Below are 56,987 nucleotides of genomic sequence, written 5' to 3'. Positions count from 1 at the left end.
GCGGGCGATGCCAGAGAAGCTTGCCGGTTTGGTGACCATCGCCGCCGCGCCGGATTTCACCGAAGATGGCTATTGGGCCAATTTCACCGATGCGCAGAAACAGCAATTGGCAGACGCCGGGCAGGTCGAATTGCCATCGGATTACATGGAGCCCTACATCATCACCCGCCGGATGATCGAGGATGGGCGCAAGCAACTGGTCCTGCGCGACCAACTGCATCTGCCGTTCCCGGTGCGGTTCCTGCAAGGCACTGCCGATACGGCCGTCAGCGTTGAAACGGCGGTGCGATTGCTGGAGCACGCCACAGGTCCGGATATGCAGCTGAAGCTGGTCAAGGATGCCGACCACCGGTTCTCGGACGGGCCATGTCTCGATCTGATCCTCGGCGCGATTGATGAGGTTTTGGCGGCAAGCAACTGAAAAGGATGTGGTAAATTGGATCAACGCATTTCGCTGATCACTCTGGGTGCCAAAGACCCCGATGCATTGGCGGCCTTTTATGACGCGCTTGGTTGGTCGCGAGAGGACAGCCCAGATGGCGTGATCGCCTATGATCTGATCGGTCAGACATTGGGCATTTACCCGCTGGAAAAGCTGGCCGAGGACATTGGCCTGCCGGCTGAAGAACTCGGGTGCGGGGCGTCCACTTTTTCCCACAACGTGCCCAACAAGGAAGACGTGGCGCCGTTGTTGTCCAAGGCCGAAGCCGCAGGCGGGCGGGTGCTGAAACCGGCGCATGATATTTTCTGGGGCGGGCATATCGGGTACTTCGCCGACCCCGAAGGGCATATCTGGGAGGTGGCCCATAACCCGTTCTCCGCGCTGGGGCCAAGGGGCGAATTTCGCTGGAACGGATACGGCTGATGCGCAAACCGGCCAGCATGTGGAGCCTAGAGACCTTTGGCCGGGTGCGTCTGTCTAGATATTTCTACATGCGGGATTTCATGTATTCGGAGATTTCAGGATTTCATGGTCTGCCGAACGTCCCGGAAAACCCTGATCTGGTGATCGAGAATGGCAAGGCGTTTTGCACGGCCCTGCTCGACCCTTTGGAACAGACATTTGGCCGGGTGGCTGTCCGGTCGGGCTATCGCGCGCCAGATCTGAACCGCTACGGCAATGAAAACCGGCTGAATTGCGCGCGCAACGACAACCCCTTGGAATGCCATATCTGGGATCGCGGTGTTGGCGATGCGGCCATTGCCGGTGCTTCGGTGGTGATCCCGTGGTTCGCGGACCGCTATGCCGAGGGGCGTGACTGGCGCGATCTGGCGTGGTGGATACATGACCATCTGCCCTATTCAGAGATGTGGTTTTTTCCCAAGCTGGCGGCGTTCAACCTTGTCTGGCGGCCCAAACCGCTGCGCACAATCTCCAGTTATATCGCGCCGCGCGGGACTCTGTTGAAGGCAGGGGAGGCGCCATTGATCACTTTGGCGGAGCGGCAAAAAGCCTATGCTGATTTTCCGCCGTTCAAAGGCATTGCCTTGCCGCTTTGACACGCGCCGCATTGCGGGATGGCCCGCGCGTGCTATAGCTAGGAAAACAGGCAGGCAGGGCAAAATGACCCAGTATTCAGATGATTGCATGGTGATCTATAGTTGAACCGCTGGTTCTTCTGCCCGGAATGATGTGCGATGCGCGCTTGTTTGGGCCACAGATCGCTGAATTGTCGTCGGAAATGCCGATCATGGTCGCTCCGGTAACGCAAGGCGAACGGGTGGAGGAAATTGCCTCAAGCTTGCTTGAGATGCTGCCAAGGCGGTTTGCCTTGCTGGGCAGTGATCTGGGGGCGATTGTTGCGATGGAAATTCTGCGCCGCGCAGAAGGCCGCGTTTCGCGCCTAGCCCTGATGGGGGCCAATCCGCTGGCGGAAACGCCGGTGATGGCGGCCAACCGCGAGCCCGAGATCGTCAAGGCGCGATCGGGGCGGATGTCCGAAGTGATGCGCACGGCCCTGTCCCCAGACCATCTTGCCCCCGGTCCACAGCGGATGGAAGTGATGGCGCTGGTGGCGGATATGGCCGAAGTGCTGGGCGCTGATGTGTTCATCCGGCAATCACGGGCGATGCAGCGCCGGCGGGATCAACAATCGGTTCTGCGGAAATGCAAAGTCCCTTCGCTGGTGCTGTGCGGGGTGCATGATGCGTTGTGCCCGGTCAAACGGCACAGCTTTATGGCGGAGCTGATCCCGTCTGCCAAGCTGACCGTGCTGGAAAACTCCGGCCATTATCCGATGTTGGAACAGCCGATGGAAACCACTGCGGCGCTGCGCGAATGGATGGGGCTGCCGGTGATCTTGCGGTAGGGTGGCGTTAGCCAATTAGATTTGTGCGGGTTTCTTTGGTCAGAACCGTTACGGGGGCCGTGGGCGTTCGCGTTTTGATATCAAAGAAGGGCGTGTTTCTCCAACGGCCGGTCAGCCGGGCGATCACGCCACGCCATAGGACACCCCCGAACAATGCCAGTTTTCCCTGATGTTGGCTGGTGCCGTCGGGTTGAGGGACAAATGCTTGCGCTTTCACCGGCCCGATGGCCGTGGCGTCTGCCAACCGCCGGGTGATAAGCGCCGCCAATGGTATCTTGGGGCTGCGTAATGTGGTGAATAGTGCCGCATTGCAGCATGCCGCGCGCCAGCGCAGGATGTTTTTGAGACCGAAGGAAAAGACCGCAAGCTGGTCTTGCCCTTGCTGAAAGCTAATTTTGTCCGGTGTTGTCTGAAACAGGGTCACGCCCTGATCACCGGGATCAGGATCACCTGTATAGATCATCGCGGCCCGGCACGAGCTGCAAAAACAGCGGACGTGGGTACCGGCATCGGGGGCCGCATCATGCAAGGTGCCTTTCACCTGACCGCACCGGCAGGAGAAAGGCAGATCGGTCAATGGATCAGGCCGCCTTGGTTTTCTTGGCTGGCTTTGCGGCAGGTTTGCCTTCGTTGGCGTCGATGAAGTTCAACACCAATGGGCGGATGTTGTTGCGCCAGCTTTTGCCTGCAAAGATGCCGTAGTGGCCCGCGCCTTCTTCGACGTGGTTGGCTTTTTTGCTGTCCGGCAGGCCGGTCAACAGGTCCAGCGCGGCAACACATTGGCCGGGTGCGGAAATGTCATCCTCGGAGCCTTCGACGGTTTTCACCGCAACCGTTGTAATCTTGCCGATGTCCACTTTCTTGCCCGCAACAGTGAAGTTGTTGCTGGCGATTTCGCCGGCTTTGAAGATTCGCTCAACCGTGGAAAGATAGAACTCGGCGGTCATGTCCATCACGGCAAGGTATTCATCATAAAACTTGTTGTGCTTGTCGTGCTCATGGGCCTCATCGCGCATCACGCGGGAGATCTGGTTCTTGAAAGCGTCCATATGGGTCTCGCTGTTCATCGAGATGAAGGAGGCCAATTGCAGGAGGCCAGGGTAAACCATGCGGCCTACACCCTTGTATTTAAAGCCGACCCGCTGGATCATCGATTCCTCAAGCTGGCCCATCGTGACCCGGCGGCCAAAGTCCGTCACATCTGTGGCGGCGGCGTTGGGGTCGATCGGACCACCGATCAATGTCAGGGAGCGCGGCTGCGCATCGGGGTCTTCTTCGGCCAGATAAGCCGTCGCGGCCAGCGCCAGCGGGGCAGGTTGGCACACAGCGATCACATGGGTTTCCGGGCCCAGCTCGCGCAGGTAGTCGACCAGATACAATGTGTAATCTTCGATGTCGAATTTGCCGGCGCTGACTGGAATGTCGCGCGCGTTGTGCCAATCTGTAATGTAGACGTCACAATCGGGCAGCAAGCTGATCACGGTTGAGCGCAGCAAAGTTGCGTAGTGGCCGGACATTGGTGCCACCAATAGGACGCGCCGCTTTTTGTCGGTGCGGCCCTGAACGCGGAAATGAATGAGATCGCCAAAATCGCCCTCTACCACGGTTTCGGTTGTCACCAACCGGTCCTGACCGTTGGCCCCGACGAAGGGAGGAATGTTCCAATCGGGTTTCACCACCATCCGCGAGAACGTACGTTCCGTCACTTCGCCCCAAGCGGCCATCCATTCAAGCGTAGGGTTTGGAAACATCGAAAAAGCAGGGTAGGATGCCATGGCAAGTGCAGAGGCGCCGAGCCACTGATTGGTGTTCCGAAAGGTTTCCATCAGGTCGTAAGTAGCCATGTAGCGCATGAAGGGTGTCCTCGTTGTGAGCCCGTTGCCAGTTATTTTGTCACAGTCCTCAAGGAGAGGCGTGATGTTATGCTGCAGGTGCGAAGATAGGAGCAAAAGGTTAAGATGACAACTGAAACCACGGAAGAGGGCACGCCAACTGAGGCTTCGTTGTCGCGGATGGCCGAAAATTTAAAGAAAGTGGAGGAGCTGACGGCGCGTTTGACCGAGGTCATGACCCATCGCAAGACCCATCAGCAATCCCTTGACGGCCCGAATCAAGAGCTGTTTTCCAAGGCTGCACAGTCCTATATGGCCGAAGCGGTGCAAAACCCGGCCAAGCTGATGGAACATCAGATGGGGTACTGGGCCAAGACCGTGACCCACTTCATGGAGGCGCAGCAGGCGCTGGCGAAGGGCTCATTTGTCGCACCCGAAGACAAGACGGGAGGGGATCGCCGCTTTACCAATCCGCTTTGGGAAACGCATCCCTATTTCAATTTTGTCAAACAACAGTACCTGATCAATTCCGAAGCCTTGTCGCAGGCCGTTGAAGATATCACCGATATGGAGCCCCGCGAGAAACAGCGGCTGTCCTATTTCAGCCGCCAGATCATCGACATGATGAGCCCGACCAATTTTCTGGCCACCAACCCGGATGCCCTTGAACGCGCGGTCGAGACCGAGGGTGAGAGCCTGATCAAGGGCTTGGAAAACCTGATCTCGGATTTGGAGGCCAATGATGGTGAACTGATCGTGCGGCTTGCGGATGAAAAGGCGTTTGAGTTGGGCCGCAACATCGCCACTACGCCGGGCAAGGTTGTGTTCCGCAACAAGATGTTTGAGTTGATTCAATACACCCCCAGCACGGAAGAGGTACATGCCACGCCGCTGGTTGTGTTCCCGCCCTGGATCAACAAGTTCTATATTCTGGATCTCAAGGCCCAGAACTCATTGGTCAAATGGGTCGTCGATCAGGGCTACACCTTGTTCATGGTGTCTTGGGTCAACCCGGATGCGGCCTACCGCGATATCGGTATGGAAGATTACGTCGAAGACGGTTATCTGGCCGCGATCGCAGAGGCCAAGAAAATCACCGGACAGAAACAGGTCAACGCCGTTGGCTATTGCATTGCGGGCACAACGCTGTCGCTGACCCTGTCTTTGCTGAAACAACGCGGCGATACCTCGATCAAATCGGCGACATTCTTTACCGCGCTCACGGATTTTTCCGATCAGGGAGAATTCCAGCCTTTCCTGACGGATGACTTTATTGACGGGATAGAGGCCGAGACCGCAGACAAAGGCGTGTTGCCCTCTGTGATCATGGCACGGACGTTCTCGTTCTTGCGGTCCAATGATCTGGTCTACGGGCCCGCGGTGAAAAGCTATATGATGGGGGAGACCCCGCCCGCCTTTGATCTGCTGTATTGGAACGGGGACGGGGCGAACCTGCCGGCCAAGATGGCGATGCAATATCTGCGCGGCCTGTGCCAACGCAATGAGCTGGCCGATGGCGGCTTTGATCTGATGGGGCACCATCTGGAACTGGGCGATATTGACGTGCCGCTTTGCGCCATTGCCTGCGAGACCGATCACATCGCGCCCTGGAAGGACAGCTATCGCGGCGTGCAAAAGATGGGGTCGGAGAACAAGACCTTTATCATGACGCAGTCGGGACACATCGCGGGGATCGTCAACCCGCCGTCCAAGAAAAAATATGGCCATTACACCAATGATGATCTGGGCCTCGATCATGCCGACTGGCTTGAAGGGGCAAAGTTCCACGAAGGGTCTTGGTGGCCGCGGTGGGAGAAATGGCTGAAAAAGCGGTCTGGCAAGATGATTCCCGCCCGTTTCCCCGGCGATGATGGCCACATCATTCTATCAGATGCCCCTGGAGAATATGTGGCGAAAAAGGCAAAGCTTTGATTTTGATGACTTTTGGAGCTTGGTCCAGATTTATGCTGCGGTGCAGAAAAAATACTTGAAATGCCGCGCTGCAGCATCTATATCCTTTAGCAGACGCAGAAAGGCGGAGCATCCGCCAAGCACAAACCAGAGCTTAAGGATACTTGAAATGACTAAGACACCAGACATGACCGCAATGTTCAAAGACGTAATGGGTTCTTTCCCAGTGGATACAGCCGCAATGGAAGACGCATTCAAAACATCTGCGACACTGAATGAAAAACTGTCCGGCGTTGCCCTGACAGCTGTTGAGAAATCTACCGAGATTTCCAGCAAGTGGACAAAAGACACACTGGCGAAAATGGCAGATATGTCCAAAGCCAAAGCAGAGCCAGCCGACTACGCAAAAGCCATGACCGATTTCGCGTCTGCTTCTGCTGAAACAGCGGCCGAGCACATGGCGGCATTCGCCGAGATCGCCAAGAAAGTCCAGATGGACACTGTCGAGCTGATGATGGCTGCCGGCAAAGACATGCAGGAAGACGCAACAGCAGCCGTTAAAAAAGCGTCCAACGACGTTCAGGCCGCGGCGAAAAAAGCCACTGCGAAGTAAGACGGAATAGACCTCACATCACTTCCTCCCCTTAGGGTGTGAGGGCAGGGCGGGCTCATTGAGCCCGCCCTTTCTTTTTGTGCAACACTCCCATAAGCTGCAATGCAGCACGTAATCTGGGAGGACCAACCGTGGCGGATAAACCCAAGCCATTGCTTATCAAACGCTATGCGTCTCGGCGGCTTTATAATACGGAAACCAGCGACTATGTGACGCTCGAAGATATTGCGGGATTTATCCGCGACGGGCGCGAGGTGCAGATCGTTGATCTGAAGTCGGGCGATGACCTGACGCGGCAGTATCTGCTTCAAATCATTGCAGAACACGAAAGCCGCGGCGAATCTGTTTTGCCGGTCGAGGTGCTGAATGATCTGGTGCGCAGCTATATGTCCGGTGATGTATCTGTGGTGCCGCAGTTCTTGCAGGCCTCATTTGACATGCTCCGGGACGGGCAGGCGCGGGTGATGGAAAATATGTCTTCCATGAACCCGATGGCAAAGATGCCGGGGCTGGACGTTATGCAAGCGCAGCAGCAGGCCTTTATGAAGGCGATGACGGGCAATTGGAGTGGCGGCACCACACCCGAAGCGCCCTCGGCGGCCAAGGCTGATGGCCCGGATCAAGGCGAAGATCTGGACGCAATCAAACGGCAGTTGGCGGAGCTTCAGGACAAACTGTCAAAGTTGAAGTGATCCAAAGGACGCGCGGCGGGGTCGCGCGGCATGTTTTTCGGGATATGCATTGATCTGGGCCCACCTGTGCACCGGCGGCGCGGGTTGTACCGGTGGGATTGAGTTTTTCTTGCCAAATGAAGCAGGGGTCAGGCGGCCGCCTCTTTGGTTGCGTGGTCCAGCGCCTTGAGCAGCACCGCACAGACCGCATCCAATTGATCAAGGCTCAGTTGAACCGGTAAGCGCACGTCGCAGGCCCGCATCAGCATAGCGCGGGTTTGGGGCAGGTCGGGCAGATCGGGGATGAACTGCCAGTTCCAGAACGCGCGGGCGTTGTCGTCTGACATCCCGAAGACCTGAACCTTGACGCCCATGTCGGCGGCGGTTTGGGCAAATTGCGCAACTGCATTGTCTGACATTCCAATGAGATTGAATTGGATGGAATCGGGTGCCCGTGTTTCGGGCGCCAGCGGCGCGGGCACGTCGATCCGGGCGGTGCGCGACAGCCGGGCGGCGACGTAATCATGGTTGCGCAACCCATCTGCAGTACGGCGGGGCAATTCGGCCAGCTGCGGGCGGATCACGGCAGCGGCGAGGTTTGACATGCGCAGATTGTAGAGCGGCAATTGGTTTTGCCAGCGGGCAAAGGCAGAGTGCAGGGCAGCATGTTTCTTCCAATTGTGTTCATAGGCGCCGGACATGATGATCGCCCGTGCAACCAGATCTGCATCGTCTGTGATCAGAATACCGCCTTCGCCTGCGTTGATCATTTTGTAAGACTGGAACGAAAAGCAGCCGATTTTGCCCAGGGTGCCGATTTTCCGGCCATGCCAAAGGGTGCCGAGGGAATGTGCGGCATCTTCAATCACGGGAATATCTGCATCTGCACAGAGGGTCAGGATGGCATCCATGTCCGAGGTGTGGCCGCGCATGTGGCTGATAATCACCGCCTGAACTGAGGGGAGTTTTTCCGCAAAATCGTCGACATTGATGCGGTAATTGTCGGCAACCTCACACAGCACGGGGCGGCATCCGGCATGGATCACTGCGGAGGGCACTGCGGCAAAGGTGAAGCCGGGGATCAGCACACGGGCCTCTGCCGGCAGGTCCAGCGCCTTGAGAGACAGAAACAGCGCCGCAGAGCAGGACGAGACCGCAAGCGCATAGGTGCTGCCCATCATTTGCGCAAAATCCCGTTCCAGCAGGGACACCGGAGCGTCCGATGTGGCGGTATAGCGGAACAGATCGCCGTCTTGCAGAATACGGTTCAGATCGTTTTGGGCAGCTGTTGGGATGGCTTCGGCCTGGTGCAGGTCGGGCAGTGACATATTTCAAGAATCCGAATTGTTGTTTTCGAATTTGTAAAACAATTGCGGGAACAGACCAAGGGCCAAGCGAAGCCGCCCTGTTGAACGCTAGTTGGGGTTTGATCAGATGCCCAACCGGTCGCGCAGGGAATACCAGGTCATGGCGAGCACCAGCAGCGGGTTGCGCAGCGCCGCGCCGCCGGGGAAGGGGCGGGTCGGGATCGCAGCCATTGTGTCAAAGCCGTCGCTGTCGCCTTGAATCGCGCGGGCCATCAACGCGCCTGCGTGGGTTGCCGTGCCGACGCCGTGGCCGGAATAGCCGGAGGCAGACAGGATGTTGGGGGCCACCCGTGCCACATAGGGCAGGCGTTTCATGGTGATGCCCAGCGTACCGCCCCAGGCGTAATCGATGGGGATGTCCTTGAGATGCGGAAAAATCTCGGTCATGGGTTTGCGGACTTTGGCCGCGATGTCTGTGGGGAAGCGATAGCCATAGCTTTCGCCACCACCAAACAGCAGCCTGCCATCGTGGGACAGACGGAAATAGTTGACGACAAAGCGGCTGTCGGCCACGGCCACGTCGCGGGGCAGCACGTCCTTGATGCCACTCCCCAAGGGGGCGGTGGCGGCGATGAAATTGTTGATCGGCATCACCCGCGCCGCCACTTTGCGGTTCAGCCCGCCAAGATAGCCGTTGCAGGCAAGGATCACGTGGTCGGCCTCGATCCGGCCTGCGTCGGTTTGAACAGTGGTTTTGCAACCTTCGGTGATGTGGTGGGCCGGGCTGGTTTCGAAGATACGCACCCCCGCGGCGGCGGCGGCCTTTGCCAGACCCAGCGCGTAGTTCAGCGGGTGCAGATGCGCCGCGCCCATGTCCAGAACCCCGCCCAGATAATCCGGTGAGGGGCAGACCGACTGCAATGCCGTGTGATCCAGCGTTTCGATCTGGTCATAACCATAGCGGCTTTGCAGATGGTCCGCATAGGCGTGCAGATGCTTCAGATCGCCCTTGTCCGAGGCTGTCCAGGCCACGCCGGGCTTTAGGTGGCAGTCGATATCGTGTTTTCTGATCAAGCTCTTGACCAGATCCTTGGCCTCTTCCCCCATTTGCCACAGGGTCGCGGCATGGGGATCGCCCAGCATCTTTTCCAGCGCGTCTTGCTCGACCCGCTGGCCGCTGCCCAATTGCCCGCCATTGCGCCCTGATGCGCCAAAGCCGACCCGCTGGGCATCGATCAGAATCACGTCACGGCCCGCCTGGGCCAAGTGCAGGGCGGCAGACAATCCGGTATAGCCGCCGCCAATCACACAGACGTCCGCCTTTTGCGCCCCCTTCAAGGTGGGAAAGCGATCCATCGGCGTGGCGGTCGCGGCGTACCAGCTGTCTGGATACGCGCCGCGCCGGTCATTGGCATAAAGCAGGTTCACTTCCGTCACCTTTTGTTGGTCTGGGGGCGTCAGACGTTCATCAGCAGGTGTTCACGTTCCCAAGGGGAGATGACCTGCAAGAACTCGTCATATTCGGCGCGTTTCACGATCGAATAGACGCGGGCGAATTCGGTGCCAAGAACGCTGTGCAGCGCGGTGGCTTCGTCAAACAGATCAAGGGCAGAGCCGAGAACCTGTGGGATATCGCCATCGCCATCATAGGCATCGCCTTTGAATTCGTCCGCCGGGGCTTTGCCCTCGGTCAGGCCCAGATATCCGCAGGCGAGTGACGCCGCGATGCCCAGATAGGGGTTGCAATCCATGCCGGCGAGGCGGTTTTCCACACGCCGCGCCGCCGGGCCGGAAAGCGGCACACGAATGCCCGTGGTGCGATTGTCGCGCCCCCATTCGAGGTTGATTGGTGCTGCGTGGTCTTTGACATAACGCCGATAGCTGTTCACATAGGGCGCAATCACTGCCAGCGCATCTGGCATGTGGTTTTGCAGCCCCGCGATGAAGTGCATAAAGGCAGGCGTTTCAGATCCGTCTTCGGCGGAAAAAATGTTCTTGCCGGTCTTTGTATCCAACACCGAATGGTGAATATGCATGGCTGATCCCGGTTCATCCTCGATGGGTTTGGCCATAAAGGTGGCATAACAATCGTGGCGCAGGGCCGCTTCGCGGATCAGACGTTTGAAATAGAACACCTCATCGGCCAGTTTCACCGGATCGCCGTGCAGCAGGTTGATCTCGAGCTGGCCTGCGCCGCCTTCTTGTGTGATGCCGTCGATTTCAAATCCCTGCGCCTCGGCAAAATCGTAAATGTCGTCGATGACGGGGCCAAATTCGTCCACGGCGGTCATCGAATAGGCCTGCCGCGCAGCGGCGGGGCGGCCAGAGCGGCCAATCATCGGTTTGATTTCCTGGGCCGGATCAAGGTTGCGGGCCACGAGGAAGAATTCCATCTCGGGGGCCACAACCGGCTCCCAGCCCTTGTCTCGATAAAGTTGTACCACCCGTTTGAGGACGTTCCGGGGCGAGAAGGGCACCGGATTGTCATCGCGATCATAGGCGTCGTGGATCACTTGCAAGGTCCAATCCCCGGTCCAGGGCGCCGCGGTTGCGGTCTCCATGTCGGGCTTGAGGATCATGTCCTTTTCGATGAAACCTTCATCTCCTGCGGCTTCGCCCCAATTGCCAGTGATGGTTTGGTAGAAAATGCTGTCGGGAAGGTGAAAGTATTCCTGCCGCGCAAATTTGCTGGCCGGGACAGCCTTGCCTCGGGCGATGCCGGGCAGGTCGGGGATCACACATTCCACTTCATCAAGACGCCGGTCGGTCAGATATTCCGCTGCGGCTTTTGGAAGGTTTTGGGTCCAGTCGGCCATCAGGCCCTCTCTTTCTGCTTGGTCTTGAAGAATGTCGCGATTTGGTCAGCGATGTCCTGATTGTGCAGGGGCGCCCCAAGTTCTTTTGCGGCGGCGGCAAGTTGGTCGTCCGGCACAACCCCTTTGCCCCGTGTCTTGATCAGCCCGTCTATGAAGGCATGGCCAAATTCGGGGTGCGGTTGAATGGTCCAGATCCGGTCATCGTAGACCAGCGCCGCGTTTTTGCAAAAGTCGGTGGAGCCGATCACTTCTGCACCTTCAGGCAGGGCTGTGACCTGATCCTGATGCCATGCGTTCAGTGCCAGCCTGCGCCCGTCGATGTCATATTCGGTGCGGCCAACAGACCAGCCGCCATCGAATTTCTCAACCTTGCCACCCAATGCCTGTGCGATCACCTGATGGCCAAAGCAGATGCCAACCATCGGGCGGTGGGCGGCATAGCTTTCGCGGATGAATTCTTCGAGCGGCGCAATCCAATCGTGATCTTCATAGGCGCCGTGCTTGGATCCGGTGATCAGCCAGCCATCGGCTTGATCCAGACTGTCGGGGAAAACACCGTCCACGACAGACCAGACCTCGAAATCAAAGCCGTGCCCAGCCAGCAACTTGGGAAACATTTCGCCATAGTTGCCCAGTTCGTCTTTCAGCTCATCCGGTGAATGACCGGCCTGTAGAATACCAATCTTCATGTTCCTGCCTTACACGGTATCGAGGTAAATTTCGACCTGCTCTTGCGGGGTCAGCTCGGCCATATAGTGGACCTCCTGCCGCTTGGTCAGGACAAAGTTGCGGATCAACTCAGGCGCAAAAATCCGCGCTACGGCGGGGTCTTTTTCAAACAGATCAATGGCCGAAGACCAGTCGCCGGGGATTTGCGGCAGATCGGCGGCATAGGCGTTCCCGGTGATCGGTGCGGGCGGCTCAAGGCCGTCATCGATGCCATTGATCGCCGCACCAAGGACGGCCGCCAGCATCAGATAGGGATTCACGTCGCCGCCCGACACGCGGTGCTCGATCCGGCGCGCCTTGTGATTGCCCGACGGGATGCGGATGGAGGAGGTGCGGTTCTCATAGGCCCAGCTGACGCCCGTGGGCGCGTGGCTGCCCGGCACCATCCGGTCAAAACTGTTGGCATGGGGTGCAAAGACAAGTGCGGAGCCGGGCATCGCCTGCATACAGCCCGCAACGGCGTGGCGCATCATATCCGTGCCTTCATCGCCGCCGTTGTCAAAGACATTGTTGCCGTCCTGATCAAGCACCGAAAAATGTGTGTGCAGGCCAGAGCCGGGATAATCTTCGTAAGGTTTGGCCATGAAAGACGCGGCAAAGCCATGGCGCCGGGCCAGACCTTTGACCAGCATCTTGAACAGCCAGGCGTCATCCGCCGCCCGCAACGCATCATCGCAATGCATCAGGTTGATCTCGAACTGGCCCAGACCCGCCTCACTGATCGCGGTGTCGGCAGGAATGTCCATTTCCTCACAGGCGTCGTAGAGATCGGTAAAGAAGGCATCAAACTGATCCAGTGCACGAATCGACAGGGTCTCTGCCGCCTTGCGCCGCTTGCCAGAGCGCGGAGAGATCGGGATTTGCAGGTTGCGACCCGAATCGTCGATCAGGAAAAACTCAAGCTCGACCGCGCACACCGGGGTGAGACCGCGTGCCTTGAACCGGTCCAGAACCGCCCGCAAAGCATGGCGCGGATCACCGCCATAGGGGCGGCCATCCTCATGAAACATCCAGATCGGCAGCAGGGCGGAGGGCGCATCGAGCCATGGCATCGGCATAAAGCCACGCTCAGTCGGTTTGAGAACGCCATCACGGTCGCCGGTTTCAAACACCAGTGGGCTGTCGTCGATGTCTTCGCCCCAGATATCAAGGCTGAGGACCGAGAAAGGAAAACGGGTGCCTTCGGTTGTGACCTTATCGGCAAAGCGGGTGGGAATACGTTTGCCGCGCGGCTGGCCATTGAGATCAGCGGCAGCCACACGGATTGTGCGGACTTGAGGATGTTTGCGGAGCCAATTGTTCATAACACACCTGAAAAGGCGGTGGGCATACGCCGCTCTGTTCGGGCGTGATGGGCTACATCACGGTCCAAAAGGCACCCGCCGCCCACGCGCCGGATAATTTGATCAAATTCTGGATACTACCGGATCAGATTGGGACGCAAGCGAATTTTGCGTTTTGCTGCTTGCGGCAAATGCCGGTTCAGCCGCGCATTGATCACACCAAAGATCGAAATCACGATGATCGTCAGCAAGATGAAATAGCCCGCAAGGATCGGATAGGGGACAAATGGGTTAAAGGTTTTGTCGGCAAAATAGCTGGCGTAATAAAGCGCGTCACCGCGCTGCTGCCATGCCGGGAAGCCACTGAAAAACACCAGCGTTGTGGCATGGAACAGAAAGATAGCCTCATTGGTGTAGGCCGGCCAAGCAAGGCGCAGCATCGTGGGCCAGATCACCCTGCGGAAGCGGTTCCAACCAGACAGACCATAGGCATCGGCGGCCTCGACATCGCCCTTGGGGATGGATTGCAACGCGCCATAAAAAATCTCGCCGGAATAAGCGGCGGTGTTGAGGAACAATACAATCAACGCGCCCAGCCACGCGGCAGTGAAGGGGTTGAAGAAGGCAAAGTGGCTTTTCAGCGTGAGAAAGAAAAAATACCCGAAAAAGAACTGGATAAACAGCGGCGAGCCGCGAAACAGGAAGATAAACCACTCGGACGGTTTGCGCAGCCAGGGGTTCGGGCTGGCCTTTCCGAGGGCCACCAGGGTGGCAAAGAAAAAGCCGCTGACAAGGGCAAAAATACCAAAATAGATGTTCCAGATCATGCCCGATCCGATCAGCGTGAACTGATCGCACAGAGTGAAATTGTCACGCGGCAAAAGCCGTTCACCAATCCCAAGGGAGCGCAGGCCGTAATCCTGAATTGTCTGCCAACAGCTCATGCCGCTTTCCTTTGTGCTTCGCCGCCGGTGGTTGCCTGTCCATGGGTGAGGCGTGCCATGATCCGGTCAAGCACGATTTCGGAGAACCGAGTGAACAGCAAGTAAAAGACCAATAGCGCAAGGAAGTACCACATGCGCCAGTCGCCATGGGGATAGTCGGTAAAGCGGGGGGTCTTGGAACCGCCCAATTCCCGCGCCCAATAGACGATGTCCTCAACACCCAAAAGGAACAGCAGCGGTGTGGCTTTGATCAAAACCATCCAGAGGTTGCTGAGGCCGGGCAGGGCAAAAACCCACATTTGCGGCACCAACACGCGCCAGAACGTCTGGCGCTGTGACATCCCGTAAGCCTCGGCGGTTTCAAGCTGGGCGCGAGGCACGGCCCGCATGGCGCCGAACAGAACGTTGGCAGCAAAAGCGCCAAACACGATGGCAAAGGTCACAACCGCAATGCCGAAACCATAGCTTTCGTGCACCCATTGCGGCGCACTGCTCAGCGGCATTTTTGCGGCCTGACAGACCACAAAATCATTGCCCTGCCGAATGGGTTCCTCCCAATCGGGGCAGAGCACCTTGTGGCGCAGATATTCAATGGCCTGATCAAGTGCGATTACAAAGAACAGGAAAAATGCGATGTCGGGCACTCCGCGCACCAGCGCGATATAGGTCTTGCCAAACCAGCGCAGCGGAAAGAACGATGACCGCGCCGCAGAGGCCCCGGCAAATCCAAAGGCAAGCGCAACAGGTGCGGTGATCGCCAAAAGTGTCAGCACGGTCACGACGGACCAATACAATGACATATGCTTGCCCGTGGTCAGGTAGCAACTGAGCCAGCGAAAGCCTTCTAGCTGGCTGGGGTCTGCGCAATATTCGAAAATGGTGGCACCTGTGGATGCTGTAGAAGTTGTGTTATATCAAAAGGTAAGGGGAGGGCGCGATGCCCTCCCCCTGATTGGTTTAGTAAGTCGCGGTTTCGTCGCCGAACCATTTTTTCAACATGGCGTTCAGCGAACCATCCGCTTTCATTGCGGTGATCGCTGCGTCGAACTTTGTTTTCAGCTCGGTGTCGCTTTCGCGCAGGCCCATGCCGATGCCGCCGCCCAATGGAACGTCTGGCCCAACAAACATCAGCTCACCGCCGGAGGCTTCGACCAGCGGCGCGAGGTAGTCTTTGTCCGCGAACACGGCGTCTGCTTCGCCCTTGCGCACGGCGGCCACGGTTTCTTCCGGCGTTGCAAATTCAACCAGCTGAGCGCCGCTTGCCGCAATGTGACCGGCCTGAATTGTGGATGTCTGTGCGGCAACCACACCGGATTCCAGATCCGCACCCTCGGAAGCTGCAACATAGGCAGAGGCGGTGGGCGGGAAATAGTCCTGAGTGAAATCAATGACTTCGTCGCGCTCATCGGTGATGCTCATGCCGGCCATGATGGTGTCATAGTTGCTTGAGACGAGGTTGGGGATGATGCTGTCCCACTCGTTTGTGACCCATTCGCACGTCAGCTCAGCGCGTTTGCACAGCTCATTGCCCAGCTCGATTTCAAAGCCGTCAATTTTGCCGTCATCATTGAGATAGTTGTACGGAGGGTAGGCGCCTTCGGTGCCCATGCGGATGGTTTTGCCTTCTGCGAAAGCCATCGTGCCGGTGAGCGCCAGCGCTGCCGTAGCGAGGATAATCTTTTTCATGAGTAGTCTCCCGTTTGGTTTTTTTAGTTTACGAAGGTTGGGTCGCCGAAAGGAACCCGCGCAGTCGTTCGGATTTGGGTGCGCCAAAAACAGCCTCCGGCGCCCCTTGTTCTTCGATCAGGCCCTGATGCAGGAACACCACCGTGTCCGACACATCCGCGGCCAGTTTCATATCATGGGTCACAATCATCATGGTACGGCCTTCGGCGGCCAGATCCTTGATCACTTTGACAACTTCCTGTTCCAGCTCGGGGTCAAGGGCCGAGGTCGGTTCATCAAAAAGCAGCGCCTCAGGCTCCATGCAGAGCGCCCGTGCAATCGCCGCGCGTTGTTGCTGGCCGCCCGACAATTGCGCCGGATAGACATCACATTTGTCGCCAATGCCAACCTTGTCGAGATAGGCGCGGGCGGATTTTTCCACCTCGGCGCGGTCACGGCCCAGCACCGTCAACGGCGCTTCCATCACGTTCTGCAAGATCGACATATGCGCCCAGAGGTTAAACTGCTGAAACACCATCGACAGGTTGGTGCGGATGCGCAGCACCTGTTTGGCATCGGCGGGGCGGCGGCCATGGCCGGTGCCTTTCCACGCGACGGGCTCGCCCTTGAAGATCACTTCGCCCTGTTGGCTGTCCTCAAGCAAGTTACAGCACCGCAGCAGGGTCGATTTGCCCGAACCGGACGAGCCGATCAGCGAAATCACATGGCCGCGCTCGGCGGTGATACTCACCCCTTTGAGAACCTCCAATGCGCCATAAGCCTTGTGGAGGTTGTTGATTTGGATGACCGGCGTTTGTGTGTTCACGTGGGGCGTGTCTCTTTTTTAGGCGTTTCGGTAGGTCATAAAGAGCCAAAACCAAAACAAATGCAACGCAGAGCTTTGCCTGCGGGCCGTTTCGATCACATTCCGCCCTGAAACCGGTTAGTTTGGCGTGTTTTCGATGCGTTTTCGGGCCATTGCGCTGTCCTTGTCGGTGATTCCCAGCAGGCTGGCCACCAGACGCAGCAGCGCGTTTTCCTCGTCAGAGCGGTTGCCATCGGCCAAAACCACCTGCCAAAGTGCCTCAATCACGGCCAGCCTGTTCTCATAGGCGACCGCGTCTTTGATGGCGCGGGTAAAGCGGACGGTGTCCGGCGCTTCGGTCTCAAGGGTTTCGGCGTCGTTGCGCAGGGCACGGGCCGCATCAGCATCCAGCCCATAGCGCTGCATCACGATCTGGTCGATCCGGCGGGATTCGCTGGCGGCATAATCGTTGTCGGACCGTGCGATTCGCACCAAGAGCGCAGTCAGCGCGAGGCGTGCGTCATCATCTGGCAGCGGGGCGGGATCAGGCTGGGTCAGCCGTTTTATAAAATCTGCAAACATGGGTGCGATATAGGACGCCTGACCGCGCAGGCCAAGTCAGATCGAACGCAGGGCGTTTTCCCGGGCGGCTTGAATGTCGATATCGGTCAATCCCAGGGCAGCTTCGATCTGCGAGAGCTGCTCTTCCTCGGCATCGTCACGGTCGCCATCGGCCAGAGCCACAGACCACATCGCATCACCCAGCGCCTTGCGGTCGGCGTAATCCACCTCTTCGCGCAGGATCGCCGCAAATTCGGGCGTGCCGGGGGCGTCGCGTTCCAGCGCTTCGCAGGTGGCACGCAGCTTGGCCGCTTCAATCGGGTTCAGCCCGAAGGATTGCGCAAGGATACGGTCGATCTGGCCGATTTCGGCGGCTTTGTATTCCTTGTCGGCAAAGGCCACGCGCACCAGCAACGCGCCGAGGGCAAGCTGGGCGTTGGGTTGAGGCAGGGGTTTCGGTTCGGGCGCACGGCGCGGGAAGAGACGTTCAAACATAAGCCGTTATTAGCTGAGGTTGGGTGGTTTTCCAAAGCGTAAAGTGTCAATGGCAAGCCCCTGCGGGTCAGTATTTGTCACAATAAAGCCTGCAATGTCATCGGGGCCGCGATTGCGGATGAACCCGACGGAAAATTCGCCGGTCGGGTCAATGGGAACTGTGCCGATCAACGTGCCATCTCGGCGGTGGAACGAGACCATTGCAACGCCAGCCTCGCCGCCACGCAGATCGAAGGCAAAGGCGGATTGGTCCTCGTCGAACAAAACCGCAATTGCGCCTTCGCCCTGCGCCTCGCGCTTGGGGTAGCCCGCCGCGCCATAACCGTTGAGCACGGTCGTGCCGCCAAACCGCACCACTGAAAGGTTTTGCCCCGCATCGCCGGGCATCATCGTGAGGGGGGCAAAAGCGGTGCCGGCGATCTGGTCATGGGTGCCGACATTCTCGACAATCTGGCCGGCAAAGCGTTCGCCAAAGGTTGCGCCGGGCAGGGGCAGGATATCATCGACCCGAAAACCCGGCCCACCACCGGCCTGAATATCGTCAAAAGTGATGATTTGCGGCAGGACCAAACCGTCTGGATCCACCAGACATACCGGCGCGCCGCAGGCCAATGCGGCATGGGGCATCAAGGCCAGAAGAATTGCGCCGAGACGTGTCATCCCGAAAGCCTAGCATATTTTTCGAGATGCGTATCGTTTTAGTTGTGCGCCGTCATCACAGTTTGGCGAAGAGGGCCGCAAGGCGCTTGGCCTCATCGGCCAGACCATAGGGCGGGTTGATCACAAACAGGCCCGAACCCACCATCCCGTGGCCGGGGCGTGCGGGGGGAAACCGGACCTCTGATCGCAGGGCGTCAGGGTGCGCTTGGCCCAGCATTTGCAGCATCGGCAGATGCGCCTTATTGGTCAGGATCGGATACCACAGCGCGATAATCCCGACGTTCCACGCGCGGGCAAGTTTGCCGATCTGTTTGGGAATATCCTGATAGTCGGTTTTGATCTCATAGCTGGGATCAATCAACAGCAGCCCACGGCGCGGGGTCGGTGGGGTCAGGGCAAAGGCCATCTGGAACCCGTCCTGCAAATAGCATTTCGCCGGATAGGGTGACATGGCCAGATCAAGCCCGCTGTGTTCTTGGGGGTGCAATTCGGCCAGATGGATCCTGTCCTGTGTCCGCAACAGCTGCGCGGCGATCATTGGCGATCCGGGGTAGGCAGCGGGTCCATGGGTGGCGCGGGTTTGCGCCAGAACTTCTGCATAGGGATGATCTGTCGCAAACCATCCTTGAACCTTTTCAACCCCTTGCGCCGCCTCACCGGTCTTGAGCGCGGCGTCATCCGTCAAATCATAGAGCGCCCGGCCAGAATGGGTTTCCATATAGGTGAGGGGTTTGTCCTTGCGGGTCAGATAGACCAGCATCCAGGCCAGCAGTGCGTGTTTTTGCACGTCCGCCAGATTGCCTGCGTGATAGATGTGTTGATAGCTCAGCATCTGATCCGTGTAGCGGTTTGAAGCAGCGGCGCAATAGGGTGCGGATCAGAAAACATCGCCAATAACCCTGTCCTGAAACCACAAGAGCGACGGGTAGGCGGCGATCCAGATCCAGACAAAGCGGTTCAACCCAAAGAAAATCGCATTCGACAAATGGAAGCTTGCCCCGATGCACAGCGCGGCAATCAACAGGGTCTGATCCAGCAGGGCCAGTGGAAAGACCACTTCAAACAGGATAACCGCCCAAGACGCAGTCCAAAGCAGGCGCGGACGCGCCGCGAGTTTGCGCAGGTTTTCACTGACCGGATAGGCGGAAAAGGCAAACACATCCCGCAGCGCCCGGCCGGAGCGCCATTCAGGGTTCACGATCTTGACCCGCCCGGAGATGAAATAGGACAACGTCAGCTGAAAGGCGAGATAGCCAAAGATCACCTCTTGCCAGAACAGGCTCGGCATCCATTGCGCAAGGGTCAGGCACCACAGGATCAGCAGGCTCATCCGGTCGCTGCCACCGTTATAGGGGCCCTGAAACCGATGCAGCATCCACAGGCTGATCACCACAAGAACCAGCAATGCCAGTTCGGCTTGGGCGCCAAAGAGCAGGGCAAGGCAGGCCACGATACGGATGGCAAAGATCGCCCGTTCCACCCCGCTGCGCAGCATGAATTCGGCGCTTTGTTGAAGGAAAGCCAGCGCGATCAGCACTTCGGTGGCGCGAAAGGCGGTGTCGAGCGTCATGTGCGGCCCCGATAGATGCGCGGCTCTGACATATAGGTGATGTTTTCGGTGATCTGTTCCCCCTCGCGGCGCACAAAGATCAGGCGGAATTGCAGCATCAAAGGGCTATCGCCCGCTGTATCCGGCGCAGAAATATAGAAGTTCAACCTGTCAAAGATCTCATCCACACTATGCTGGTTCGGGTTCAACATCAGCCGTTCCGACAAGCTTACTAGGTAAAGAGAATCGTTCCAGCGCGGGTTCCAGATCAAGCGCCGCAGAATGGTCAGCAGGGACAGATTTTGTGGCCGAGGCCGAAATTCGTTCCAGCCTTCGCCATCTTCTAGAGGGGCAGCAAACAAGCGCCACTGCACCCGTGGCGAGGGTTCAATTGCTTTGAAAAATTCCCAAGACGGGATCAAACCCGGCAAAAGCAGGAAGAAAAGACGCACCATCCTGGTAACTTAACACCTGCAATTTTCAGCAGCGTTAAACCAGCCGTGACATTTCTTTGGCCGCGCGGACAAAGTCCTTGAACAGGGGATGCGGGTCAAAGGGTTTGGATTTCAGTTCGGGATGGAACTGTACTCCGATGAACCAAGGGTGATCCTGCCATTCGACAATCTCGGGCAGTTTGCCATCGGGGGACATGCCGGAGAATTTGAGGCCGGCCTCTTCGAGCTTGTCTTTGTAAGCGATATCAACCTCATAGCGGTGGCGGTGACGCTCATCAATGGCGGTGGTGCCATAGGCCTGCGCCACTTTAGATCCCTCTGTGAGGGTCGCATCATAGGCGCCCAGACGCATGGTGCCACCTTTGTCATCGCCGACCTTGCGCTCGACTTTGTGGTTGCCCTGAACCCATTCCTTGAGGTGGTAGACCACAGGTTCAAACCGTTTCTTGCCTGCCTCATGGTCAAACTCTTCGGAGCCCGCCGCGCTGACACCTGCCACGTTCCGTGCCGCTTCGATCACGGCCATTTGCATGCCCAGACAGATGCCCAGATAGGGCACTTTGTGTTCGCGGGCATATTGCGCCGCTTTGATTTTGCCTTCGGTGCCGCGCTCGCCAAATCCACCGGGCACAAGGATCGCATGGAACCCTTCGAGGTGGGAGCTCACATCTTCGGCCTTGTCGAACACTTCGGCATCGACCCATTCCACCTTGACCTTGACGCGGTTGGCCATGCCGCCGTGGGTCAAAGCCTCGGCGATAGACTTATAGGCGTCTTCAAGCTGGGTGTATTTGCCGACAATCGCCACGCGCACGTCGCCTTCGGGATTTTGAATGCGGTCATAAACATCATGCCAAACGGCCAGATCGGGACGCGGGGCGGGGGAGATGTCAAAGGCATCCAGAACCGCCTGATCGAGACCCTGCGCATGGTAGGCCAGCGGCGCTTCGTAGATGGATTTAAGGTCATAGGCCGCCACGACGGCTTCGCGGCGCACGTTACAGAACAGCGCGATTTTCTCGCGTTCCTTCTGCGGGATCGGCTGTTCGGAGCGGCAGACCAGAATGTCGGGCGCAATGCCGATGGATTGCAATTCCTTCACGCTGTGCTGGGTCGGCTTGGTCTTCAGCTCGCCACTGGCGGCCAGGTAGGGCAGCAGGGTCAGATGCATAAAGATGCACTGCCCGCGCGGCTTGTCGTGGGAAAACTGGCGGATCGCTTCAAAGAAGGGCAGGCCTTCGATATCGCCGACGGTGCCGCCGATCTCACAGAGCATAAAATCAACTTCGTCTTCGCCAATGGCGAGGAACTCTTTGATTTCATTGGTGACATGCGGAACCACCTGGATGGTTTTGCCCAAATAATCGCCGCGGCGTTCCTTTTCCAACACGTTGGAATAGATGCGGCCCGAGGAAACGGAATCGGTTTTGCGGGCGGGCACGCCGGTGAAGCGTTCGTAATGGCCCAGATCGAGGTCTGTTTCGGCCCCGTCATCGGTCACGAACACTTCGCCATGTTCAAAGGGCGACATCGTGCCGGGATCGACGTTCAGGTAGGGATCAAGTTTGCGCAGCCGGACCGAAAATCCCCGCGCTTGCAACAGCGCCCCCAAAGCCGCCGATGCCAAACCTTTGCCAAGGCTGGAAACCACACCGCCGGTGATGAAGATATATCGCGCCATATGTCCTGAGACCCCCGTGAATTCGTATTTGTGTTTGACCAAAAACACCAAACTGCGCTGCGAAATAACGCAGCACCACGGGATTTAAGCCTAACAGGATTCGGATGCTCAAGGCAAGGCCAAGCCGCAACATGATGTTGCGAAAAACGGCATTGCCTCAATGTTTAGTGTTTTTCGTTCAGTCCGCCGCTGGCACCAAAGGTGCATTGTCATCGGCGGTTGGTGGCAGCAGGCTTTCACCGGCAGGCAGGCCCGTTTCGGTGTCGGTCACGGCTGGCGGCGTTGCGCTCAGACGATCCAGAACCGATGCACCGGAGGATTTTTGCGCCACGATCACGGTCAAAGAGATCGACGTGACGATAAAACCGGCGCCCAAAAGCCAGGTCAATTTGCCAAGCGCAGTGGCCGCTGCCCGGCCTGAAACGGCACCGCCGCCGCCACCCATGCCAAGACCGCCCCCTTCAGAGCGTTGCAGCAACACAACGGCAATCAGGCCAAAGGCCAAAAGCAGGTGAACGATCAGAACGACATTTTCCATGGAGACGGGCGCTTTCGAATTTCGTTTGCGGGTATCTAGGCGTCTTTGCGGCGCGGGGCAAGTCGGGATCGGCTTTGTGCGCCATTCTTTGCGGTCTAAAGGGCGGGGTGTCGCGGCTGCGCCGCATAACAAAGACCGCCGCATGGGGGCGGCGGTCTGTTGAAGCGGTGCTCTACCACGCCTTGTTAGAAGGGTTATCCTGGAATTGAGGTGGATCAGACTCGCTTCGTAGGACAACCATACCACAAAAAACGGCCGATTTCGCGGGTTGAATTGTAAACGGATTAAATTGTTCCGCCGGTCATGGACAAGGTCAGTGCGCTGTTGCAGTCTCGCGCCATGCCTCATGATCATTCTCACGACGACCCGCATGCGCTTTTGCCTTCTGATCCTGCCCTTCGGGTCAAGGCGTTGGAGACCCTTTTGACCCGCAAGGGATTGATTGATCTCGCCGCGCTGGATGAAATCATCGACACTTATGAAAACCGCATTGGCCCGCGCAATGGTGCCCGCGTGGTGGCCCGTGCCTGGCTTGATCCGGCGTTCCGTGCGGCCCTGCTGGAAGATGCGACAAAGGTGGTTTCGGATCTCGGGTTTTACGGGCGGCAGGGCGAACACATGGTCGCGGTGGAAAACACCGAGACCCAGCATAACATTGTCGTTTGCACCCTGTGCAGTTGCTATCCCTGGCCGCTTTTGGGTATTCCGCCGGGGTGGTACAAATCAGATGCCTACCGCGCCCGCGTTGTGCGCGAGCCGCGCAAGGTTTTGGCTGATTTTGGCGTGACCTTGCCCAGCGAGACCGCGGTGCGCGTCTGGGATTCCACCGCCGAGGTCCGTTATCTGGTGATCCCGCAAAGGCCCGCAGGCACAGAGGGCATGGACGAAGAGGCGCTGATGACCCTGATCAGCCGAGACAGCATGATCGGCACAGCATTGGCGAGTGCCCCATGAGCCGGGTGCATGACATGGGCGGGCGGTATGGCGATGGCACGATTACGCCCGAGCCGGAAGACGAAGTGTTCCACACCGATTGGCATGCGCGGGCGTTGGCCGTGACGCTGGCTGCTGGATCGCTTGGCAAATGGAACATCGACGTTTCCCGCCACGCGCGGGAATGTCTGGCCCCGACGGACTATGCGCGGTTCTCTTACTATGAGAAATGGATTTCTGGCCTGGCCAACCTTCTGGTCGAAACCGGCGTTGTGACCCGCGAAGAGTTGTCCGGACAAGCCGATCCCGCGCCCAGCCCACTGGCCGACAAGAAACTGACCGCCGATCAGGTGGCGGGGGTTCTGGCCAAGGGCGGCCCTGCCGATCGGCCCAGCAACACCGCGCCGCAGTTCGAAGTGGGCGACGTGGTTGTCACACGCAAGATCGCCGCCAATACGCTGGTTGATGGCGGGCATACGCGCCTGCCGACCTATGCCGCTGGTGCGCGGGGCCGGATCCTTCGCCTGCATGGAACTCATGTGTTGCCGGACAGTTCGGCGCACCGGTTGGGAGATGCGGCAGAGCCGCTTTATGCTGTGGTGTTCCCCGCGTCCGAGCTGTGGTCGCACCCCGAGCATCCACACGATGAGGTGGTTCTGGACCTGTGGCAAAGCTATCTGGAGCCGGAGGCATGAGCGCGCCTGAACCGGCCTTTGAAGCGCCTTGGCATGCGCAGGTCTTTGCTCTGACCGTACATTTGAATGAGGCGGGGCATTTCGCCTGGGCCGATTGGGCGGAACGCTTTGGCGCAACGCTGGCGCGGCATGGCTTGGACAAAGAGCTGAACGGCGGTGAGGATTACTTTACCGCTTGGCTGGAAACACTTGAGGGCTATCTGGCCGAGATCGGTATGGCCGCCCCCGCGGATGTGGCCGACCTGCGCAATGCATGGGAGGCGGCCTATCTGTCAACGCCGCACGGGGCGCCGGTGCATCTGGCCGATTGACCGCCGGATCCAATGCTTCAATCTCGGCTGTATAGGCCCGCTTTACGCAGAAACCGCCGCCATGCGCCTTTTTGGGGGAGCAAGCTGCCGATCCGCTTGGACGAACCGGCCAGACGGTTGAATTCATGCACGTCGATGATCCGCTCGGCGCAGCCGCAGCCCTCACCGGTAGCAACCTGTTTGTAATAGAACTTTTCAAAGCTCTCACTTGTCCGGGCCGTCTTGCGCATTGCCGTTCCTTTCAGTTGTCCACATCGTCCATATCGGCCTGTCCGGACAGGTTGCGCCGCACATGGCTCCAACTCAGGCCGATGCCCAAAACAAGGCTGAGTGCGGCCAGTGCCAGCCAGACATTTGCGCTGGCATTGTCGAGGCGTAGCACCTTGAAATCATAAAGCACCCAAAGCGAGGCCGAGACAACGGCCAGCACAAGCATCATACCAAAACCGCCGATAGATCGCAAAGTGGCCCGCAGATAGATGATATAGCCAATCATCAAAAGCAGCCCCAAAAGCACCGCAACAGACAGATTTTCCCGCCCGAAATCACGCACCCAAGTGGCGTAGTTATACTCGGTCGGGTTGAAGGTCGCGGCGAGCAGACCAAATGCACAGATCCAGCGCAGGACAAAGCCCATTTTACGGCCCTCTTTCTTTTCGCCAAAACTACCGCCGAGGCGGTGGCAAAGTCCAGTGCGGGAAAGCCGGGCACTGGGCATTCATTTGAGGCAAAACGCAGCATGGCGGATTTTCCAGTTTCGCCGCCCGCCTGCTGCCGCTATACGGGCGCGGGTTGTCTAGAAGGAAGATCATCATGGCCAACGTAGTTGTTGTCGGTGCCCAATGGGGTGACGAAGGAAAAGGCAAGATTGTCGATTGGCTGTCTGAACGCGCCGACGTGATCGCGCGGTTCCAGGGTGGTCACAACGCCGGCCATACCCTGGTGATTGATGGTGAGGTTTTTAAGCTGCACGCGTTGCCCTCGGGCGTGGTGCGCGGTGGCAAATTGTCGGTGATCGGCAATGGTGTGGTGTTGGATCCCTGGCACCTGCTGAACGAAATCAAGACCATCGAAGCGCAGGGCGTGACGATCAATCCCGAAAGCCTTATGATTGCCGAAAACACGCCGCTGATCCTGCCGTTTCACGGTGAACTGGATCGCGCGCGCGAAGAGGCGGCCAGCAAAGGGACCAAGATCGGGACCACCGGCCGCGGGATCGGACCGTGCTACGAGGACAAGGTTGGCCGCCGTGCCATTCGTGTTGCCGATCTGGCGGATGCCGCGACACTAGAGGCCCGCGTCGACCGTGCCTTGCAGCATCATGACCCGCTGCGCAAAGGGTTGGGGATCGCGGCCATCGACCGCGACGCCCTGATTGCGCAACTGCAAGACATTGCACCAAAAATTCTGCCTTTCGCAGCGCCGGTCTGGAAGGTATTGGCCGAGAAACGCAAGGCGGGTAAACGGATCCTGTTCGAAGGGGCGCAGGGCGCCTTGCTGGATATCGATTTTGGCACCTATCCTTTTGTGACCTCCTCCAACGTGATTGCGGGGCAGGCTGCGACCGGCGTGGGCCTTGGCCCGACCGCTATTGATTATGTGCTGGGCATCGTGAAGGCCTATACAACCCGCGTGGGCGAAGGCCCGTTCCCGACAGAGCTGAAGGACGCGGATGGCCAGCGCTTGGGCGAGCGCGGCCATGAGTTCGGCACCACCACCGGGCGGCAACGCCGCTGTGGCTGGTTCGATGCAGCGTTGCTGCGCCAAACCTGTGCGACCTCTGGCATCACCGGCATCTGCCTGACCAAACTGGACGTGCTGGACGGGTTCGAAACCCTGAAGATCTGTGTTGGCTATGATCTGGACGGTCGGCGGCTGGACTATCTGCCCACCGCTGCCGAAGAACAGGCCCGCTGCGTGCCGGTTTACGAAGAGATGCCCGGCTGGTCTCAATCCACCGAAGGCGCGCGATCCTGGGCGGATCTGCCTGCCGAGGCTATCAAATATGTGCGCCGCGTGGAAGAGTTGATTGATTGCCCGGTCGCGCTAGTTTCCACCTCACCGGAGCGGGAAGATACGATCCTGGTCACTGATCCATTTGCAGACTGATCACAGCGGTACGAAAGGGCATCACATGGCACTCAGCTACAAGGCACGCAGACGTTGGTCATTGGTGATCCTGCTGGTGGGATTGCCGGTCTATATCGCTTGCGCGGTCTGGGCGGTGAACCAGTTTGAGCGTCCGTCGATCCTTTTGGAACTGGGCATCTATGTCGGGCTTGGCATTGTCTGGATCTTGCCCTTCAAGTTTGTATTTATTGGGATCGGTCAGGCCGATCCGGATCAGGACAAATAGACCGGACATATTCCGAAAATGAAAAAGGCGGCCACTGGGGCCGCCTTTTCTTGTTTTTAGTGTCAACAGGTTAGCCTGCTGCGCGTTCGCCGGGGCGGTAACCGATATCATCAGATACCGTGAACCGGCCCCCTTTGATCTTTTCGATTTTGCCAGAGCGCAGCAACTGTCCAAAGGAGCGCAGACCATCTTCGCGGCTGAACCCGTCTTCGGCGCTGACCTGACGCACCTTGGTCATCAGCTGTGGACGCGAGAATTGTTTGCGACCCTCAACAAAGGACATATAGGCTGCCGCCGCTTCGAGCAGTTCGGGCAGCTTCGTTGCGCCCATTTCGGCGGCGTAATCGGCAAAGCTGTCGCCATCGGGGGTTTCAACCGGATCTGCCACCGCCGCAACACGGCGCGGGCGCACGGGGCCCTCGGATGTGGGGCGGGCGACGTCGATACGCTGTTCCGCGACCAGTTTAAGTGGCGCAGGGCGGCTGCCGCCTGGGCGCTTGGTGCGGCCTTCAGGGCTGGGTCGGCGCGGACGCACCACTTCGGCCAGATCACTGCGGTAAGCGTTGTCGTTCTCGTCCTCGGTCTCTGGCTGGCCCATCGCGACATCGGCCTTTTTCGCGGCCACTGCGGCACGCAAATGGGCAAAGGCATCGCGGCGCGTTGCGCTTTCCGGTTCGTCCATCTGCTGATCGGTTTCGGCCAGCAAACGGTTGACGTCAGAGCTTTGATCATCCTCATCAATGGATGGCAGAATACGCCGGGCCGCTGTCGGGGCGGCAGGTGCCTTTTCTGCGATCTCTGGCGCGGCGGTGTCTTCTTCCAACTCCGCCTCAAGCGAGGAGAGCTCTGCAACCAGATCTTCTTCGTCTTCCGGCGTCAACGCCGTTGCATCGGTCTTTGACGGTGCGATCTGGTCCAGCGCGGATACATCCTCGGCGGCCTCTTCTGCCGTTTCACCGGCGTCCAGTTCGCTGTCTTTCAGGGCGGCTTCCAGCTCGGCCCGGTTGACCTTGATCACCCGTGCGGCTGGCGCTTTTTCAGCTTTTGCATCGTCTTCATCGGCCAGTGCGGCCAGATCTGCCAAAGCATCCTCATCAGCGGGCTTTACGTCTTCTTCGTCAAAGAGATTGCTCAGGCTTGCGGCCAAATCATCCTCTTCGGCGTCATCTTCCGCAGTATCCTGCGCAGTTTCAACCTCGGCTGCCTCGTCTTCGAAACTGGCGTCGTCGATGTCTTTGCTGCTCAGGGCGCTGAGGATGGAATCCACCTCATCATCATCTTGGGCGGCCGGCGCGGCCGTATCGGCTTGCGCGGCATCGGCGTGTTCGTCCTCAAGGAAATCGGTGTCCTCGTCGGCAACTTCGTTCTGCGCAACAACGGCGCGGATGCGCTGAAGCTTTGCGGCAATGCTGTCTTCCTTTGGTGTCACAGAGGCAGAGGAAATCTCTTCTGTGGGCAGTACGTCAGACGCTTCTGCGCCCTCCGATACCGCCGCCGCGACCGTGGCAACCCGAGCAGAAGCCGCCACAGGGGCAGATGGGGAAAGTGTCTCTTGATCTTCGAATGTGTCGTTGGCACCCGCGTGGTCCGCATCGGCAAAGAAGGCCTCAACCTCGGCATCCGGCTGACCGGGCACAATGTCCGGCGTGTCCTCGGGCGTGTCTTCGGCTGCGGGGGCTGGCTGTTCTAGGGCGGGCTGCGCCTCAGCGATGACTGCGGGTGCGGAGGTCGAGATGACCACCGGAGCTTGCGCAGCGGCCTGGTCATCCTGCGGCAATTGCACGTCAGGGGCGGCGGCAACAACGGCGGCGGCCGGTGCGGCAATCGCAGCAGCGTGGGCCGGTGCGGTTTCGCTTTGCTCATGGGCGCTCAGTACGATCTTGCCGTCCTGTTCGCGGGCCTCAACGCGGCGCGTCATTTCCCTTTGGGCGATCCGCGCCAACATCTCTGCATCGGGCTGCGGCGGTTCGGCGCCAAAGTATCGGTCATCAGAAGCAAGATCGCGGAAATACTCCGCAATCGCCTTCATGGTGCCAAATGAATCTTCGAAACCTTCCAACGTGCACGAGAAAGTGCCGTAGGAAACCGTTAGAATTTTGTTATTACTCATCATCGGATGCTCGTCCTCTGCGGTTTTGCAGGTTACCGTTTACCACGATATCCAAGACCAAAGCGGCCCGAATCTGTGCCAACCACCGTATCATTTCAAGGCGAGATTGTGTCCAGTTTCCCAAAACCAAGGTAATCTGCCATGATTGACCCTATTATACACAGTTCTGCCGCAATCACCCTCATAGGTGGTGGAGAGGCAAACACAGTTGATCTTAAAGAAGCATTAAGTATTGCGCCGATTTGTGTGGCGGCTGATGGCGGTGTGGTCCTGGCATTAGAGGCGGGGATCATGCCGGAAGCGGTGTTGGGGGATTTTGACAGTGCGCCGAGCGCGGTTCTGGGCCAGATCCCACCCGCGCGATTGCACCGGATCGATGAGCAAGACACCACCGATTTTGAAAAGGCGCTGGCGCGGATTGATGCGCCGGTGATTTTGGGCGCTGGGTTTCTGGGCGGACGGGTCGATCATCAACTTGCTGCGCTTCACGGGCTGCTGGCTTTTGCGGACCGCCCCTGTGTGTTGCTGGGCCGTGATGAGGTGATCTTGCTCGCACCGCCCAAGATCGCATTGCCAACACGGGCAGGAGATGTTGTCTCGCTTTTCCCTTTGGCCGATGCGGCAGGGCAAAGCGCGGGTTTGAAATGGCCGATAGATGGGTTGAACTTTGCCTTGGGGGAAAAAATCGGCACCTCCAACGCGGCGACCGGACCTATGTCGTTGCAGATGGAACAGCCCGGTCTGGCGCTGATCCTGTCGCGTCGGCTTATGCCTGATGTGGTTGCGGCGCTTTGCCAGCCAGACGCCGCGCGGTGGCCTGCTCGCGGTAGATGATGTAGAGGCCCGAGATAATGGTAATGACGATGCCAAGGCTGGCCAGGAGATTTGGCAGGTCTTTGAAAAACACAAAGCCCAGCAAGGTCGCGACCGGAATTTCAAGGTACTGCATCGGGGCCAGCGTGGTCGAGGGCGCATAGCGCAAGGACCAACACATCAACAGATGCGCGCCCGTTCCCAAAACGCCGATGGCAATCAGCAGGCCCCATTCCTGAGCGTTGGGTTGAATCAGATTGAGCGGGTTGAGCCCATGCCCGGATCCGGCCCAGATCACCGGCACCATGATGGCGACCGCGATCAACCCGCTGACAGCCTGCGATCCGATCGGGTCAGTCTCTTTGGCGATTTGCCTTGTGACCAGCATAAAAACAGAAAAATTGGCAGCGACAAAAACCGGCAAAAGCGCAGGCCAGCCAACATTAACAAAGCTGGGCTGCACCACAAAAAGCGTGCCGGTAAAGCCGAGGATACAGGCCATCAATCGGCGGCTGCCGACCTCTTCGTTCAGGACAAATTTTCCGAGCAGCAGCATGAAGAATGGCATGACAAAGACAATCGCCACAGCATCGGCCAAGGGCAGGTATTGCAAGGCTGTAAACATCGCGGCGATGCCGACGATATGTAGAACGGTGCGCAAAACCGTCAGCCCAAGGATACGGCCCCGCATGCGCCATACGCGGCCCGTGGACCAGACCAGCGGGAACAGGATCAGCGTCTGCACTGCAAACCGGACGAGAACGACCTCGGCCAGAGGTACAGAGGTGCCCAGAATCTTGGCCACGGCGTCGCCAAATGGGGCGACCGCGCAAAACCCGAGCATAAGCGCGATTCCGATGAGGGGTTTGTCCTGTGTCATCTTGGTAGGTTAGGATGCCGTTTCTCAGATTGCAATCGCTTAGGTTGTATTTCTTGCGATCACTCTCCTCAATGTGTTGCGATCATCCTATGCCGCAGGACGTCCGAGTTTCACCTGATTGCGTCCGCGTCCCTTGGCAGCATAAAGCGCCTTATCTGCCTGCGCGAGCAGGGCCTCGCCGATATCGTCGCAGTCCTTGGCCGGATGCCGTTCCGGATCGCACAGCGCCATCCCGATGCTGGCCGTAACGCTGACCGGTGCATGTGGCGGGGGCAGGTTGACCGGGCTGGAAGATATCGCATCGCAAACCCGCAGCGCGGCGGTTTGTGCCTGGGCCAGCGACGGGGCTGGCGTGACGATCAAAAATTCCTCACCGCCGATCCGCGCGACCATATCCGTTTTGCGCAGGCAGCCCCTGAGCCGATCCGAAACTTCCACCAGAACCGCATCCCCCGAGGCATGGCCAAATTTATCGTTGATCCGTTTGAAGTGGTCCAGATCCGCGATCATCACCGCAAAAGACGCGCCATTGTCCCGCGCCCGCGTGGCCATCTGGGCCAGATAAGGCATGGCATATCGCCGGTTATAAAGGCCCGTCAGTGGATCATTCACCGCTGCCTTGAGCCCCGTGCGCACGGTGGCGCGCATCTGCTCTCCAATGCGCTTGCGGCGCAGCATCGCCTTGAGCCGCAAGGACAGTTCTGCTGGGTCAAATCCGGCGGTCATCAGATCATCGGCCCCCAGATCCAGCGCAGAGGCACCGATCTCGGCGTCGGGCTTGGTTTGCAAGACCAAAACGCCGGCATGACGGGTCTGGGCATTGGCCCGCAGCGCAGCGATACATCGCAACATCGATTGTGCCGGCTCCCGGTCAGCGGGCAGGATCAGTACAAAGGTATCGGGCGGGGCGCCTTTTTGCAGGGTCTGCATCAAGGTGTCTGGCGCGGCTTGGGTGATCTGCTGGTTCAAGTGGGGCCGCATCTGTATGGCCCAACTGTGCGCGGTGCCAGGGCTTGCACAGACAAACATCGTGCGCCCCTGTTCGGCATAAGGATTGTCCGGCTCCGCCAGGCCCAAAGCGCGGCTGGTGTCTTCGCGCAATTGCCATTCTGCATCGGCGTTCTGCGCCCGCAGCAGACTGCGCACCCGCCCCAGGAGCAATGTGTCGTCCAATGGTTTGGGCAGAACATCCTGCGCACCGGCCTTGAGCAGGGCCACCCGCGATGCGGCATCACCCGAGCCTTGCAGGGCCAGAACACAGATCTGCCGGGTAACAGGGTTGCGGCCCATCGCCCGGCAGAGGTCAGCGGCCTCTCCGTCAGAGAGGGTCATTGCACAAATCACCAGATCCGGCATGTGAATTTCGGCCATCGTCAGCGCGTTTTTCACACAGGACGCCTGCACAACCGTATAGCAGGCCGCCGTCAGCTTGACCTTCAGCACGATCCGGTTGGTGGCAATTGAATCCACGATGAGGATCTTACCCTGCACGCGGCATCCTTTCTGACATGATTTGCATTTCCATGTCCCTGTATTTGGCCCTAATGGTTAACAAACCGTTGCGATGCCCTGAAAACCGGATCACGTTATGACACTCTCTGTTGATGCTGCTGAAATTCTGGCGCTGCGGGCGCTGGCGTGGTTGGCGGCCAATGATGACCTGTTGACGACCTTTCTTGGAAGCACGGGTGCGTCAGAGGCGGATCTGCGCGAACGGGCCGGCGATCCGGTCTTTTTGGGCGCGGTTTTGGATTTTCTGATGATGGATGACGCTTGGGTTATTGGCTTTTGTGACAGCGCCGCGATCCCATACGATCAATTGATGCAGGCCCGTATGGCCCTGCCGGGCGGAGCACAGGTGAATTGGACATGACTGAAATCAAAGGGCTTTTGTTCGACAAGGACGGAACCTTGTTCGATTTTGCCGCCACCTGGGAAACCTGGGCGCATGCGTTCTTGCTGCGAGCCTGCGAGGGCGATCACGCCAAGGCCGGGCGCGTGGGCGCGGCGATCGGATTTGACATGCAGCAGCGCAACTTTGCCCCTGACAGCGTGGTGATTGCCAGCACCGCAGGAGAAGTGACCGAGGCTTTGCACCCGCATTTTCCGCAGATGTCCTTTGCTGCGCTTGAGGACATGTTGAACGAAGAGGCGGCGAACACACAGCAGCAACAGGCGGTGCCGCTGGTCCCGCTTCTGACCGAGTTCCGGCGTAGGGGGCTGGCGCTTGGGGTGGCAACCAATGATGCGGAAATGCCGGCCCGTGCGCATCTGTTGCAGGCCGGCATTCTAGAGATGTTCGATTTTGTCGCGGGCTTCGACAGTGGTCATGGCGGCAAACCCGCGCCGGGCCAGATGCATGCCTTCGCCGCGCAATGCGGTTTGCCCGCGGGGCAGATTGCGATGATCGGCGACAGCACCCATGATCTGGATGCCGGACGGGCGGCGGGCATGATTTGTGTCGGGGTTCTGACCGGCCCGGCAAGCCGCGCCGATCTTGCGCCGCACGCCGATGTTGTCCTCCCTGATATCGGGTATTTGCCGGAATGGCTGGACGCCCAATGATCTGGCATTTTGGGGTTGGAGATTAAAAACGACATATGTCGTCGTGAATGGAAAGGATGGCGTCATGCCGATGGTGCCTTCTGAGATCAACTCAGGAGTAACGACATGACACAGCCACCCAAACGCAGAACCCGCGGCGGCGGCCGCGCAGGTGCACAAGACCGGCGCGGCAGCGCGGTGATCGAACAAATGCCATGGAACCCGCCGGTCAATATCGACCGGCCCACGGAGCCGTTGAGCCCCGAGGGGGTTGAAGCAATCCATGACGGTGCGATGCGCATTCTCGAAGAGATCGGCATTGAATTCCTGAACCCCGAAGCGCTTGAAATCCTGCGCAAGGCGGGCTGCACGATCAATGGCGAAAACGTCCGCATGGGCCGTGATTTTGTTATGGAGTGGGTCGGCAAAGCCCCCTCCGAGTTCACGCTGACACCGCGAAACGAAAAACGGAAAATCACCGTCGGCGGCAACAACCTGTTGTTTGGTAACGTGTCTTCGCCGCCCAACTATTGGGACATGTCGATTGGCAAAAAGGTGCCCGGCACCCGTGAAATGTGCAAGAATCTGCTCAAGCTGACGCAGTATTTCAACTGTATCCACTTTGCCGGCGGCTATCCGGTAGAGCCTTGCGATATCCATGCCTCTGTGCGCCACCTGGACGTACTTTATGACAAGCTGACGCTGACGGACAAAGTGATGCACGCCTATTCGCTGGGCGCTGAGCGTGTCGAAGACGTGATGGAGATGGTGCGCATCGCGGGCGGGCTGACCCACGATGAGTTTGACGCGGCCCCGCGTATGTACACCAACATCAACTCAACCTCGCCGCTCAAGCATGACTTTCCGATGATGGACGGTTGGATGCGCCTGGCGCGGCGCGGGCAGGGTCTTGTCGTGACACCCTTCACCCTTGCAGGTGCGATGGCACCCGTGACAATGTCCGGCGCTGTGGCGCAATCGCTGGCCGAGGGGCTTTGTGCGATTGTCTTGGCCCAGATCATCAACCCCGGCTGCCCGGTGGCGATTGGTACCTTTACCTCCAACGTGGATATGAAATCCGGCGCACCTGCCTTTGGCACGCCTGAGTACATGCGTGCGACCCAGATGACAGGGCAGCTCGCGCGGTACTATGGGCTGCCGATGCGGTCCTCCGGGGTTTGCGCGGCGAATGTGCCGGACGGGCAGGCGATGTGGGAAACCTCCAACAGCCTTTGGGCGTCGGTGCAATCGGGCACCAACATGGTCTACCACGCGGCGGGCTGGCTCGAAGGGGGGCTGATCGCCTCGCCGGAGAAGTTCATCATGGATTGCGAAGTTTTGCAGCAGATCCAGCGGTACATGCAGCCTGAGATTTGTGCGACCGGACCAGACGAGATCGCGCTGGACGCGGTCAAATCCGTGGGCAATGCAGGCCATTTCTTTGGTATCCAGCACACGCAGGATCGTTATACCACGGCATTCTATCAGCCCTTCCTCAGTGACTGGAAAAACTACGAAGGCTGGGAAGCGGCGGGTGGCATCTGGACGGCGGAACGCGCACACCACATGTTCAAGGAAATTATCACCAGCTTTGAAGCGCCGGAGATGGACATTGCGATCCGCGACGAACTGGCCGACTTTGTTGCCCGCCGGAAGTCCGAAGGCGGGGCGCCGACGGATTTCTGATCCTGCCGGATTGGTGTAATTCAGCCGCCCCACGGGTTTTGGTCTGTGGGGCGGTTAGCTACATTTGAAGTATTGCGTCAGGCTGTTTTGCCACGCACGGTTAGCGTCAAATGGATCGACCAACGCCGGACCGGGCTTGTCCTTGAACGCAGCCAAACCGTGTTGGATCATGTAATGTGGGATATAGCTTGGCGGGCCGTTGCTGCGCGCATGGTCACAGATCGCTGTATGAGTTTCGGCGCCGCGCGCCAATGACCGTTCAAAGGTCAGGGAAAGAAATTTCTTCTTACGTTCGCTGAGTTGGCTGAGCGCGTTGAGGGTCAGAACCTGCCCGGCACCATGCGCTGTTTTGTCGGTGACACGTTTGGTGTCAAAATGGGCGCGCAGCCGCATGACAGCCAAGAGTGTGACCGCCGGAACGTAGTCTTGTTTCTGCATACAGGTTTCGAACCCCAACGCGAGGTCCGCAGGGGTGATTTCATTGCCTATTTCGGCCAGAGTTGCACAGCCGATTCTATGTGTCGGTTTCAGGTTGCCTTCTGTTTCATAATTGGTGATGTCGGCCATTGCGCTTGCGGCAAACGCAGTACCGCAGATCGTTGCGATCTGAAGCAGTGAAAGGGCGCGCAGCCACAGAAGCCGCTTTTGAAGAATGGTCATATCCTTGATCGTCATCATTTCCGCAAAGCCAGCTTCAGGTCTTCGATCGCGCCGATTTGACCGTAAGACAGGGTGCCGCCCACCAGATCCATCAAAATCTCTTGCAAGACCCCCCATGAGGCATTGCCGTCGATCTTGTGCAATCTGCGGCCAAGACGCGAAATCGCGGGTTTCGCGCCGTCGCATTGGGTGATCAGCCATCGGCCAAGCACTTCCATTTCTTGCGCTTCTTCTTCGGAGGTCTGCATCCGGCTGCGCAGCAGGAGGTGCAATTGGTCACGCTGTTCGCGGGTGGGCAGGTCGTCAAGTTCGATAAAGGCCTGTGCGATGGCGCAGATTGCGATGCGGTGATCGTCAATACCTTCGACGGGATGCGCTTCGGTTTGCCGCCGGAAAGCCAGTTTGCGCGGGGCGTTCTTAACCGTCGTTGCAACATCGCTGGCCACGTGCAACGCGTCACGCGGGTTGTTGCGCACCCACCACCAAAGCGCGCCGCCAAGGGCGCTGAGGATCAACAGGAACAATGGCATATCGAGGTCTTTCGTTGAGGTCAGTTTTGATGCGCGCAGATTAACTTTTCCACAATGGGTTGCAATGATATAATGATATGCCCGCATGTGGTGCTGCGAAATGTGTAAAACTGTGTCTGTTGGGTAGATATTAAGGGGTTTGGGTAAGGCTGGCGTTGGGACGTATGGGAATGAGGCCGCCAATGCATGGGTTATTCAACCGCAGCATCCAGAATTTTGTCTGTGACACTTACGGCCCCGCCGTATGGGAGGCCAGTGCCCGCCATGCCAATCTCGACTTTATCGAGTTTGAAGCCATGCTTGAGTATGACGACGCCATCACGCCCGCCATTCTTGATGCGGTGTCCAAAACGGTGGAACGGCCCCGCGTCGACGTGATGGAGGATATCGGCACCTATCTGGTGTCGCATCCGCGGTTCGAAGGCACTCGGCGGCTGCTGCGTTTTGGCGGCGTGAATTTTGAGGATTTTCTGCATTCTCTGGATGATCTTGCAGATCGGGCGCGTTTGGCGCTGTCCGATCTGCACCTGCCCCGGATAGAATTGCGCGATCACGTCGATGGGCATTTCTCGCTGATTTGTGCGGCTCCTGTGGCGGGCTATGGCCATGTGATGATGGGGGTTCTTCGGGTTATGGCGGATGACTACGGGGCGCTGGCACTGCTGGAACATACCGGCGGCGGGCAAGGCGTTGAAACGGTGTCGATCACATTGGTCAAAACCGACTTTTCCGAAGGGCGGCGTTTCGACCTCGGCGCACGGGCGACGTGATGATCGTCTCTGCCCCGGTTTTGGATGTTTTATGCCCGATGCATCTGGTTCTCAGTGCGACAGGCCATATCATTCACGCAGGGCCCACCGCGCACAAGCTGTGCAAGACTGACGATCTATTGGGACAACGGTTTCTGGAAGTGTTTGATATCAAACGCCCCCGCGCGATTGTCTCGATGGCCGATCTGCACAAGGCCCGTGATCTCAAGCTGCATCTGGAACTGCGTGATCCGCCGCGTACCGCGTTCAAGGGGATCATGGTGCCGGTGGGGGATGCGGGCAATCATACGGTTGTGAACCTCAGCTTTGGCATCTCCATTGTGGATGGGGTGCGAGACTATTCCCTGTCCAACGCTGATTTTGCGGCGACCGACCTTGCCATCGAGATGCTTTATCTGGTGGAAGCAAAAACCGCCGCGATGGAGGCATCTCGCAAGTTGAACCTGCGCCTGCAAGGGGCCAAGATCGCGGCGGAGGAACAGGCCTTTACCGACACATTGACGGGCCTCAAGAACCGGCGGGCGCTGGATACGGTGCTCAAACGGATGGTCAAAGGCACTGCCTGTTTCGGGGTGATGAACATTGATCTGGACTATTTCAAAGAGGTCAATGACACGCTGGGCCATGCCGCAGGCGATCATGTGCTGCAGATCGTCGCGCAGATCATGGTCAGCGAAACCCGCAAAACCGATACCGTTGCCCGTGTTGGCGGGGATGAATTTACAATTGTCCTGCCTGAAGTGCGCAATGGCAACCTGATGCGCCGGGTGGGCCGGCGGATCATAGACCGCTTGGAAGAGCCGATATCGTTCAACGGGCAAGATTGCCGGATCTCCGCCAGTATCGGCACCGTCTGGATCGGGGAGGAGGATCAATCGAGCATGGAAGACGTGCTCTCCAACGCGGATGTGGCACTTTATGCCTCCAAACATGCGGGGCGGTCGCGGCAAACGGTCTACACACCGGCCTTGCGAAAAAGGGCTCCCAATATGGCCCCGTCAGAGCGGCGGCAGAACCCTGATCCGCGTTAGAAAGAAATTATTGTACACAAATTGTATGCAATGCTAGAAATACCCCGACTCACCTCATTCAGAGGAAACAGGGGGCGCTGTGGCACAGGACAGGAAATATTCTAAAGAAGATGTGTTGCATCATCTGCGGCACGCGATCCTGACCCAGGACTTGCAGCCAGGCGCGGATCTGGATGAGGCGCGATTGTCGGAGGAATGGCACTTGTCGCGCACGCCGCTGCGCGAAGTGCTGCGCCAGTTGGCAGGCGAAGGATTTGTTGAAATCCGCACCAACCGCGGCGCACGTGTTGCCGAGATGAGCCACAAGACCCTGCGCGACTTTTTTCTCGCAGCTCCAATGATTTATGGCGCGATCCTCAGGTTGGCAGCGCAGAATGCGAAACCGTCCCAGATTGCGGCTCTCAAAGATGCGCAAAGCGCCTTCAAAGCGGCATTGCGCGGCGGTGATATCGCGGCACGGGCCTTGGCCAACAACCATTTTCATGACGTGACCGGACAGATGGCGGGAAATGTGTATCTTCTGCCCAGCTTCCAGCGTCTGCTGATTGATCACGCGCGGATCTCGATGACGTTCTTCCGTCCGCAAGACGCCGAGATGGAAGAGAACCTGACCTCCGCCAGCGACCAGCACGACGCGATCATCGCGGCGATTGAGGCCGCGGATGATGATGCCGCGGCCGATCTGGCCATCGCACATTGGAACCTGTCGCGCGGGCGTATCGAACAATTTGTCATGCCCGCCGGGCTTGACCTGCAACTGGGAACCGGCACCGCGCCGGAGTGAGGGACAATGACACCAATCTTTCAATTCGAGGGCATCTACACGCCCATCGTCACACCGCTGGCCCCCGATGGCAGCTTCAACTGTGATGGCCTTGCCGATCAGGTGGAGCATCTGATTGGGGCAGGGGTGCATGGGATCATATCGGGCGGTTCCACCGGCGAAAACTATGCTCAAACGGTCGAGCAACGGTTGGATCTGGCCCAGTTCACCAAGGATAGGATCAAGGGGCGTTTGCCGCTGATCGTGGGCACCGGCACGATGCGCACAGAGGATTCCATCGCCTTGGCCAGTGGGGCAAAAGAGATTGGCGCGGATGCGATCCTGCTTGCGACGCCACCCTATGCCGTTCCGACAGAGCGGGAAAATGCCTTGAACGCGCTGGCGATCGACCGCGCTGCGAACCTGCCGGTGATGCTGTATAACTATCCGGGACGGATGGGTGTGAATATGGGCGAGGAATTTCTGGATCGCGTTGGCCGGTCTCGAAATATCTGTGCGATCAAGGAAAGTTCCGGCGATATCAACCGTGTACATCTTTTGGCGCGGGATTATCCGCATATCCAGATGTCTTGCGGCATGGATGATCAGGCGCTTGAGTTTTTTGCATGGGGCGCACGATCCTGGGTTTGTGCCGGGTCGAATTTCCTGCCCGAAGAACATGTGGCGCTCTATCAGGCTTGCGCCGTTGAGGGCGATTTCACCAAGGGACGGCGGATCATGTCAGCGATGATGCCCCTGATGCGGGTTCTCGAACAGGGCGGCAAGTTTGTGCAATGTGTCAAACATGGCACCACGATGGCCGGGGTGAACACGGGCGGGGTGATGCCGCCGCTTAAGCCATTGAACAAAGACGACAAACGCGAATTGGATCAGGTGATCCGTGTGCTCAAATCCACCATTGCTGACATTCAGAAAGGTTAAGATCATGGGATTGCTTACAAAAGAAGAATACCGTGCGATCGCTGCCGATCTCGACCTTCCGGCGGCGGCATTTGTGGATGGCAGCTATCGTCCGGCCACGTCTGGTGAAACCTTCACGACCGTGAACCCCGCAACCGGAGAGCCCTTGGCCGAGATTGCCGCCTGTGGTGCAGAAGATGTTGATTTTGCCGTGTCCAAAGCCCGCGAGGCTTTTGAGGATGGCCGTTGGTCCCGCCGGCATCCGTCAGAGCGTAAGGATGTCCTGATCCGCTTTGCCAAATTGCTGACCCGCAATGCCCGCGAACTGGCGGTGATGGAAAGCATCGACAGCGGCAAAACCATCTTTGATTGCGAAACCGTGGACTTGCCAGAGACCAGTACCTGCATCAAGTGGCACGCGGAAGCCATTGATAAGATGTATGATCAGGTCGCCCCGGCAAGCGATGATCACGTCGCCATGGTGGTGCGCGAACCCATTGGCGTGGTGGGGCTGATCCTGCCGTGGAACTTCCCTTTGTTGATGCTGGCGTGGAAAATTGGCCCAGCGCTTGCGGCGGGATGTTCGGTGGTGGTGAAACCGGCGGAAGAAACCTCGCTCACCGCTTTGCGGGTGGCTGAACTGGCCCATGAGGCCGGTGTGCCACGCGGTGTGCTGAACGTGCTGCCCGGCGGCGGGGCAGAGGTGGGCGAACCTCTGGGCCGCCATATGGATGTGGACATGGTCAGCTTCACCGGCTCGACCGTCACGGGCAAAAAGTTTCTCAGCTATGCCGCTGAAAGCAACGCCAAGGAAGTGGTGCTTGAGATGGGCGGCAAGAACCCCTGCGTGGTGATGGAAGATGCCGAAAACCTCGATGCGGTGGCCGCGCATGTCGTCAACGGCGCATTCTGGAACATGGGCGAAAACTGTTCGGCCATCAGCCGTTTGATCGTGCACCGCGATGTCAAAGACGCGTTGTTGGACCGGATCGAAGCCCATGCGCGGGAATGGCCTTTGGGCGATCCGCTTGATCCTGAAACGCGGCTTGGGGCGATGGTATCAAAGGCCCATTTTGATAAGGTTTCCGGCTATTTGGAGGGCGCTCCTAAGGCGGTGATCGGCGGCGGAACGCAAGGCGGTGCTTTTGTCGAAGCGACGGTTTTGGAGTTGCCAAGCAACACTCATACCCTTGCACGGGACGAGATCTTCGGCCCGGTTCTGAGCGTGATCGCGGTCAGCAGCTTTGAGGAGGCCATCGCGGTGGCCAATGACACCGACTATGGCCTCTGCGCGTCGATCTTCACGGCCAATGGCAAACGCGCCCTGCGCGGTGCACGGATGCTGCGGGCGGGTACGGTGACGGTGAACAGCTATGGGGAGGGGGACATTTCCACCCCGTTTGGCGGGTTCAAACAATCAGGCTTTGGTGGACGCGACAATTCCGTGCATGCCCATGATCAATATACCCAGCTCAAGACGATCTGGATTGATCTGTCCGATGACAGCGACGGCGAGGTGTCCTGATGCGCATCGGGTTTATTGGCACCGGCGAAATCGCCGCCGCCATGGTGCGCGGACTGGCGGGGCGCGGGCATCAGATCATGGTGTCAGAGCGCAACGCGCAGGTTGCGGCGCAATTGGCTGCTGAGGTCGATGGGGCAACCGTGGCCGCGAATGCGGATGTGGTGGCCGGATCAGACGTAGTGTTTCTGTGCCTGATGGCAGATGTTGCGCGGCAGGCTTTGCCAAGCCTTCCGTTTCGAGCCGACCAAGCGGTGATTTCGGTGATGGTGGATGTGAGCCATGAGACCTTGCAACAGCTGTGCGCGCCAGCGACGGATATTGCGATGACCATTCCTTTGTCGGCGATCAGCACGGGCGGTTCGATGCTGCCGGTCTATCCGGCCTCCACTGCATTGACAGCGCTCTTTGGTGACAGCGATCATGTGTTTGCGGTTGCCAGCGAAGCCGCGCTGAACGCGCATTTCGCGGGCAGTGCGCTGTCTGCGCCGCTGATCGCGCTGATGCAGACCGGGGCACAGTGGCTGGGCGATCAGACCGGCGATCCCAAGGCGGCAGAAGGTTATGTGGCTGGGGTCTTTGCAGGGTTTCTTCGGCAGATGGCCACCAGCGATGCGGATTTTGATACGCTCTTGCAGGGGCTTGCAACCGAAGGCGGGCTGAACGCCAGCCTCAAGGCGCATATGCAGGAGACCGGTGCACATGATGCATTGGTCGCCGGGTTGGAGGCTCTCAAGCCGCGGTTGGGTCTGTGACCAACTATCGCGCAAGACGTGCACCGCAGTTCGATACCCCCGCCGCATGGGCGGAAATTCTTGGCCCATATCCGGTGACTGCCCCTTTTTCAGGCTCTCAAATCGCCGATGTCGTGGTGATTGGCGCGGGCTTTGCTGGCCTGTCAGCGGCACGGCGTCTGCGGCAGCTCGATAAAGGGTTGCGCATAGTTGTGCTGGACGGTTTGCGGATTGCCGAAGGCAGTGCAGGGCGCAACTCGGGCTTTATGATTGACCTGCCGCATGATCTGGCCTCGGAGGATTACGCGGGGGCGGGCGATGATGCGGCGCTGATCGCGCTCAATCGGCGGGCGATCGCCTTTGCCGCTGATGCGGTGGCGCAATACGGGATCAATCCAGCCTATGCCGATCCGGCGGGCAAGGTGAACGGTGCCGCCACGGCCAAGGGGGAGGCGCATAACGCCAGCTATGCGCGGCATCTGGCGTCCTTGGGCGAGACCAGCGAAACCTTGGACGCCCAACACATGCAAGATTTGACCGGCAGCAACCACTATCGCTCTGGCCTGTTCACACCCGGAACCATGATCTTGCAGCCTGCGGGATATATTCGCGGTTTGGCGGAGGGGCTACGCCGCGGGGATGTGCAGATTTACGAAAGCTCTGCCGTGACCGGGTTTGCCCGGCAGGGCAGTGACTGGTCTGTGACCACCGCGCAGGGCCAGATCACTGCACCCCGGATCATTCTGGCGAACAACGGTCATCTGGAAAGCTTTGGCATCGCCAAGGGGCAGTTGATGCAGTTGTTCCTCTATGCCTCCATGACGCCAGAGTTGGACAAGGATGCGCTGGCCCGTTTGGGCGGCGCGCCGCGCTGGGGCATTACGCCGTCCGATCCGATGGGCACAACCATGCGGCGCATCGACTCCGCACAGGGGGGCAACCGGATCATCACGCGGACCTGCGCGACCCTGCGCCCAGGCATGATGGCAACGCCCCGCGATGTGGCCCGTGCCGGGCAAGTCCACCGCGAAAAATTCGACAACCGGTTTGCGCAGCTGGCGGGAATGCCGATGCAATACGCTTGGGCTGGACATCTGTGCCTGACGCTCAACGGGGTCAGCGTTACGGATCAGATTGACGATGGCGTCTACGCCGCCTGCGCCCAAAACGGGCTTGGCACGGCGCGGGGCACCCTGACGGGCATCGCTGCCGCCGAGGCAGCAATGGGGCACCGCTCGGAGATCACTGCCCATTTCGACGCCGAAGCGGCACCCAAGCCCTTGCCCCCGCAACCTTTTGCCACCTGGGGCGCAAATGCATACCTGCGCTGGAAAGAACATCGCGCGGGCGCAGAATAGTAGACCCGCCGCCGCCGCTGGCGTATCACGCGCCTATGAAAAGCCCGATCCATCTGATGCGCCGCGCCCTGCACAAAATGCGCGAACGGCGCCGCCGCCAGCAATTTGCACGCTCCTTGCGACATCTGCACGGGCCCGCGCAACTGGACGCCGGTGCCGATGAAGTGGTGCTGATCGCCCTGGTGCGCAACGGCAGCTATTATCTGGATGCATTTTTTGCCCATTACCGCGCCATGGGCATCCGGCATTTTGTCTTTATCGACAATGGGTCCACCGACGACACACTGCCCCGCATCGCGGCAGAGCCCGGCACGATCATTGACCAAAGCGCATTGCCATTGGCGGGATTCGAAGACCTGATCCGGCAATATCCGGCCAACACATATGGGCAGAACCGGTGGTGCCTCTATGTGGACATGGATGAGATTTTTGATTTCGAAGGCCGGGAGCGTTTGGGCATTGATGGGCTGATTGACTATCTCAAAGGGCAGGGGGCCACCGCGATGGTGGCGCAGATGTTAGAGATGTTTCCCAAAGCGCCGCTGCGCGAAGTGGCACATTTGCCTTACGCCCAAGTGCTTGAGGAATTTAGCTATTTCGATATTAGCACAGTGGACAAATATGATTACCACAGCGCCGAGATCCCGTTTTCAGAGCTGCTCAAAGGCAACACGAACACGCACCGCGATATACAGTTCTGCTTTGGCGGGGTGCGCGGCAAGGTCTTTGGCGAGGCCTGTTGTCTGACCAAACATCCGCTGATCTTCAACGGGCCGGAGGTAACGCCCGCGCCGCATCCGCATTTGTCGATGGGGGTGCGTTGCGCCGACATCACCGGGGTGATCAAACACTACAAATTCGCCAATGATCCGGGGGCGCGGGATGCGGCATCGCTGGGCGCAGGGGATGTGGCGCATGGTGAAGATGCCCGCCGCGCGGCGGTGATGCGCAATGTGCCGGATGTGACGCTGTTTTCACTGGATGCGCGGCCTTGGAATCGGGTGGAATTGTTGATCCGCGCGGGGTTTCTTGTCGGGTCCAAGCGGTTTTCTGAGTATCTTTCAAAGGTGGGCCAATGACGGTTGCAGCGGTCGTCATCGGGCGCAACGAAGGGGCGCGGTTGATTGCCTGTCTTGCGGCGCTTGAGGGGCAGGTCGATCAGGTGATCTATGTGGATTCGGGGTCCACCGATGGGTCTGTTGAGGCGGCGCAAAGCCAGGGTGCGCAGGTGGTTACATTGGATCTGATCCAGCCGTTCACAGCGGCCCGTGCGCGCAATGCCGGATTGGTGGAGGTTGCAGAAGGGGTTGAATTGGTTCAATTCCTTGACGGAGATTGCGCCCTGCGGTCGGGGTGGATTGACACCGCTCGCACGTTCCTCGAAGCCCATCCCGATGTGGCGGTTGTCTGCGGTCGGCGGCGCGAACGGTTTCCGGAGGCTTCAGTTTACAACCGTTTGATTGACCGCGAATGGGACACGCCGGTGGGGCAAACTTTGGCTTGCGGTGGTGATGCCCTGATGCGGGTTGCACCACTGAGGGAGTTGGGCGGTTATCGTGACAGCCTGATTGCAGGAGAGGAGCCGGAACTCTGCCTGCGTTTGCGCCAGAACGGATGGAAGATCTGGCGTCTGGATGCAGAGATGACATGGCATGACGCCGAGATCACCCGCCTCAGCCAGTGGTGGAAGCGCAGCCAGCGGGCAGGCCATGCCTTTGCAGAAGGAGCGGCGCTGCATGGTGCGCCGCCGGAGCGGCATTGGGTGGCAGAGAGCCGCCGTGCGTTGATCTGGGGGGCGGTGTTGCCCCTGTTCATCCTGCTGTTGGCTTTGTTGATCAGCCCTTGGGCGCTGTTGCTGCTGGGGATCTATCCGTTGCAAGTTCTGCGCCTGTCCCGGCAAGGCGGGTTGGCATGGGCGGCGTTGACGACCTTTTCAAAGTTTCCCGAAGGCTTGGGGGCGGTGCAATATCACTTGCGCCGGATTTCGGGGCGCAAATCTGAGATTATCGAATACAAATAGCCTTATCGTTGGCGCAGCGCGTCGATCGTGAGCCCCGGGAGGATCGCGAAACACTTGGCATAGCGCGGGACCATGCGGCGCGGGCTTTGCAGTGCCCGCCATAACCATTCCATCGCCACCATGCGCATGATCTTGGGCGCACGCACCTGATGGCCGGAAAAGAAATCCAGCCCCGCGCCGATAGAAGCAAATCCGACATCGGGGGCCATTTGCCGGCCCCGTGCTGCGAAAATCTCTTGCTTGGGCGCGCCAAGGGCAATGAAACAAAGCCCTGCGCCGCTGCTCGCCAGATCACGAAGGATCTCGTCTGCGGCAGCGCCTTGCGGATCAAATCCATAGGGCGGCGCGTGGATGAAAGACACCTCCAGCCCCGGAACGCGGGCTTTCAACGCTTTTGCTGCGCCCGACAAGGCCTCATCACTGCTGCCAACGAGGGCGATGGACCGTCCATTTTCAACACACAGATCGCAAAGCGGCAGGATCATGTCAGACCCCGGCATCAGTTCAACCGGTTGCCGCGCGATCTTGGACAGCCAGACAACGGGCCGGCCATCGGCCACCACCAGATCTTGTGCACGGTAGGCGGCGAGAAATGGAGGTTCTTCCGGCAGTTTGGTGAGGTGATCGAGGTTCAGCGTGGCCAGCGCGAATCCGGTGTTTTCTTTCAAATGTTTAGCCACAGCCTGAAACAATGCGTGGCGGGTTGGCACATTGACCTCGATCTGGTGGGGGACTTTGCCAAATTTCATGGGTTGGAGCCCTTGGGTTGGACATCAAATGGATGGCGATGTGTCGCCGCGATTTCAAAATTTTCGATTTTCATCATGTGGTTACCTGCAATTTGACCACGCGATGCGCCGTCGTGAACAGAATCTATCGGGATGACAGGCGTCAGGCCAGATGATATTTTCCCCCAAAGCCACCACGCCATAGGACCAACATGCCAAACGGTTTTGCATATCTGATGCTGTTGATCTGGCCGTTGGTCTGCTTGTGGCTGTTTCGCAAAATGCCGCTTCAGCGGGCTCTGATCTGGTCCATCCTGGGCGGCTATCTGTTTTTGCCGCCGCTGGCCGAATTCAATCTGCCACTGGTGCCATCGATGGACAAAGTGTCCATTCCGAACCTCAGCGTTGTCCTGATCCTGATCTTCTCGCTGCGCGAAAAGTTGCAGATCTGGCCGCAAAACTGGATTGGGCGTCTGTTGGTGGCGGGGCTGGTTCTGTCCGCCATTCCGACGGTGATGACCAACCGTGATCCGATTTTGTTCGAAGTGCTGCGCGATGCGCATCCGATCATCTTTTTGGTGGACCAGTTGCCGGGCCAATCGGTGCGTGACGTGGGGGCGGTTGTGCTGGCACAGGTGCTGACCTTGGTGCCGTTCTTGCTGGCGCGGCAGTATCTGTCAGACGAAAAAGGCCTGCATGAAATCTTGCTGGCCTTCATGGTGGGCGGGTTGATCTATTCGATCCCATCGTTCTTTGAAATTCAGTTCAGCCCGGTGACAAACATCTGGATTTACGGCTTTTTCCAGCATTCCTTTGAACAGATGATCCGCGATGGCGGCTATCGCCCGATCGTGTTCTTGCCACATGGTTTGTGGCTCGCGGTCTTTGTAGTGACCAGCCTGATTTCAGCTGCAGCCCTAGTGCGCTATGGGCCAGCGGAAAAGCGGATGAAAGGGTATTTGATCGTTGGGTATCTGGCGGTTCTGTTGGTGATGTGCAAAAGCCTTGCATCCTTTGCCTATGGGGTGGCGCTGACGCCTGTTGCGCTGTTTATCCCAAGCCGTTGGCAAATTCGGCTGGCGGTGGTTTTTGCTGTCGTGGCGGTGGGATATCCGATGCTGCGCAATCTGGATGTTATCCCGACGGAGGCCATTCTGGCGCAAGCTGCAGAGATCAGCGACGAGCGGGCGCAATCCTTGGAATACCGGTTTAACAACGAGGATCAACTGCTTGTTCGGGCTGCGGAAAAACCGGCGTTTGGTTGGGGCGGTTGGGGCCGTTCCTTGGTCCGCCATAGCGAAACAGGAGAGATTTTGACCATCCCCGATGGCCGCTGGATTATCGTTTTTGGCACTTTTGGTTGGGTAGGTTATATCTGCGAATTCGGGCTTTTGGCGCTGCCGCTGCTGATGATGGGGCTTTACGTGTCAAGGCAACGCCCGCAAACCGTCTCCCCCTATGTGGCGCCGCTGTGCCTGATTTTGGGCGTTACCTTGATGGATATGCTGCTCAATGCGACGTTGACGCCGCTCACCTGGCTGACGGCGGGGGCGATCGTGGGATATGCCGAAAAACTGTTTGCCGGGTCCACCCATCAACCGCGTTACCAGATGCAAACCGCAGTCCTTGACAAAACAAGGCAAAATCAAGGCAAACGCACCGTTTTATGAGCCAATTGGCCTTATTTGGCGTTTTGATCCGCCTCGATTGGTCAAAATTGTTTCGCCTGCGTCAATAATGACCGCCCTTTTTTGCCTTTATTATGGTAGCTTTAGGCGGGCAACGCCTTGTTATTAAGGGAAACCTGTTGAAAACGGCAGATCTTCGGGGAAAAGCCCTGAAATCTTCCCAATTTCTCCAAGTTCCACAGGCATATATTCCTTAATTACTCAGACGGGTGAAGTCCGTCCTGGGGCAGGCAACGGGAATATTGAACGAATGGATACCACCAAGGGCCGCTCGATTTCAGGCGAAGATATCGCAATTGTTGGCATGGCTGTGAACGTGCCGGGCGCAGAAGGTGTAGATGCCTACTGGGCCAATCTGCGCGACGGTGTTGAGTCCATTCGCCGCCTGACCGAACAGGAACTTCTGGACGCTGGCGAAAGCCCCGAGAACATTGCCCGCAAGAATTACGTGCCTGCCGCTGCTGTGCTTGACGGGTTCGACACCTTCGATGCAGAGTTTTTTGGCTTTTCCCCCAAAGATGCTGCGATCCTTGATCCGCAGCACCGCAAATTCCTTGAGGTGGCCTGGCAGTCGATGGAACAGGCCGGCCATCCCCCTGAAACCATGGCGGGGCCCATCGGTGTCTACGCAGGCTGCGGGATGGGCAGCTATTTCTATTTCAACATCTGCTCGAACCCCGATCTGGTGGATGACGTGGGCATGTTCCTGCTGCGCCACACGGGCAATGACAAGGATTTCCTTTCGACGCGGGTGAGCCATGTGTTTGACCTCAAAGGCCCGTCGATCAACATGCAAACCGCCTGTTCGACCTCTCTTGTGGCGATCCACTATGCCTGTCAGGCGCTGCGGGCAGGTGAAATTGACATGGCGCTGGCGGGCGGTGTGACCATCGAATTGCCGCATGGGCGCGGGTATGAGTTCAAGGAAAATGAAATCCTGTCACCGGACGGGCATTGCCACGCCTTCGACCACCGGGCGCAGGGCACGGTCTTTGGCTCCGGCGCGGGGGCTGTGGCCTTGCGGCGCCTCTCGGATGCAATTGCAGATGGGGATCACATCTGGGGTGTCATCAAAGGATCGGCGGTCAACAACGATGGCGCAGCCAAAGCAGGCTATCTGGCCCCATCTGTGGATGGACAAACCGATGCCATTGTAAAGGCGCTCGATGATGCGGGCGTCGCCGCCCAAAGCATTGGCATGGTCGAATGTCATGGCACCGGCACCTATCTGGGTGATCCCATCGAAGTGGCCGCCCTGACTGAAGCCTATCGCAAGACCACCACCGATACGGATTTTTGCCGCATCGGTTCCGTGAAAACCAACATTGGCCATCTGGACACGGCGGCGGGGGTTGCAGGATTTGTGAAATCCACACTTGCCCTGCATCACAAACAGATGCCGCCATCGCTGGGCTATGAAGCGCCCAATCCGGCCATTCCATTTGAGGGCAGCCCGTTTTCGGTCAACGATAGATTGCGCGACTGGCCGCAAGGCATCGCGCCGCGCCGTGCCGCGGTCAATGCTTTGGGCGTTGGCGGCACCAATGCCCATGCGATCATCGAAGAGGCACCCGCGCGCGCCCCGTCCGAAGAAAGTGACTGGCCGTTCCATGTGCTTTGTGTTTCCGGGCGCAGCAAATCCGCGCTGGAGGCAAACACCGCCGCGCTGGCGGCGCATCTGCGGGCACATCCCGAACAGCCCTTGGCCGACGTGGCCTTTACCCTGAAAAACGGCCGGCGCGGCTTTGAAAAACGGCGCGTTGTGGTTGCTGAAACACATGAGGAGGCCGCCGCATTGCTTGAGGGTGGCGACACCCGCCGGGTCTTTACCCATGATCTGCTGGGTGATGCCCCCGAGGTTGTGTTTATGTTCCCTGGCGGCGGGGCGCAGTACCCCGGCATGGCGCGGGATCTTTACGAGACAGAGCCGGTCTTTGCCGATTGGATGGATCGCGGCCTGTCGCACCTACAGCCGCAGCTGGATTATGACATCCGGTCACTTTGGTTGCCCGAAGCGGGCCAAATGGAGGCCGCTGCAGAACGGCTCAAACAACCCTCCGTACAATTGCCGCTGATTGCGATCACCGAATATGCGCTGGCACAGCTTTGGATCAGCTGGGGTGTGACGCCTGCCGCGATGGTGGGGCATTCGATGGGTGAAAACGTGGCGGCCTGCCTTGCCGGTGTAATGAGTTTTGAAAACCTGATTGATCTGGTGCTGCTGCGGGGGCAGCTGTTTGATGAGGTGCCTGCCGGCGGGATGATCAGCATTTCCGCACCGCTCAGCGCGATCGAACCGCTACTGGGGGACGATCTGGACATCGCCTCGGTCAATGCGCCCGAGTTGATTGCCGTGTCCGGCCCGCAATCTGCGCTGGATGCAATGCAGGTCCGTCTGGCCGACGCAGGGCTGGAATATCAGCGGATCGCCATCGACATCGCCGCGCACAGCCGCATGCTGGAGCCGATTTTGGATCGCTATCGTGCGTTCCTTGCCGGGCTTGACCTGCAAGCGCCGCAGATGCCGTTTATGTCCAACCGCTCTGGACAGGAGATCACGGCGGAAGAGGCGACCAGCCCCGATTATTGGGTTGGGCAGTTGCGCAATACCGTGAACTTTGCTGATTGCATTGCCACGCTGAGCGCCCCGCGTGACCGCGTTTACCTTGAGGTCGGGCCGGGCAAGGCCTTGTCCGCGCTCGCGCAGATGAGCGACGGGGTCAAACCCGCACAGGCGTTTTCGACCCTGCGCCATCCCGATCAGGATATCGCGGATGACATGTATTTCATGTCCGTTATCGGGCGGCTTTGGGCCTGCGGCGTTGAGGCCGATTGGACCCAAATCTGGGGTGAGGCGCGGCGCAACCGTGTGGTGTTGCCGACCTATGCCTTCCAACGCGCCCGTTACTTCATAGAGCCGGGCACAGCAGCCGTTGCCGCGCCCGCCAGCGCCTTGGTGCGGCAGGACGATATCACCACCTGGGGCGCAGTGCCCACATGGCGGCCCCGCTTTGCCAATGCCGATATTGACTCAATCACCGATCTGGCCGCGACACCGCTTTCTTGGCTGTTCTTTGCGGATGGTGATGGCATAGCCGCGCCGGTGATGGCGCGCCTGCGCGACGCGGGTCACAAAGTGATCGCCGTGCGGGCAGGGGATGCTTTTGCCCGGCAGGGGGATGACAGCTACACACTGGCCGCCGAACAAGGACGCAGGGACTATGACCTGTTGATTTCCGATCTGGCGGAACGCGGGCTGATGCCCGACCGCATCGCGCATTTCTGGCTGACCGACGATCACGTCGCCCCGCGCCCCGGCAGCAGCATTTTTGATCGCAATCTTGAACAGGGGTTCTGGAGCCTGACCTGGCTTGCCCAATCCCTGACCGAAGCGGGCAGCGATGCGCCGCTGCATCTGAGTGTCTTTACCACTGGGGCGGCGCAATTGAAGGATGAGGCGCTGCGCCATCCCGAAAAGGCGTTGATTGCTGGCCCTGTCGGCGTGTTCCCACGTGAGATGCCGGGCGTGACCTGTGCCCAGATCGATATCGAAGAACGCACGGCCAATGTGCCCACAAAACGTGGCTGGTTTGCGCCTGCTGCCGCGCCTGAACCCGATGTCGCGGATGATCTGACAGATCGGTTGCTGGAAGACCTGATGGCCGTGCCTGCAAATGTAGTGGCTGCCTATCGCGGCGCGAAACGGTTTGAACAAAGCTATAAGCCCGCGCCATTGAACGCCACCGATGATACCCTCTTTGAGGAGGGCGGTGTCTATCTGATCACGGGCGGGTTTGGCGGTATTGGCCAGACACTGGCAGCCGATATCTTGTCGCGGCAGTCTGCCACGGTGGTTCTGCTGGGCCGCGATCCTTTGCCGGATCGTCAGGCGTGGAATGGCTACCTCAGCCGCCATGGCACCGCGGACCGCACCGCGCGGCGGATGCGCAGTGTGATCGAACTTGAGACACGCGCCGCCGCCAAAGGCGGGCAGGTAGAGGTCGCCGGGGCCGACGTGGCCAATTTGGCGCAGATGCGCCGGGTGATTGAAGATCTGCAAAAACGCCATGGCCGGATCAACGGCGTTATCCATGCCGCCGGTGCGCTGGATGATGGGCCGATGCTGGGCAAAACGGATGCGCAGATGGATGCGGTTCTGTCGCCCAAGGTGCAGGGTTTGCGGGTCATTGATCAATTGCTGCCTGATGGCGATCTGGATTGTCTGATCCTGTTTTCCTCCACCAGTACGGCGACCCGATCTGCCGGGCAGGTGGATTATGTTGCAGCGAACGCCTGGCTCAATGCCTATGCCGCCGCCCGCAGTGGCGATGCGACCCGCGTGATGGCAATCAACTGGGGCATTTGGGCCGATGTCGGCATGGCCACCAACAGCCTGAGCGGGGGCGCAAGTGATGTGCTGCCCGCACGCCCGATCAATGCAGCACTCGTGCAGACCATGGGGTCGGACGCGGCGGGAGATCCTGTCTTGTCCGCGCAGATCAGCAGCGCACATTGGCTGCTGGATCAGCACCGCACCAAGGATGGTCAGGCGATCATGCCGGGCACAGGCTATATCGAACTATTGGCCGAAGCCGCCAAGGCGCAGGGGTTGACCCAAGGTTTCGAAATCCGTGACCTCTATTTCCTGCGGGCGATGCCGGTCGAGGATGAAACGCCGCGCGACTTGCAGATCAACCTAAGCGCAGATGGGGCAGGCTTTGCCGCCGAACTGCGCAGCGATTGCACTTTGAACGGCAAATCCGGTTGGCAGCTTCATGCGCAGGCGCAGATTGCGGCGGTCAGCCATTCGCAGTCTGAACCCTTTGACCTTGAGGCCGCGTTTGGCCGCTGTGCCCAGATCAGTGTCGCGCCAGAGGGCGGGCGGTTGACCTCACCGCAAGAGGCGCATCTGGACTTTGGGCCGCGCTGGCATGTGCTGCGCGAAACCGCGATTGGCACGGATGAGGGTATCGCCAAACTGGCCTTGCCTGATGCCTGCCGCGATGATCTGGTTGAGGGCCATCTGTTGCACGCCGGTTTGATGGACCTTGCCACCGGTTGGGCGATTGATCTGGTGCCAAGCTATGATGCCAGCCACCTCTGGGTACCGGTGTCCTATGGCGCAATCACTGTCTATGGGTCGCTGCCTGCAGAGATCTATTCCCACGTCGCGCTGTCGAAAACGGCGGCAGGTGATGGCTTTGCCAGCTTTGATGTGACGATCTGTGACGCGACGGGCCGGGTTCTGGTGGCGGTGCAGGATTTTGCGATGAAACGGCTGGAGGGCGGTTTTGCCGCTGCGCCGCTGGATCCGCGTGAAGTCCGTTTTGATGATGTTGATGCGGGTCAAGACAGCCTGACACCGGCAGAGGAACGTCTGGCCTATATGGTGTCACAGGGCATTCGTGCCGCTGAAGGGCCAGAGGCGCTGCGCCGGGCCATCGCGCTGGGCCGCTCGCAGGTGATTGTCTCTTCACTGCCGCTTGATGGTCTGATCGCGCAAGCCGATCAGCCGCCGCAGGGCGCCAGCTCCAGCGGCCAAAGCTTTGAACGTCCTGAACTGGACGGCACATTTGTCGCGCCGCGCAATGGCATCGAAGAACGCCTTGCGGCGATCTGGGAAAACCTTCTGGGCGTCAGTCCGGTTGGCGTTGAGGACAGCTTTTTTGACCTTGGCGGCCATTCCTTGATCGCTGTGCGCCTCTTTGCCAGTGTCAAGCGCGAATTTTCGGTGGAATTTCCGATCTCTGTTCTGTTCGAAGCACCCACAATTGCCAAATGCGCAGCCTTGATCGCGGCGCAGACCGGCGATGCGGGCGATGCCTCGGGCCCTGCCACTGCGGGTGACGGGCCGGTGATCGAAAGTTACGATTATCTGGTGCCGCTGAACCAATGCGACAACAAGGACGCCGCGCCGCTGTTTGTGGTGGCGGGGATGTTTGGCAATGTGTTGAACCTGCGCCATCTGGCCCTGCCGTTCAGCAAGGAACGCCGGGTGATGGGCATTCAGGCGCGTGGTTTGATTGGCGACACGCCGCCCCACACCGATGTGGGCGAGGCGGCGCGTGATTATCTGGCTGAGGTGCGCCGGGTTCAGCCAAACGGGCCGTACCTGCTGGCGGGGTATTCCGGCGGCGGGATCACCGCCTACGAAATGGCGCAACAGTTGCGCTCTGCCGGCGAAGAGGTGGCAGTGCTGGCGATGCTCGACACACCGCTGCCGGTGCGGCCATCGTTGTCGCGTCCAGATAAGGCGCTGATCAAACTGGCAGAGTTGCGCCGCAAAGGTCCGAAATACCTTGTGGAATGGGCGCAAAACCGTCTGGCATGGGAAAAGACCCGCCGCGCGGATGCGCAGGCAGAGGCGGGGGATGGCAACGGGTCAGAGTTTAACAACCTCAAGATCCAGCAGGCCTTCCTGACCGCTGTCGGGGCATATGACACGCCGAAATGGGACGGACCAATGACCCTGTTCCGGCCACCGCTCGACCGGCATTGGCGTGTGACCAAGGGGCGCTTTGTCAGCGCCGAACGCGAGTATGTATTCGAGGACAACGACTGGCGCAAATATGTGGCGAACCTGGAGGTGATCGAGGTGCCGGGAGATCACGACTCCATGGTGCTTGCGCCCTATGTGACCGTGCTGGCGCAGGAATTGCGCGAAGTGATCGGCGGTGCCCTTGAACCTGATCCAGAAGACAGCAGCTGGCCCCGAGCCACAGCGGCGGAGTGAGAGACATGGCAACAGCAAAGGTTCTGGTTCTGATCCTCAACTACCGCACGGCAGAGATGACCCTGCGGGCGGCGGAAGCGGCGCTGGCCGATATGCCGGTCGGGGCCGAGATGATCCTGATCGACAATGCTTCCGGCGACGGGTCGGCGGGGGTGTTGCAACGGGCCATCACCGAACGGGGCTGGGATGAAAACGGTCTGGTGCGATTGATCATGTCGGATGTAAACGGCGGTTTTGGCGCGGGCAATAATCTTGGTCTCACATCTCGCATGTCCGACGGAAGTGCGCCGGATTACTTTTATGTGTTGAACTCCGATGCCTTTCCCGATGCGGGATGCCTGCCGCGTCTGATCACCCATATGGAAAGCCATCCGAAAGCGGGGTTTGCAGGCAGCCATGTGCGCGGCGAGGATGAGGTGACCCATTGCACCGCGTTCCGTTTCCCTTCGATCGCTGGCGAATTTGAAGGGGCGGCCCGCACCGGTATCTTTTCGCGTTTGCTGAAGAACGCCATCGTTGCGCCGCCATTGCCTGATCACACCGCCCGTGTCGATTGGGTGGCGGGGGCCAGCGTTCTGGTCCGGGCCAAGATGCTGGATGAAATCGGGCTGTTTGACGAAACCTTCTTTCTCTATTTTGAAGAAACCGATCTGTGCAAACGCGCCGCCCGCGCCGGGTGGAGCTGTTGGTATCTGCCACAAAGCCGGGTTGTGCATATCGGGTCGGTGTCGACGGGTATGAAGGAATGGCAACGTATGCCGTCTTATTGGTTCGACAGCCGCCGCCATTACTTTGTCAAAAATCACGGCTCTGCCTATGCCGCCGCTGCTCTTGTGGCGCGGTTGGCGGGTGGGGCCATTCATCACCTGCGCTGTGCCATCTCGGGGAAAAACAGCCAGGACCCTGCCTATTTCCTGCGTGATCTGGCGCGGCATGGCTTTGGCCTGTCGCTTGACCGGCAACCCGCAACATCACGACGCCCCGCAACGGAGGACAGACCATGACCGCAGCTTTTATTCCCGCCGGTTTTGACGCCATTCTGATGGGGGACGAATCTCTCACGATTGCTTGTGGCGACATGTTGTTGACGGGCGGGCATCGCTTGCCTGCCGTTGTGACGCGTGATCCGGCCGTGCGCGGCTGGGCAGAGGGCAAGGGTCTCAAGGTGCTTGAGAACCCGCGTGATCTGATTGCGGCTGGCGTCACCGCCGATTGGCTGCTCAGCATTGCAAACCTGCGGATGATCCCGGCGGATGTGCTGGCCCTGCCCGACAAGGGGGCGATCAACTTTCACGACGGACCGCTGCCGCGTTACGCCGGTTTGAACACGCCTGCCTGGGCGATCATCAACGGCGAAGACAGCCATGGCATCACATGGCACGTCATCGAAGGCGGTGTGGACGAGGGCGATATTCTGGCACAGCGGATGGTGCAGATTGCCGAGGATGAAACCGCCTTCAGCCTCAATTCCAAATGCTATGCAGCGGGGATGGAAAGCTTTGCCGATGTTGTGGCGCAACTGGAAAGCGGGTTGTTGCAACGCACGGCCCAAGACCTGACGCAGCGCAGCTATTTTGCCCGTGATGATCGTCCTGCCAATATGGGCGTTCTCGATTTCACCCAAGACGCGATGACCCTGTCACGCCTGATGCGCGGGCTTGATTTTGGCGGTTATTGGAACCCGCTGACCACGGCCAAACTGATGGCGGGGGATCAGGCTCTGGTGATTGGTGGTCTGTCCGCATCGGATCAAACCGCCGAATGTGGAGAGGTGCTGTCCGTGACGGCGGACCGGATCACCATCGGTACCGCATCCGCGGCTGTTACTTTGCACAATATTACAACGCTCGACGGCTCTGCCGTTGATCTGACCACTTTGTTCTCGGCAGGGGACAGCATCGTCCCTCCTGCGCTTGCGCCCCTGCCGGTCAAGGATGAAGCCTATTGGCGCGATACGCTGGGGCAAGCGGATTGGATGTCTTGTCCGCTGGCCGGGGCTGGTGGTGCTCGAGATGACGCGGATCTGCAATCTCATTCTCTAGCCACACCAAAGGGACAAGACCGTACCCAGCAGGCGGCGGCATTGGCATTGGCGGCGCTGAATTCGTCTGGGCAAAGCATGGGCACCCTTGCCCTGCGCCAAGACACTGCACATCCGCTGTTGGTGGATCATGTGCCGTTGACGCTGACAGCGACGGCTGAAACCACTTTTGCAGAGGCCGTAGAAGAGTTTCAGAAAGATCTGGAGCGGGCCTCAAACAGCGCGGGTCACGCGACGGATCTGGCTCTGCGTGATCCGGCCATCGACCATGGTGAGCACGCCGAGATCGGTCTGAGCTTCACCACCGATCCTCTACCGGGTGCCGCATTGACCCTC

General features: G+C 58.9%; 56 protein-coding genes (2 of these 56 only partly in view). 29 read left to right on the top strand and 27 right to left on the bottom strand.

Going from position 1 to position 56,987, the window contains the following annotated elements; all coding sequences use genetic code 11:
* The 4 genes from JNX03_RS07470 to JNX03_RS07455 all read left to right on the top strand — a co-directional run.
* A protein-coding gene (locus JNX03_RS07470) for an alpha/beta hydrolase (RefSeq protein WP_203211762.1) crosses the window boundary here: on the top strand, positions 1–421 show its 3' portion. The gene continues 332 nt to the left of window position 1, outside the view; only the last 421 of its 753 coding nucleotides appear in the window; its start codon lies off the left edge, out of view; its stop codon occupies positions 419–421.
* A gap of 15 nt (positions 422–436) precedes the next feature.
* Positions 437–865, top strand: coding sequence for a VOC family protein (locus tag JNX03_RS07465; protein WP_203211761.1), 429 nt, complete (start codon positions 437–439; stop codon positions 863–865).
* Between the two features lie 17 nt (positions 866–882).
* The gene (locus tag JNX03_RS07460; RefSeq protein WP_203212174.1) at positions 883–1,500 is read left to right on the top strand and encodes a hypothetical protein; all 618 of its coding nucleotides are present in this window, start codon (positions 883–885) and stop codon (positions 1,498–1,500) included.
* 98 nt (positions 1,501–1,598) lie between these two features.
* Entirely contained in the window at positions 1,599–2,309 is a 711-nt protein-coding gene (locus JNX03_RS07455; protein ID WP_244968377.1) for an alpha/beta fold hydrolase, read from the top strand.
* A 7-nt stretch (positions 2,310–2,316) separates the two neighbouring features.
* On the opposite strand, the gene JNX03_RS07450 is transcribed toward JNX03_RS07455, so the two are convergent.
* A complete protein-coding gene (locus tag JNX03_RS07450; protein WP_203240743.1) occupies positions 2,317–2,886 on the bottom strand; it encodes a DUF6151 family protein in 570 nt (189 codons plus the stop codon).
* Positions 2,887–2,890: 4 nt separating this feature from the next.
* Positions 2,891–4,162 (bottom strand): polyhydroxyalkanoate depolymerase, encoded by a 1,272-nt coding sequence (phaZ, locus tag JNX03_RS07445; protein ID WP_203211758.1) that lies wholly within the window; start codon positions 4,160–4,162, stop codon positions 2,891–2,893.
* Positions 4,163–4,267: 105 nt separating this feature from the next.
* Between phaZ and JNX03_RS07440 the strand changes: the two genes are divergently transcribed.
* The 3 genes from JNX03_RS07440 to phaR all read left to right on the top strand — a co-directional run bounded on the left by JNX03_RS07440 (position 4,268) and on the right by phaR (position 7,357).
* Positions 4,268–6,073: a PHA/PHB synthase family protein gene (locus JNX03_RS07440; protein WP_203211757.1), complete on the top strand. Its 1,806-nt coding sequence runs from the start codon at positions 4,268–4,270 to the stop codon at positions 6,071–6,073.
* A 148-nt stretch (positions 6,074–6,221) separates the two neighbouring features.
* Positions 6,222–6,665, top strand: coding sequence for a phasin family protein (locus tag JNX03_RS07435; protein WP_203212173.1), 444 nt, complete (start codon positions 6,222–6,224; stop codon positions 6,663–6,665).
* A 131-nt stretch (positions 6,666–6,796) separates the two neighbouring features.
* A complete protein-coding gene (phaR, locus tag JNX03_RS07430) occupies positions 6,797–7,357 on the top strand; it encodes a polyhydroxyalkanoate synthesis repressor PhaR (RefSeq protein ID WP_203211756.1) in 561 nt (186 codons plus the stop codon).
* A gap of 128 nt (positions 7,358–7,485) precedes the next feature.
* On the opposite strand, the gene JNX03_RS07425 is transcribed toward phaR, so the two are convergent.
* The 17 genes from JNX03_RS07425 to secG form a co-directional block, all read right to left on the bottom strand.
* Positions 7,486–8,664: a DegT/DnrJ/EryC1/StrS family aminotransferase gene (locus tag JNX03_RS07425; RefSeq protein ID WP_203211755.1), complete on the bottom strand. Its 1,179-nt coding sequence runs from the start codon at positions 8,662–8,664 to the stop codon at positions 7,486–7,488.
* Positions 8,665–8,766: 102 nt separating this feature from the next.
* Complete coding sequence (locus JNX03_RS07420) at positions 8,767–10,071, bottom strand: NAD(P)/FAD-dependent oxidoreductase (RefSeq protein WP_231024291.1); 1,305 nt, start codon at positions 10,069–10,071, stop codon at positions 8,767–8,769.
* A 29-nt stretch (positions 10,072–10,100) separates the two neighbouring features.
* On the bottom strand, positions 10,101–11,459 hold the full coding sequence (locus JNX03_RS07415; protein WP_203211754.1) for a glutamine synthetase family protein: 1,359 nt from the start codon (positions 11,457–11,459) through the stop codon (positions 10,101–10,103).
* Positions 11,459–12,148, bottom strand: coding sequence for a type 1 glutamine amidotransferase (locus JNX03_RS07410; protein ID WP_203211753.1), 690 nt, complete (start codon positions 12,146–12,148; stop codon positions 11,459–11,461). Before JNX03_RS07410 ends, JNX03_RS07415 begins: the two co-directional genes overlap by 1 nt.
* Positions 12,149–12,157: 9 nt before the next feature.
* A complete protein-coding gene (locus tag JNX03_RS07405; RefSeq protein WP_203211752.1) occupies positions 12,158–13,492 on the bottom strand; it encodes a glutamine synthetase family protein in 1,335 nt (444 codons plus the stop codon).
* Positions 13,493–13,608: 116 nt separating this feature from the next.
* Positions 13,609–14,415: an ABC transporter permease gene (locus JNX03_RS07400; protein WP_203211751.1), complete on the bottom strand. Its 807-nt coding sequence runs from the start codon at positions 14,413–14,415 to the stop codon at positions 13,609–13,611.
* A complete protein-coding gene (locus tag JNX03_RS07395) occupies positions 14,412–15,293 on the bottom strand; it encodes an ABC transporter permease (protein ID WP_203212171.1) in 882 nt (293 codons plus the stop codon). Before JNX03_RS07395 ends, JNX03_RS07400 begins: the two co-directional genes overlap by 4 nt.
* Positions 15,294–15,372: 79 nt before the next feature.
* On the bottom strand, positions 15,373–16,101 hold the full coding sequence (locus tag JNX03_RS07390) for a transporter substrate-binding domain-containing protein (protein ID WP_203211750.1): 729 nt from the start codon (positions 16,099–16,101) through the stop codon (positions 15,373–15,375).
* 28 nt (positions 16,102–16,129) lie between these two features.
* Positions 16,130–16,906 (bottom strand): ABC transporter ATP-binding protein, encoded by a 777-nt coding sequence (locus JNX03_RS07385; protein ID WP_025047650.1) that lies wholly within the window; start codon positions 16,904–16,906, stop codon positions 16,130–16,132.
* A 117-nt stretch (positions 16,907–17,023) separates the two neighbouring features.
* Positions 17,024–17,467, bottom strand: a complete 444-nt coding sequence (locus JNX03_RS07380) for a TerB family tellurite resistance protein (RefSeq protein WP_203211749.1) — start codon at positions 17,465–17,467, stop codon at positions 17,024–17,026.
* 36 nt (positions 17,468–17,503) lie between these two features.
* Complete coding sequence (locus tag JNX03_RS07375) at positions 17,504–17,941, bottom strand: TerB family tellurite resistance protein (protein WP_203211748.1); 438 nt, start codon at positions 17,939–17,941, stop codon at positions 17,504–17,506.
* Positions 17,942–17,950: 9 nt separating this feature from the next.
* Complete coding sequence (locus tag JNX03_RS07370) at positions 17,951–18,601, bottom strand: hypothetical protein (protein WP_203211747.1); 651 nt, start codon at positions 18,599–18,601, stop codon at positions 17,951–17,953.
* A 55-nt stretch (positions 18,602–18,656) separates the two neighbouring features.
* Complete coding sequence (rlmJ, locus tag JNX03_RS07365; protein WP_203211746.1) at positions 18,657–19,433, bottom strand: 23S rRNA (adenine(2030)-N(6))-methyltransferase RlmJ; 777 nt, start codon at positions 19,431–19,433, stop codon at positions 18,657–18,659.
* A gap of 45 nt (positions 19,434–19,478) precedes the next feature.
* Positions 19,479–20,171 carry an HTTM domain-containing protein gene (locus JNX03_RS07360; protein ID WP_203211745.1) on the bottom strand — a complete coding sequence of 231 codons (693 nt, stop codon included), beginning with the start codon at positions 20,169–20,171 and terminating at the stop codon, positions 19,479–19,481.
* Positions 20,168–20,605: a hypothetical protein gene (locus JNX03_RS07355; RefSeq protein WP_203211744.1), complete on the bottom strand. Its 438-nt coding sequence runs from the start codon at positions 20,603–20,605 to the stop codon at positions 20,168–20,170. The genes JNX03_RS07360 and JNX03_RS07355 overlap by 4 nt, the downstream gene beginning before the upstream one ends.
* Before the next feature lie 34 nt (positions 20,606–20,639).
* On the bottom strand, positions 20,640–22,286 hold the full coding sequence (locus JNX03_RS07350) for a CTP synthase (protein WP_203211743.1): 1,647 nt from the start codon (positions 22,284–22,286) through the stop codon (positions 20,640–20,642).
* 178 nt (positions 22,287–22,464) lie between these two features.
* The gene (secG, locus tag JNX03_RS07345) at positions 22,465–22,824 is read right to left on the bottom strand and encodes a preprotein translocase subunit SecG (RefSeq protein ID WP_203211742.1); all 360 of its coding nucleotides are present in this window, start codon (positions 22,822–22,824) and stop codon (positions 22,465–22,467) included.
* Positions 22,825–23,163: 339 nt separating this feature from the next.
* On the opposite strand from secG, the gene nthA reads away from it, so the two are divergent.
* Genes nthA through JNX03_RS07330 form a run of 3 tightly spaced genes read left to right on the top strand, consistent with a single transcriptional unit; the run spans position 23,164 to position 24,763 of the window.
* Positions 23,164–23,778, top strand: a complete 615-nt coding sequence (nthA, locus tag JNX03_RS07340) for a nitrile hydratase subunit alpha (protein ID WP_203212170.1) — start codon at positions 23,164–23,166, stop codon at positions 23,776–23,778.
* A complete protein-coding gene (gene nthB / locus JNX03_RS07335) occupies positions 23,775–24,452 on the top strand; it encodes a nitrile hydratase subunit beta (RefSeq protein ID WP_203211741.1) in 678 nt (225 codons plus the stop codon). The genes nthA and nthB overlap by 4 nt, the downstream gene beginning before the upstream one ends.
* Complete coding sequence (locus JNX03_RS07330; RefSeq protein WP_203211740.1) at positions 24,449–24,763, top strand: nitrile hydratase accessory protein; 315 nt, start codon at positions 24,449–24,451, stop codon at positions 24,761–24,763. Before nthB ends, JNX03_RS07330 begins: the two co-directional genes overlap by 4 nt.
* 17 nt (positions 24,764–24,780) lie before the next feature.
* Here the strand turns inward: JNX03_RS07330 and JNX03_RS07325 are convergent, their stop codons facing one another.
* Together JNX03_RS07325 and JNX03_RS07320 are read right to left on the bottom strand one after the other, a co-directional pair.
* Entirely contained in the window at positions 24,781–24,993 is a 213-nt protein-coding gene (locus JNX03_RS07325) for a hypothetical protein (RefSeq protein WP_203211739.1), read from the bottom strand.
* Positions 24,994–25,004: 11 nt separating this feature from the next.
* The gene (locus JNX03_RS07320) at positions 25,005–25,400 is read right to left on the bottom strand and encodes a DUF6524 family protein (RefSeq protein WP_203212169.1); all 396 of its coding nucleotides are present in this window, start codon (positions 25,398–25,400) and stop codon (positions 25,005–25,007) included.
* Between the two features lie 176 nt (positions 25,401–25,576).
* On the opposite strand from JNX03_RS07320, the gene JNX03_RS07315 reads away from it, so the two are divergent.
* Positions 25,577–26,872: an adenylosuccinate synthase gene (locus JNX03_RS07315; RefSeq protein ID WP_203211738.1), complete on the top strand. Its 1,296-nt coding sequence runs from the start codon at positions 25,577–25,579 to the stop codon at positions 26,870–26,872.
* A 25-nt stretch (positions 26,873–26,897) separates the two neighbouring features.
* Complete coding sequence (locus JNX03_RS07310; protein ID WP_203211737.1) at positions 26,898–27,119, top strand: DUF2842 domain-containing protein; 222 nt, start codon at positions 26,898–26,900, stop codon at positions 27,117–27,119.
* A gap of 70 nt (positions 27,120–27,189) precedes the next feature.
* Here the strand turns inward: JNX03_RS07310 and JNX03_RS07305 are convergent, their stop codons facing one another.
* Positions 27,190–29,229 carry a hypothetical protein gene (locus tag JNX03_RS07305; RefSeq protein WP_231024293.1) on the bottom strand — a complete coding sequence of 680 codons (2,040 nt, stop codon included), beginning with the start codon at positions 29,227–29,229 and terminating at the stop codon, positions 27,190–27,192.
* Between the two features lie 141 nt (positions 29,230–29,370).
* Here JNX03_RS07305 and JNX03_RS07300 point away from each other — a divergent pair, with 141 nt between their 5' ends.
* Complete coding sequence (locus tag JNX03_RS07300; protein WP_203211735.1) at positions 29,371–30,063, top strand: thiamine diphosphokinase; 693 nt, start codon at positions 29,371–29,373, stop codon at positions 30,061–30,063.
* Here the strand turns inward: JNX03_RS07300 and JNX03_RS07295 are convergent.
* Positions 29,996–30,922: a DMT family transporter gene (locus tag JNX03_RS07295; protein WP_203211734.1), complete on the bottom strand. Its 927-nt coding sequence runs from the start codon at positions 30,920–30,922 to the stop codon at positions 29,996–29,998. The genes JNX03_RS07300 and JNX03_RS07295 overlap by 68 nt on opposite strands.
* Before the next feature lie 87 nt (positions 30,923–31,009).
* Positions 31,010–32,413, bottom strand: a complete 1,404-nt coding sequence (locus tag JNX03_RS07290) for a diguanylate cyclase (protein ID WP_203211733.1) — start codon at positions 32,411–32,413, stop codon at positions 31,010–31,012.
* Between the two features lie 97 nt (positions 32,414–32,510).
* Here JNX03_RS07290 and JNX03_RS07285 point away from each other — a divergent pair, with 97 nt between their 5' ends.
* The 3 genes from JNX03_RS07285 (at position 32,511) to JNX03_RS07275 (ending at position 35,152) form a co-directional block, all read left to right on the top strand.
* Entirely contained in the window at positions 32,511–32,795 is a 285-nt protein-coding gene (locus JNX03_RS07285) for a DUF3572 domain-containing protein (RefSeq protein ID WP_203211732.1), read from the top strand.
* Positions 32,792–33,487 (top strand): HAD family hydrolase, encoded by a 696-nt coding sequence (locus JNX03_RS07280; protein ID WP_203211731.1) that lies wholly within the window; start codon positions 32,792–32,794, stop codon positions 33,485–33,487. The genes JNX03_RS07285 and JNX03_RS07280 overlap by 4 nt, the downstream gene beginning before the upstream one ends.
* 105 nt (positions 33,488–33,592) lie before the next feature.
* Positions 33,593–35,152: a trimethylamine methyltransferase family protein gene (locus JNX03_RS07275; RefSeq protein WP_203211730.1), complete on the top strand. Its 1,560-nt coding sequence runs from the start codon at positions 33,593–33,595 to the stop codon at positions 35,150–35,152.
* A 54-nt stretch (positions 35,153–35,206) separates the two neighbouring features.
* Here JNX03_RS07275 and JNX03_RS07270 read toward each other — a convergent pair whose 3' ends face one another.
* Both JNX03_RS07270 and JNX03_RS07265 read right to left on the bottom strand, forming a co-directional pair.
* Positions 35,207–35,812 carry a hypothetical protein gene (locus tag JNX03_RS07270; protein ID WP_203240742.1) on the bottom strand — a complete coding sequence of 202 codons (606 nt, stop codon included), beginning with the start codon at positions 35,810–35,812 and terminating at the stop codon, positions 35,207–35,209.
* 14 nt (positions 35,813–35,826) lie between these two features.
* The gene (locus tag JNX03_RS07265; protein ID WP_203211728.1) at positions 35,827–36,342 is read right to left on the bottom strand and encodes a hypothetical protein; all 516 of its coding nucleotides are present in this window, start codon (positions 36,340–36,342) and stop codon (positions 35,827–35,829) included.
* A gap of 182 nt (positions 36,343–36,524) precedes the next feature.
* Between JNX03_RS07265 and JNX03_RS07260 the strand changes: the two genes are divergently transcribed.
* From JNX03_RS07260 to JNX03_RS07220, 9 genes are all read left to right on the top strand, one after another.
* Positions 36,525–37,112, top strand: a complete 588-nt coding sequence (locus JNX03_RS07260; RefSeq protein ID WP_203211727.1) for a heme NO-binding domain-containing protein — start codon at positions 36,525–36,527, stop codon at positions 37,110–37,112.
* Entirely contained in the window at positions 37,112–38,143 is a 1,032-nt protein-coding gene (locus JNX03_RS07255) for a GGDEF domain-containing protein (protein WP_231024294.1), read from the top strand. Before JNX03_RS07260 ends, JNX03_RS07255 begins: the two co-directional genes overlap by 1 nt.
* A gap of 79 nt (positions 38,144–38,222) precedes the next feature.
* The gene (locus tag JNX03_RS07250; RefSeq protein WP_203211726.1) at positions 38,223–38,927 is read left to right on the top strand and encodes a GntR family transcriptional regulator; all 705 of its coding nucleotides are present in this window, start codon (positions 38,223–38,225) and stop codon (positions 38,925–38,927) included.
* Positions 38,928–38,933: 6 nt separating this feature from the next.
* Complete coding sequence (locus JNX03_RS07245) at positions 38,934–39,848, top strand: dihydrodipicolinate synthase family protein (protein ID WP_203211725.1); 915 nt, start codon at positions 38,934–38,936, stop codon at positions 39,846–39,848.
* A gap of 4 nt (positions 39,849–39,852) precedes the next feature.
* Entirely contained in the window at positions 39,853–41,352 is a 1,500-nt protein-coding gene (locus JNX03_RS07240; RefSeq protein ID WP_203211724.1) for an aldehyde dehydrogenase, read from the top strand.
* Positions 41,352–42,104: an NAD(P)-binding domain-containing protein gene (locus JNX03_RS07235; RefSeq protein WP_203211723.1), complete on the top strand. Its 753-nt coding sequence runs from the start codon at positions 41,352–41,354 to the stop codon at positions 42,102–42,104. The genes JNX03_RS07240 and JNX03_RS07235 overlap by 1 nt, the downstream gene beginning before the upstream one ends.
* Entirely contained in the window at positions 42,101–43,441 is a 1,341-nt protein-coding gene (locus JNX03_RS07230) for an NAD(P)/FAD-dependent oxidoreductase (protein WP_203211722.1), read from the top strand. Before JNX03_RS07235 ends, JNX03_RS07230 begins: the two co-directional genes overlap by 4 nt.
* Before the next feature lie 35 nt (positions 43,442–43,476).
* A complete protein-coding gene (locus JNX03_RS07225) occupies positions 43,477–44,520 on the top strand; it encodes a glycosyltransferase family 2 protein (RefSeq protein ID WP_203211721.1) in 1,044 nt (347 codons plus the stop codon).
* A complete protein-coding gene (locus JNX03_RS07220) occupies positions 44,517–45,461 on the top strand; it encodes a glycosyltransferase family 2 protein (protein ID WP_203211720.1) in 945 nt (314 codons plus the stop codon). The genes JNX03_RS07225 and JNX03_RS07220 overlap by 4 nt, the downstream gene beginning before the upstream one ends.
* 2 nt (positions 45,462–45,463) lie before the next feature.
* Here JNX03_RS07220 and JNX03_RS07215 read toward each other — a convergent pair whose 3' ends face one another.
* On the bottom strand, positions 45,464–46,210 hold the full coding sequence (locus JNX03_RS07215) for a WecB/TagA/CpsF family glycosyltransferase (RefSeq protein WP_203211719.1): 747 nt from the start codon (positions 46,208–46,210) through the stop codon (positions 45,464–45,466).
* Between the two features lie 191 nt (positions 46,211–46,401).
* Here JNX03_RS07215 and JNX03_RS07205 point away from each other — a divergent pair, with 191 nt between their 5' ends.
* The 4 genes from JNX03_RS07205 to JNX03_RS07190 form a co-directional block, all read left to right on the top strand.
* A complete protein-coding gene (locus JNX03_RS07205) occupies positions 46,402–47,859 on the top strand; it encodes a hypothetical protein (RefSeq protein WP_203211717.1) in 1,458 nt (485 codons plus the stop codon).
* A 268-nt stretch (positions 47,860–48,127) separates the two neighbouring features.
* Entirely contained in the window at positions 48,128–54,610 is a 6,483-nt protein-coding gene (locus JNX03_RS07200; RefSeq protein WP_203211716.1) for a type I polyketide synthase, read from the top strand.
* Positions 54,611–54,615: 5 nt separating this feature from the next.
* Positions 54,616–55,614, top strand: coding sequence for a glycosyltransferase family 2 protein (locus JNX03_RS07195; protein ID WP_203211715.1), 999 nt, complete (start codon positions 54,616–54,618; stop codon positions 55,612–55,614).
* On the top strand, positions 55,611–56,987 hold the start of the coding sequence (locus tag JNX03_RS07190) for a MupA/Atu3671 family FMN-dependent luciferase-like monooxygenase (RefSeq protein WP_203211714.1). The gene runs 3,207 nt beyond the window's last position; the window shows 1,377 of its 4,584 coding nt (coding positions 1–1,377); the start codon lies at positions 55,611–55,613; its stop codon lies beyond the right edge, outside the window. The genes JNX03_RS07195 and JNX03_RS07190 overlap by 4 nt, the downstream gene beginning before the upstream one ends.

The organism is Sulfitobacter mediterraneus (assembly GCF_016801775.1).
Classification (GTDB): domain Bacteria; phylum Pseudomonadota; class Alphaproteobacteria; order Rhodobacterales; family Rhodobacteraceae; genus Sulfitobacter; species Sulfitobacter mediterraneus_A.
Note: the sequence above shows the minus strand (reverse complement) of the source record. Positions and strands in the feature narration are given on the sequence as shown.

Excerpts from the sequence above, each read along its gene's own strand:
- JNX03_RS07400 (WP_203211751.1), bottom strand. The coding sequence starts at position 14,415 with ATGAGCTGTTGGCAGACAATTCAGGATTACGGCCTGCGCTCCCTTGGG.
- nthB (WP_203211741.1), top strand. The coding sequence starts at position 23,775 with ATGAGCCGGGTGCATGACATGGGCGGGCGGTATGGCGATGGCACGATT.
- JNX03_RS07325 (WP_203211739.1), bottom strand. The coding sequence starts at position 24,993 with ATGCGCAAGACGGCCCGGACAAGTGAGAGCTTTGAAAAGTTCTATTAC.
- JNX03_RS07315 (WP_203211738.1), top strand. The coding sequence starts at position 25,577 with ATGGCCAACGTAGTTGTTGTCGGTGCCCAATGGGGTGACGAAGGAAAA.
- nthA (WP_203212170.1), top strand. The coding sequence starts at position 23,164 with ATGCCTCATGATCATTCTCACGACGACCCGCATGCGCTTTTGCCTTCT.
- JNX03_RS07300 (WP_203211735.1), top strand. The coding sequence starts at position 29,371 with ATGATTGACCCTATTATACACAGTTCTGCCGCAATCACCCTCATAGGT.
- JNX03_RS07330 (WP_203211740.1), top strand. The coding sequence starts at position 24,449 with ATGAGCGCGCCTGAACCGGCCTTTGAAGCGCCTTGGCATGCGCAGGTC.
- JNX03_RS07440 (WP_203211757.1), top strand. The coding sequence starts at position 4,268 with ATGACAACTGAAACCACGGAAGAGGGCACGCCAACTGAGGCTTCGTTG.
- JNX03_RS07270 (WP_203240742.1), bottom strand. The coding sequence starts at position 35,812 with ATGACCATTCTTCAAAAGCGGCTTCTGTGGCTGCGCGCCCTTTCACTG.
- JNX03_RS07410 (WP_203211753.1), bottom strand. The coding sequence starts at position 12,148 with ATGAAGATTGGTATTCTACAGGCCGGTCATTCACCGGATGAGCTGAAA.
- JNX03_RS07285 (WP_203211732.1), top strand. The coding sequence starts at position 32,511 with ATGACACTCTCTGTTGATGCTGCTGAAATTCTGGCGCTGCGGGCGCTG.
- JNX03_RS07280 (WP_203211731.1), top strand. The coding sequence starts at position 32,792 with ATGACTGAAATCAAAGGGCTTTTGTTCGACAAGGACGGAACCTTGTTC.
- JNX03_RS07205 (WP_203211717.1), top strand. The coding sequence starts at position 46,402 with ATGCCAAACGGTTTTGCATATCTGATGCTGTTGATCTGGCCGTTGGTC.
- JNX03_RS07360 (WP_203211745.1), bottom strand. The coding sequence starts at position 20,171 with ATGACGCTCGACACCGCCTTTCGCGCCACCGAAGTGCTGATCGCGCTG.
- JNX03_RS07425 (WP_203211755.1), bottom strand. The coding sequence starts at position 8,664 with ATGTCACTGCCCGACCTGCACCAGGCCGAAGCCATCCCAACAGCTGCC.
- JNX03_RS07235 (WP_203211723.1), top strand. The coding sequence starts at position 41,352 with ATGCGCATCGGGTTTATTGGCACCGGCGAAATCGCCGCCGCCATGGTG.
- JNX03_RS07255 (WP_231024294.1), top strand. The coding sequence starts at position 37,112 with ATGATCGTCTCTGCCCCGGTTTTGGATGTTTTATGCCCGATGCATCTG.
- JNX03_RS07295 (WP_203211734.1), bottom strand. The coding sequence starts at position 30,922 with ATGACACAGGACAAACCCCTCATCGGAATCGCGCTTATGCTCGGGTTT.
- JNX03_RS07245 (WP_203211725.1), top strand. The coding sequence starts at position 38,934 with ATGACACCAATCTTTCAATTCGAGGGCATCTACACGCCCATCGTCACA.
- JNX03_RS07405 (WP_203211752.1), bottom strand. The coding sequence starts at position 13,492 with ATGAACAATTGGCTCCGCAAACATCCTCAAGTCCGCACAATCCGTGTG.
- JNX03_RS07380 (WP_203211749.1), bottom strand. The coding sequence starts at position 17,467 with ATGTTTGCAGATTTTATAAAACGGCTGACCCAGCCTGATCCCGCCCCG.
- JNX03_RS07320 (WP_203212169.1), bottom strand. The coding sequence starts at position 25,400 with ATGGGCTTTGTCCTGCGCTGGATCTGTGCATTTGGTCTGCTCGCCGCG.
- JNX03_RS07265 (WP_203211728.1), bottom strand. The coding sequence starts at position 36,342 with ATGCCATTGTTCCTGTTGATCCTCAGCGCCCTTGGCGGCGCGCTTTGG.
- JNX03_RS07375 (WP_203211748.1), bottom strand. The coding sequence starts at position 17,941 with ATGTTTGAACGTCTCTTCCCGCGCCGTGCGCCCGAACCGAAACCCCTG.
- JNX03_RS07390 (WP_203211750.1), bottom strand. The coding sequence starts at position 16,101 with ATGAAAAAGATTATCCTCGCTACGGCAGCGCTGGCGCTCACCGGCACG.
- phaZ (WP_203211758.1), bottom strand. The coding sequence starts at position 4,162 with ATGCGCTACATGGCTACTTACGACCTGATGGAAACCTTTCGGAACACC.
- JNX03_RS07355 (WP_203211744.1), bottom strand. The coding sequence starts at position 20,605 with ATGGTGCGTCTTTTCTTCCTGCTTTTGCCGGGTTTGATCCCGTCTTGG.
- JNX03_RS07195 (WP_203211715.1), top strand. The coding sequence starts at position 54,616 with ATGGCAACAGCAAAGGTTCTGGTTCTGATCCTCAACTACCGCACGGCA.
- JNX03_RS07215 (WP_203211719.1), bottom strand. The coding sequence starts at position 46,210 with ATGAAATTTGGCAAAGTCCCCCACCAGATCGAGGTCAATGTGCCAACC.
- JNX03_RS07415 (WP_203211754.1), bottom strand. The coding sequence starts at position 11,459 with ATGGCCGACTGGACCCAAAACCTTCCAAAAGCCGCAGCGGAATATCTG.
- JNX03_RS07310 (WP_203211737.1), top strand. The coding sequence starts at position 26,898 with ATGGCACTCAGCTACAAGGCACGCAGACGTTGGTCATTGGTGATCCTG.
- JNX03_RS07260 (WP_203211727.1), top strand. The coding sequence starts at position 36,525 with ATGCATGGGTTATTCAACCGCAGCATCCAGAATTTTGTCTGTGACACT.
- JNX03_RS07435 (WP_203212173.1), top strand. The coding sequence starts at position 6,222 with ATGACTAAGACACCAGACATGACCGCAATGTTCAAAGACGTAATGGGT.
- JNX03_RS07305 (WP_231024293.1), bottom strand. The coding sequence starts at position 29,229 with ATGAGTAATAACAAAATTCTAACGGTTTCCTACGGCACTTTCTCGTGC.
- JNX03_RS07225 (WP_203211721.1), top strand. The coding sequence starts at position 43,477 with ATGAAAAGCCCGATCCATCTGATGCGCCGCGCCCTGCACAAAATGCGC.
- JNX03_RS07220 (WP_203211720.1), top strand. The coding sequence starts at position 44,517 with ATGACGGTTGCAGCGGTCGTCATCGGGCGCAACGAAGGGGCGCGGTTG.
- JNX03_RS07275 (WP_203211730.1), top strand. The coding sequence starts at position 33,593 with ATGACACAGCCACCCAAACGCAGAACCCGCGGCGGCGGCCGCGCAGGT.
- JNX03_RS07240 (WP_203211724.1), top strand. The coding sequence starts at position 39,853 with ATGGGATTGCTTACAAAAGAAGAATACCGTGCGATCGCTGCCGATCTC.
- secG (WP_203211742.1), bottom strand. The coding sequence starts at position 22,824 with ATGGAAAATGTCGTTCTGATCGTTCACCTGCTTTTGGCCTTTGGCCTG.
- JNX03_RS07350 (WP_203211743.1), bottom strand. The coding sequence starts at position 22,286 with ATGGCGCGATATATCTTCATCACCGGCGGTGTGGTTTCCAGCCTTGGC.
- JNX03_RS07200 (WP_203211716.1), top strand. The coding sequence starts at position 48,128 with ATGGATACCACCAAGGGCCGCTCGATTTCAGGCGAAGATATCGCAATT.
- JNX03_RS07460 (WP_203212174.1), top strand. The coding sequence starts at position 883 with ATGTGGAGCCTAGAGACCTTTGGCCGGGTGCGTCTGTCTAGATATTTC.
- JNX03_RS07370 (WP_203211747.1), bottom strand. The coding sequence starts at position 18,601 with ATGACACGTCTCGGCGCAATTCTTCTGGCCTTGATGCCCCATGCCGCA.
- rlmJ (WP_203211746.1), bottom strand. The coding sequence starts at position 19,433 with ATGCTGAGCTATCAACACATCTATCACGCAGGCAATCTGGCGGACGTG.